Source organism: Xenorhabdus khoisanae (assembly GCF_001037465.1).
GTDB lineage: Bacteria > Pseudomonadota > Gammaproteobacteria > Enterobacterales > Enterobacteriaceae > Xenorhabdus > Xenorhabdus khoisanae.
In genome coordinates this window covers 1-46,347 of sequence record NZ_LFCV01000128.1, presented here as the reverse complement: position 1 = coordinate 46,347, position 46,347 = coordinate 1, and the positions used below count along the sequence as shown (strand labels likewise).

The window sequence follows — 46,347 nt, the reverse complement described above, 5'->3', positions numbered from 1 at the left end:
TTATAAAACAGAAGGCGAAGGTGCTAATCATTATTCTAATGATGTTTAGTCCTTACATTTATTCAAAAAATAATAAAATAGAGATAATTCATCTAACAGGTTTAGAGCTAATCGAAAGCAAAGATAAATAATGAAATATGGGTTTTTTATATCAATGGCGGAGGAATGATTACATTTAAAAATAATAACAAAGAAATATTTTTAGGTTGCGAATCAAAGAAATGTGAATATTTCTTTATTTTACCTTTCGATGGAATGAATCCATAATTACTTTTTATCTATTTTAAAGGGTTAAGTTTTCCTGTTTTTGGAAAATTAGAGAAATGTAATATATAAAATTTCGTACAAATTTTTTAGCGCAAAAAGATCAACCTGTATTCATTAGGTTTGTGTGCTAAGGGGATCTTCCTAAATACATGGACGACTTTTAGGAAATATTTCAACATTCTCTGAGGATAGCGTCAGTGCTGAACACTGTTGTGCAAAGCGAATACTTTCTTTCAGCTCCATGCCTTCTAACCAACAATGCACAAGACCGGCCATCATCGCATCACCAGCTCCATTGGTATTAATAACATTAGTATTGATAGCATGTGACCATCCTGACGTGTGGTCCAATTCACTATAATAGACTCCTTCTGCATCCATACTTAAAATTAGGCGTTGGACACCACGCTGATGAAACCAGCGTGCTGCATTGGCAGCATCTTTTTGAGTTTCTATTTTGATTCCACTCAGAATTTCAGCCTCAGTACGATTGGGTTTTAAAGTGTGAATATGGGATAACCAATGGCGAATTTTGGGCGCTTTAGATCCTGAAACGGTATCAACAAAAATAGGAACGTTGCTGATATGGTTAAATAACCATTTCAAGGCATCTTCTGTTAAATTGCAGTCAATGACTAAGACACTAGCATGTTGGATTAAAGATTTAGATTGAGATAATAACGTAGGAGTTAGTTTTTCCAAAATGCTCATGTCATTAACAGCCACGACACATTTACCATTTTCGTCGATAAGTGAATTACAGATTGATGTTTTTTCTCCATCTAATTTATAGAGATATTTAATATTAACACCAGCTGATTTTGTTTGCTCAAACAGTATGTTTCCATGTGAATCATTACCAACAACAGATATTAGGTAACTTTCATTTTTTAATAATGCAATATTTTGTGCAATGTTTCTCCCTACGCCGCCTGGTGTCGAAATAATTTTCCCTGGGTTGGAATCTTCATAAATCAATTTGGCATAGGTATAACTTGTTAGATCCATATTGGCTGCGCCAATTGTGACAGTGTAAACGTCATTGGATAAAATGTAACCTTTGCCTTTGATGTAACCTTTTTTACTGAGATTCATAATATGTCCTGCAACACATGATCGGCTAATTCCAAGGATATCAGCAAGTTCTTGCTGCTGAATGAAAGGATCACGTTTGAGAAGTTGCAATATCTGGTTTTCCCTTTTTGACATATTATTTCCCTAGTTGTTTTTTTGTATTGATGTTTTATTTCATGTGTGACTGAGAGTAAAGGCTATTTTTATGTTTAGTTCCAATTATGAGAATGTGATCGTAAGTTTTATAAAGCATGCGTTTTGCAGAAAAACGTGATCTGTATCTTGAATATTATGCTGAAAAATAAGGGAAAATTAGATAGATAAATACATCAAGTCAGTAAACTATATTTTTGTCTGTATTAATTCCTTTTAAAACAAATTGTTGCGTTATTGCGGGAGAGTGGCAAACAAATGTTTGGTTTTTTTATGAGTCATTTTTTATTACAAGAACATACTCCAGTCACATAATCAGCTATGTGACTGGATATTTACTTTTTACAGTTGTTCTGTAATTTATTAGATATACATAATATTATTTTTTATCAGTTAACATATGGTATGAAACGACAATCCCTGCGGTTTGACCAGCAAGCGAAGGTTCATCACTGGCCAGATAAAGCCCGGCAATATAGTGACCATCAACAGCGAATTTTCTATATTTTTTGGCATAGCGCTGGCCGAAACTAAATTGGCGTCCATCACTTAGCCTAAATAGTGCCTCATCAACCGCACCATTTCCCCATACTTCCAAGCTGGTTATAACACTACCACTGAGTTCAATTGATCTTGTTTCTGATGTCACTGTACCAAGTGTATGAGATGAGTCGTTGTCAAATATAATTGTAATACCTCCTACTCTAGGTGCATTGCCGATCCTTTGTACATATCCAGTCAATGATTTTATTTTATTATACTTTCCATTGACTAAAGAGGGCTTGAGCGGCTCCTGCGTTTGATCGTCTTCTGTCAGAGCCTGAATTCTCGTCTTGTTTGTAGGACGATCAAACACGGTTGAATAACTGATAGTCTTAGGATAAAAACCACTTTCAAGGCTATCATTTTGTATATGCTCAATGAATTCAAGGCATTCTAAACCGTGTAATAAACAATATCCTCTTACAGAGAATAAATTATTAGTCACACTTTCTGCTGTTGAGGTGTTTATAGCATCATCGTATTGATTAGTATACATTGTACGAATATAGTTATTCGCATTGACAACTAATTTGTTGATGAGTTGATTTAATTCATCGACTTCTATATCTGTTAAACCAATGTCGCCTTTCTTCTCTATTCCCATTTTCCAATAAGGAGCCTGTAACATAAGAGTATTAGAGTACATTGGAAGAATTTGATAGTTTGTTTTATTATCAAAAGACTTAAATTTTTCCTCTACGCTAACCAAATATCTGGCCAGGAACATATACGCGTCACGGCTTTCCTGGCTACCGGGCGAATTTTCTAACATGTATTCAACATGTTCCATTTTTCCTTTGATTTCTTGTATATCTCCATTAAGTATACCCTTAATGGTTTTTAGGGCGGCATCTTCTATCATCTGTTCGACTTTCTGGAGAATCTGTTCCCAGGTATTGTCTTTTTGTTGAGGCCAAAATAACCCTAATAGAAAAGACATTGCAGGGCCAGCCCCGGGAATAAACCCTATGCCACCAATAATAGCATCTTTTATTATTGATGACATATCCCACTCATAATCAGGTGTGGCAACTGTATAAGTATCTATCATTAATATTTCATTTGATAAGGGTAGTGTTTTATTTTCAGATATAATAATAGGTGTGGTATTCATAATTTTGTTTTTACCTTAGTGCCGTCATTTGAGTTTTATTGGTGATAAATAAATTTTTTGTATCGTTATTTATTATACCCGGTAACAAAGGCGCGTTTATCTGTATCGTTATAAATTACAACCTTACTGTAATATACGGAGTTGCTGGGTGATTGTAATATTCCGTCTTCACCGGCTTTTACCGTGATAGATGAATGTTCGAACCATTGTGATGTGAAGGAATGGGACCAATAAAAAACAGCTCTAACTTCTGGAGCAGGGCCGGAATTAGCTACATAGTAATTAGGGCGTGTTTCAGGAATAATAGGTGTGTCTGTTCTTGTTGCCTGAACAGAAGAATGTGGCTCGATTGTCATATCACTATAATTACTGATGATATGAAGTTCTGATTCGGGTGTATTTTGATTATCAATTTTTGTTGCCGGAGCAGTTTGAGAATTATTTATAATTGTAATGCTACTACTGCCATTTATGTTAATTGTGATCATAAAATAATATCCTGTTTAAGTTTATATACCCTTCGTCTTTCAAGTTGCCTCTTTGTTGGCTGTACTCACTCACCCCAGTCACATAGTTATCTATGCTCCCGGGGATTCGTTCCCTTGCCGCCGCGACGCAACTTGAAATCCATTGGGTATAGGTTGTTAAATATAAAGTTTCATTCCGGTTGTTAATGTTTGAATGGTTTATATTTTCAGTTTTACACTTTTGGCTATTTGTTGTCATTTCATTATATAATAATTTATATTGATAAAAGACATTTCCTTACACTTAAAGAACTATTTAATTGCTAGGTAAATTGGGTTTAGATTTATTGCGGGGGTATTCTAAGCATCTTGGCAAGACAATATGAAATATATAAAATGATAGTTGTATTCAAAAATAAGATCACTTGTTGAAACAATAATTTTTGTGGGGTGGGTTTATTTGGTCATTAATATAAAATATAATTAGCCCAAAATAAATTGGGCTAATTTAGCATGTACTGGTATAACGTAATTATTTTTTATTTAATTACATTTTGATACAAATCCCAGCGATTGCCATAAATATCCTCAAAAACGACAACTGTGCCATACTCTTCTTGACGAGGTTCTTCACAAAAGTGGACGCCATTTTCTTTCATTTTATGATAATCGCGCCAAAAATCGTCAGTTTGCAGAAATAGAAATACTCTGCCACCGCATTGATTACCAATAAACGTTTCTTGTCTTTCGTTAGAGGCTCTTGCCAGCAATAAATTACAATCGCTTTCAGGATTTGGTGTAACAACCACCCATCTTTTACCCGGTTGTGGCGTATCTTCTACCAGCGTAAATCCCAATTTATTGGTGTAATAGTCAATAGCTCTGTCGTAATCATCGACAACAATGGCAACGTATCCCATACATCTTTTTTGTGTTCTCATAACATTCCTATATTGACTAACTTCAGAAATTACAGCATCCGTGTGCCTAAGTTCACATCTCTTTCTGGTTGGATCAGAACGGTTCCCTGATCGCCACAAACGGCAGCTAAGACTAAAACTTCAGATTTAAAACCTGCTACGCGCCTTGGTGGAAAGTTCACCACGGCCAGTATTTGTTTGCCAACTAATTGTTCTTCTGTGTAGTTCTGGCAGATCTGGGCCGAGCTTTGCTTTTCACCAATATCACTACCAAAATCGATATAAAGTTTATAGGCGGGTTTGATGGCTTTTTCGTTTTTTTCTGCTTTGGTGATTTTACCTACGCGGATATCGAATGACATAAAAGCATCAATCGTCGCAGGTTCGGGATTTACATGTTCCATAGGGTTTAATTCATTGTTTAAATTATGTTATTTAGCATAAGGGAAATGTGAAAGGATGACTAGGATAAAGTCATCGCTATCGAACACCACCCGCAATAATTTTAACGAGATGGGTTTCAGGGTAATGATCAGTCACCTTTTTTTGATGCAGCCACCAGCATAGGTAATCAGCATCATGATGATGTGAATTGAATAATAGACCAATCACACTGCCGCTGTGGGCGACGTTCAGTCCGTAAATACCCGTGTGCTCGACTAAATGCCGTAATTGTTCAAAACAGGGTTTAGGTAACATTGATTGTCTGGTGAGAGCGCTTAATGTACAGGCTTCGCCAAGACGGTAATTATCGTGCTGCTGATTTGCAATGCGGAATTGTTGCCATGCCTGTTGGAGTAATGAAGCGGTATCCTGCAACTGTCGGCGATGATCTTGTTGATGGTACTCTTCCGTTAAAATAGTTTGCTGGTTTTCCAACAGCAAAATATCGACATCGGGTTGCCAGTTAAAGGGAAGTTGAGTCTGGGCAGTAATATGATCGAACAGGGTTAATTGCCTGAATATTGTGCTATCGGTAGGTTCCAGTTTAACGCACAGTTGCGCGAGTTCCGTGTCGTTAAGTGACTTCCCCAATAATCGGGCGGTGGCCTGTGCTGTTGCGGCGATGTCTGCTGTGCTGCTGGCCATGCCTTTGGCAATCGGGATTGTTGATTGATATTCAATACGCAGGTTGGAAGTCAGTCCGGGGGATTCTTGCCAGTAATTCAGCAGTAAATTGACCATTTGTCGCATACGTGGCCGTTCATGCGCGATGGGGGTGCCTTCACTGACGGAAACATAACTGAACCAATTGATTGGGCAGGAAATTAGCTTTTCTCCTCCTAATAACCACCCTTGTAGAAGTTCGCCACAGGATGCGGGGCAGTAAGCCTCAGCCATGTAAAACCTGCTGCATGGCGGCGATCAGGCGTTGATTTTCCCATTCGCTGCGTATGGCTACGCGATAATAACGATCGTCTAACCCCACATAATTCTGGCAATGGCGGATGAGTATCCTTTGTTTAAGTAAGGCATGCCATAAATGAAGGTTAGGTTCATTACAGCGGAAGAACAGGAAATTAGCGGATGGCGGCCAGACGGTCAGTTCAGGAAAGGCTGAAAGGTGTGTCCATAAATAATGTTGTTGTGATTTCAGCCATTGATGTGTGGCTGTCATATAAGCATGTTCATCAAACAGAATCTCACCCACCAGAGCGGCAAGAGCGTTGATCGACCACGGTTCACGTCGCTTTTTCATTTCTGCGATCCCCGTTATATCCCCACTAATTAAATAACCTAACCGTAGCCCGGGAATAGCGAAAAATTTTGTCAGCGAACGCAATATATAAAGATGTTGAGCTGCTGCAACTTGAGGAATTAACCCCCGGTTATCAGGCAAAAAATCAATGAAAGCTTCATCAACAATCAGGGCAATCTTATGTTTTTCACAATATTCCACCAGCGATTGCATAAACTGGCTGTCAGGCATTAATCCGGTAGGATTATTGGGGGTGGTTATAAAAACACAATCAGGATGGGTATTGGATAATGTATCCAACAGGCGTAGATCAGGTTGAAACCCAGCATTTTCTGTTAATGGATAGTCGATGATCTCTGCCCCGATTTGCTGCAAGGCACGCCGATATTCCGCGAACCCAGGAATAAGAAGCAGGGCGCGTTTAGGGTTGAGGTAACGAACAACGGCGTAGATCAGCTCTGTTGCACCATTACCCGCTATCACCGAAGCATAAGCGCATTGATGGGCCTTTGCGATGGCCTGATGCAAATGGCGATATTCCGCATCAGGGTATTTTTCAATACAAGCAAGGTGATTTTTAATCAGCTCCTTAACCCGTTCGGGTGCGCCCAGCGGATTGATATTAGCGCTAAAATCAATCAATTCATTGGCCGGTAGACCAAATTGTTCAGCAATTTCTATCACATTGCCGCCATGTCCACTCATGGCCTTGCTCCATCAGTGACGTTTTCCAGCTTGGAAGAGATTTCACTGAATATGAGGGAAGCCGGGGTAAACGAGAGCATTGCACTCAAATTAACCACCTCGCCGATCACAATCAGCGCTGGTGCATGTAAATTTTTTTCTTCCACTTTTGCCGCCAGGGTTTTCAGTGTACCTATGGCTCTATCTTGTTTGGGGTGACTGGCATACATAATGACTGCGGCAGGTGTTGCAGGAGATTTGCCATGCAATATTAATTGTTGGCAGATTTCCGCCAGTCGCGTCATTCCCATCAGAATAATCAACGTACCTTCCAATTGTGCGAGTACTTTCCAGTTTTGTTGTTCGTTGCCCTGAGCTGTGTGGCCGGTCACGACATGGAAACCGGATGCGTAATCGCGGTGAGTAACGGGAATGCCTGCATAGGCAAGTCCACCAATTGAGGAACTGATACCCGGAACAATTTCAAATTGAATGCCATGCTGAACCAATACTTCGGCTTCTTCCCCTCCACGACCAAAGACATAGGGATCACCCCCTTTCAGGCGAACAACCTGCTTTCCCGCCAGAGCATGCTTCACCAGAATCTGATTAATTTCTTCTTGTGGAATGGGATGGTAATCATGCTCTTTCCCTACGTTGATGATTTCGCAATGTTCTGGCACTTGTGCAATCAGCTCAGGGTTGACGAGACGATCATGAACAATAACATCAGCAGATTGAATACAATGCAGTCCTTTGACCGTAATTAAACCAGCATCACCGGGGCCTGCACCAACTAACCACACATTGCCTGTATTCATTGAATTATCTCCAGGAAGTTAAAATATAAATAACCAAAAAGTTAACAATATATATCATGGTATCGAAAATTATATGAGAGGTTGTTTTTCATAAAAAAGAATTTATTAATCTTGGCTTTATTTCACTTCGTTTATAATGATATTTTCAGTTATTATAATCCTGCTCACATCCAATCTGATTTTTCGACAATTATTACGTTAATGTGAATAAGATGAAATTGATTTACGTCAATATTCATCATTTTAAATTTGAATTATTTTCAGGATGAATTTTGTTATCTGGTGAAAATGTTTTTCTATCTTAATGTAATATTGTTATATTAATGATTTCCTTTTTTGTTGTTTCAGTTTTACATTTAATAATCTCAATTTATTCAAGGTGTTGGGTGGGTTTGTGTGTGATGTTAAATTGTTGTTTGTGTTAATTTTTATTTCGTTATGAATAAAAATACTTTTCATATCGTAATGATTATGAACAAGATCACAAAAGTAATAAAGGTTGTTTTTTTAAAAATAAAAACTGTGTATTTTGAAAATTGATCTATCGCCATTATTTATTTTAACCAAGAATAAAATTGTAATAATAATGTTAATTCTGGCTTTTTTCTATTGATATAAAGGCATTGGGATGGTGTTGCCTGATTGGGAGTGAATTAATTCTCACTATTGAAAATAAAATGTCTTTTGTTTGATATATATCAATGAATGAGAATAACTTATTCAGAATGAACATAAACATATCGTTCTGATGTTTTCAGGGAAATATTTTTTGGATAAGTGGTTATAGGTAAGTGGTTATATACCCAATGGATTTCAAGTTGCGTCGCGGCGGCAAGGGAACGAATCCCCGGGAGCATAGATAACTATGTGACTGGGGTGAGTGAGTGCAGCCAACAAAGAGGCAACTTGAAAGACGAAGGGTATAGATAAGTAGTTGTAGATAAGCAGTTGTAGGTAAATAGCTATAGGTAAATGGCTATAGGTAAATTGTTTAGGGGCAAGAGTTTTGGGATAACTGTTTTGAGGAAAGCAGATGCAACAAAAATATGCTTTTGTCATTGCCGGTACTGGCAGCGGATGTGGCAAAACGACCGTCGCGCTGGGCATTATGCGGGCATTAATGAACCGTCAATTGCGGGTACAACCATTCAAAATCGGGCCTGATTATCTGGATGGCGGTTGGCATCATGCTGTAACGGGTATCGTTTCCCGTAACCTTGATGCTTTTATGTTGCCTGTTCCCATACTCAATAGCCTGTTTAACCAAGCGATGCTCGATAAGGATGTTGCAGTTATTGAAGGGGTGATGGGGCTATATGATGGTTATGGCACTGATCCTGACTATTGCAGTAGCTCTGCGATGGCAAAACAACTTGGATGTCCGGTGATTTTATTAGTGGATGGTAAAGCGGTTTCCACCTCTATTGCTGCCACCGTCATGGGATTTCAGCAATTTGACCCTGCTGTCAATATTGCGGGTGTGCTGATAAATCGCGTAAATCGAGAGAGCCATTTTCAGTTGTTGAAACAGGCGATTGAGCGTTATTGCGCTATTCCCGTCTTGGGACGCATCCCTGTCATGCCGGATATTACACTTCCTTCCCGCCATCTTGGGTTGATCTCTGCGCAAGGGCGGGATAGCCAACATGATGAATGCTGGTCGCATCTGGCCGGGCAAATCGAAGCCTCAGTGGATTTGGAGCAGTTGCTGGCGTTAACTCAATTATCTGCCTTGCCGGAAGGAAATACCGATTCCCTCGTTGATCCTGCGATGGGGCAAGGTCTGACGCTGGCTCTGGCAGAAGATGAAGCATTTCATTTCTATTACCCCGATAACCTGTGGTTACTGGAAAAAGCAGGTGTAACCATCACGCGTTTTAGCCCTTTGCATGATCATCAATTGCCTGAGTGCCAGATGATTTATCTGGGCGGGGGATACCCTGAAATTTATGCACAGGCACTGGCTGCCAACCATGCCATGTATGCCGCATTACGGCAGGCGCATCAAAAAGGTATTCCCATTTATGCGGAATGCGGTGGCTTGATGTATCTCGGCGAAGCCCTGACCGATGTGGACGGCGTGCGGCATAACATGGTGGGGTTGATTGTGGGTGAAAGCCAGATGAGAGATAGCCTGCAACGTTTTGGCTACTGTGAAGCGACTGCAATGTACGATACGCCCCTAATCGCAAAAGGGGAAACGCTGCGCGGGCATGAGTTTCATTACTCGGATTTTGTCACTACTCAACCTCCTGTTTTTCAGTGCGTTAAGTGGCGTGATGGTTTACGACAGGAAGGAATACAAAAAAGCTGGTTGGGGGGATATCAGAGTGGCAATACGTTAGCGGGATATATGCATATCCATTTTGCCCAATGCCCCGGTTTGCTTCATCGCTGGCTGATGTTGGCCCGGAGGCGGTTATGACACTCTTATTATGGTTTGCCGCTTTTATCCTGGATATGAAATTGGGAGATCCTCCTCATTGGCCCCATCCCGTGCGTTGGATGGGGCAACTTATCAAGCAGACTGAGCGATTGATTCGCCGAATGAGCCGAACCGAAACCGATTTGAAATGGGGCGGTGCACTGTTATGGCTGGTGGTTGTGGGGAGTGTCTGGCTGGTGAGTTATTGGGCATTGCAACTGGCTTATGGCGTGGGGTTTTGGCTGGGGTGTCTGGTCGAGATTTGGATGATTTATACCGTGTTGGCGGGGCGGGGTCTGAGCGAGGCGGCGAAGGCGGTTTATCAGGCATTGCGACGGGGGGATTTGGATGCCAGTCGTGAACAGCTCGCCAAAATCGTCGGGCGGGAAACATCTCAACTGCAAGTGCCACAAATCAGCCGTGCTGCTATTGAAACCGTAGCAGAAAACAGCGTGGATGGCGTCATTGCACCGTTGTTCTTTTTAATGCTCGGTGGCGCTCCGCTTGCTATGACCTATAAGGCGATTAATACCCTTGATTCAATGGTGGGTTATAAAACGCCTCGTTATCGTGCGCTGGGGATGTTTTCGGCACGTATGGACGATGTGGCGAATTGGCTGCCTGCCCGTTTGGGCTGGCTTTTACTGGCATTGGCTGCGAAATGGCAAGGGTTGGATTTCCGGCAGGCATTGCGTATCGGTTGGCGCGATCGTTATCAACACAGTAGCCCCAATAGCGGCTGGCCGGAAGCCACCGTCGCAGGGGCATTGGGTATCCGTCTTGGCGGGCCGAATATTTATTTTAACCAGCGCGTAGAAAAACCGTGGATTGGTGATGCAAAGCGTGAAGTCACACCTGACGATATTCCGCAGTCTGTACAGATGATGATAGTCGCATCAGTGATGGCACTCCTGTTATTTGCGCTGCTGCATAGCCTGTTCAGTGTGACAGTATAAGGAGGGAGTAGCATGAACGATTATATTCAACAGCCCCAACAGATTGAACAGAATAGCTTCGAGATAATCACTCGCCTTATCGATGAATTGCGTCCTGATTATCGTTTTGTGGATGCGGATCAGGAAGCGGTGATCAAACGGGTCATTCACACCACCGCCGATTTTGATTGGCTCGATATCCTCCATTTTTCCCCTGATGTTTTGTCCCTGATTCGTGGCGGTATTTCACGCGGCTGTACGTTATATACCGATACCACAATGGCCCTGTCAGGGATCAACAAAACACGTCTGGCTCAGTATGGCTGTGAATGCCGCTGTTATGTCAGCGATCCCAGAGTCATTCAAATAGCAAAAGCCCGGCAAATCACGCGTTCAATGGCGGCAGTTGATCTTGCCCTGCAAGAGCCAGGGGAGAAGATTTTTGTCTTTGGCAATGCACCGACCGCGCTATTTCGCCTGATGGAGCATCAGTCAGCACTGATTGCCGTGGTCGGTGTGCCTGTTGGTTTTGTTGGTGCGGAAGAATCCAAAAATGTCCTGATTAACAGTGGCCTGAGCTGCATAGCGGCAAAAGGGCGCAAAGGGGGAAGCAATATTGCTGCTGCCATTATTAATGCCATCCTTTATCGGATGCCGGAGGTGACGCATGGATGAAATCCGTGATAGCCGGGCAGAAGGTTTTGGCGTGGATGGATTTGCAATAAATAGCCCCGGAACAGTTTGGCATAGGGGAAAACAGTACCGCAAAGGTTACACCACAGGCTCTTGTGCGACAGCGGCTGCCCGGGTGGCGGCGTTGATGATCCTGCGTCAGCAGGTTATTCATCAAGTTTCGATTGTCACACCTTCTGGTGTCACTTTGTCTTTGAATGTCGAGCAACCTTTGATCGAAGGTCAGCAGGCGATTGCCGCTATCCGCAAAGATGGTGGTGATGATGTGGATGCGACTCATGGCATGTTGATTTTCGCCCGTGTTGCGCTGAATGACAGTGGCGTGATTACGCTGGATGGCGGTGAAGGTGTTGGGCGGGTAACGCGCGTAGGGGTTGGTTTGCCCATTGGTTGGGCGGCCATTAATAAAACGCCACGGCATACCATTGAAGAAGCGGTTCGGGAGGTGATTGGCCCGCATCGTGGGGCGGATATTGTGATTTTCGCACCGGAAGGCGAAGAGCGGGCGAAGAAAACGTATAACGATAGGTTGGGGATCAAGGGCGGGATTTCGATTATCGGCACGACGGGCATTGTGACACCGATGTCCGAGGAGAGTTGGAAGCGTTCGTTGGCGCTTGAATTGGAAGCCAAACGCGCCAATGGGCTGGATCGCATTATTTTTGTGCCGGGAAATCATGGAGAGCGTTTTGTCAGCCAGCAATTGGGTATTGATGCTAATTGTGTTGTCACGATGAGTAATTTTGTCGGCTATATGCTGCAAGAAGCAGTACGTTTGGAATTTCGCCATGTGGTGCTGGTGGGGCATGTTGGTAAGTTGGTGAAAATTGCCGCCGGTATTTTCCACACCCATAGCCACATTGCTGATGGTCGTATGGAGACGTTGATTGCCAATCTGGCCTTGATGGGAGCGCCTTTCGAACTGATTCAGTCAGTGGATCAATGTGATACCACCGAAGCCGCCATTGAGTTGATTGCCGAACAGGGTTGGCAGGACGTCTTTTCACAAATTGCCCAAAAAATCTGCGGGCGTATCGGGCAGATGCTGCGTTTCGCCAGCAACAAACCACAGTGTGATGCCATTCTTTTCTCTTTTGATAACCAAGTATTGGGCTGCAATCGGCCTGTGAGTGAAATCGTCGAAGATTTTGTGGGGGGCTTACGATGATCACCGTTGTTGGCATTGGCCCTGGCGCGGCGGCAAACCAAACTTTGGCTGCATTGGAGGCAATCAAACAAGCGGAAGTGCTGGTCGGCGGCAAGCGTCACCTTGCCGAATTTCCCTCTTTCAGCGGTGAAACCCGCCGTTTGAATGCCGATATGGACGGATTGATGCACTGGCTCGAACAGAACCAACATCGGCCCATTGTGGTACTGGCCTCGGGTGACCCCCTTTTTTATGGCATTGGCAAGCGGATCACCGAACATTTTGTTGGGTTACATGCGGATGGACAAATGGATGAACAAAACGTCCGCATCATTTCTGGTATCAGTTCGGTTCAATATTTGTGCGCCCGTATGTTGCTGGACATGAATGACATTTATCTCACCAGCAGCCACGGGCGAAAACCGGATTTTGACTGGCTGCTCCGACACGAAAAAATTGCGATGGTGACGGATGAGGTGACTGGCCCTTACCAGATCGCGCAAGAAATTCTGGCACGCGGGCAGCAGCGTTGCATGGTGATTGGTGAAAATCTGTCACAGGAAAATGAACAGATTGTTTGTTTAAACGCGGAACAGGTCGCACAACGTGGCGACATTAATTATGGCTTGAATGTGGTGGTGATCCTGAATGAAAGATGAACTGTTTTTGCGCGGTCATCGCATCCCCATGACCAAAGAAGCAATTAGGGCGTTGGCATTAGAACGGCTGGAACTGAAAAAAGCCAGACGTTTTATTGATGTCGGAGCTGGTACAGGCAGTGTCAGTATTGAAGCAGCATTGCGTTATCCCACGCTGGATATTTTGGCTATTGAACGCAAGGAAGAAGCGTTGGCGTTGATTACTGAGAATGTCCGGCATTTTGGCTGTCACACGGTTCGTGTTCAGTCAGGTGATGCCCCTGTGCCATTGGAAGACAGAGCAGATGCCATTTTTATTGGCGGAACCGGTGGGCACTTGATTGAGATGATCGATTGGACGTTGGCACACCTGAACCAAGGTGGACGTTTGGTGATGACCTTTATCCTGCTGGAAAACTTCACGCAGGCATTGTTGCACCTGCAAGCCTGTCAGGTGACATCACTTGATGGTCGTGAAATTCAGGTGGGGGAACTGACAGCATTGGGGCAAGGGCACTATTTCAAGCCCAATAACCCTACCTATTTGATCTCCTGCCAGAAAGATTCTGCACAAGAGGCGAATTGGCAAAAGGAGCCGGATCATGTCTGAACCTATTGATAAAACTGATATTGATAAAGCCGGTTTTGATACTGAAAAAGTTTGGTTTGTCGGAGCAGGGCCAGGGGACAAGAGCTTGATAACCCTGAAAGGCTACCAATTGTTGCAACAGGCTCAGGTCGTCATTTATGCCGGTTCGCTGATTAATCGGGAACTGCTGGAATATTGCCGTGAAGATGCTGAATGCCATGACAGCGCGGTGCTGACATTACCGGAAATCACTGCCTTGATGGTGAATGGTGTACAAGCGGGCAAATTGGTGGTTCGCCTGCAAACCGGAGACTTATCGCTGTTTGGTTCTATTCGGGAACAGGCTGAAGAGCTGGCAACCCGGGGGATCGGATTTGTCTCTGTGCCGGGAGTGAGTTCGTTTCTCGGAGCCGCCGCACAACTGGGGGTGGAGTATACCGTTCCCGAAATCGCGCAAAGTTTGATTATCACCCGCATAGAAGGCCGGACACCCATGCCGCCACGGGAGACGCTGGAGGCTTTTGCCGCTCACCAGACTTCAATGGCGATTTTCCTCTCGGTACAGGACATTGAAGGGGTTGTGGCTCGTTTGATTCAGGGCGGTTATGTACAAGAGACGCCGATTGCCGTGGTTTATAAAGCGACCTGGCCGGATTGTCAGGTTGTGCGTGGCACTTTGCTCACGATTGCTGAACAGGTACACAGTGCCGGCATTCGTAAAACGGCGTTGATCTTGGTCGGTGCTTTTCTTGGGGAAGAGTACCATTACTCGAAATTGTATGACGCGGGGTTCAGCCATGAATACCGTCGTGCTTAATCAAGCTATTCCTGAAAACGTGATATCTCAAAACGCCATTGCCCTGTTTTGTCTGACCGCAGGCGGTATGGCGCTGGCTCGTCGTTTGCAATCCCATTTGGCAATGGATTGTTTTACTTCTCCTGAATGGGTGGAAACAGGATTCACGGCATTTGACGGCACTTTTGCCAATACGGTACGAAAAGCGTTCATTCAATATGGCGCTTTGATCATGATTGGGGCAACGGGAATTGCCATTCGGGTTATCGCCCCTCTGCTCAAGGACAAAATGATTGATCCGGCCGTGGTGGTGTTGGATGAAAAAGGGCAATTCGCTATCAGTTTATTGTCAGGGCATATGGGGGGTGCAAATGATTTGGCCCGGCAGGTGGCGGATATTCTTGATGGTCAGGCAGTGATCACCACTGCGACGGATGTTAACCAAATCGCTGCGCTGGATGTATTGGCTCAACAGGTTGACGGGAAGATGGAAAATTTTCGTGCCAACGTTAAAACCATCAATCAAATGCTGGTCAATGGTAAACATGTTGGGATTTGGTGGCATCCTGCGCTGAAAAGTGAACAAGGCCACTACGATACGCGCGGATTTATTCCTGTTACCGATTTAAATCGGCTACCTAAATTAGATGCGTTGGTTTATGTCAGCTATGGCAGTGCAAAACTGGAGTTGCCAATACCGACATTCAAATTGGTTCCTCACCGTATTGTTGCCGGAATAGGCTGTCGCCGTGGTGTTGAAGCCAGCCGGGTAGCACAGTTGCTGGAATATCATCTGGCAGAACATGATCTTGATCCACTGGCATTAAAAGCCATCGGCAGTGTGGAATTAAAACAGGCAGAACCCGCATTAATCCAATTGGCAGAAGAGCGCCAGATTCCGTTTCAGATCTTCTCTGTTAATCAGCTCGCCCAATGTGAACAAGAACAGGCATTTCCGGCCTCTGAATTTGTTCGCAAGACCGTGGGTATAGGCTGTGTCTCCCAACCTGTGGCTTGGCTGATGAGCCAAGGGCATCTGGTTGGCCATACCTTGCGTGAGCAGGGTGTCACCATCACATTAGGAGTACTGCATCCATGTTAACCGTTATTGGTATTGGCCCGGGCAGTGAAGCCATGATGACGCAGGAAGCGGTTGCTGCATTGAAGGCTGCTGACATCGTGGTGGGTTACAAAACCTATACCCATTTGGTGAAACCGCTGGTGGGCGATAAAGAGATCATCAAAACCGGCATGTGCAAAGAGATTGAACGCTGCCAGACGGCAATCGAACTGGCAGAACAGGGCAAAAATGTGGCGGTGGTTTGTAGCGGTGATGCGGGTATTTATGGCATGGCGGGGTTGATTCTGGAATTGGTCAGCCAGCAAAAACGCAACGTAGAAGTTCGGCTGGTTGCGGGCGTTACCGCGAGTACGGCCTGTGCAGCCTTGCTTGGCGCGCCGTTGATGCATGATTTTTGTCATATCAGCCTGAGTGATCTGCTCACACCGTGGGAGGTAATTGAAAAACGGGTACAGGCTGCGGCAGAAGCGGATTTTGTCGTCTGTTTCTACAACCCACGCAGCCGGGGACGGGAAGCGCATTTGGCGCGGGCATTTGCTTTGATGGCCCCGTGGAAACCGGCTGAAACGCCCGTCGGTGTGGTGAAAGCAGCGGAACGCAAGCATGAGGAAAAATGGCTGACGACGTTTGGTGCTATGGATTTTTCCCGCGTGGATATGCGCAGTCTGGTGATTGTGGGTAATCAGTCAACTTACATACGCGATGGGCTGATGATCACTCCCAGAGGGTACAAACTATGAAACAGCCGCTGATCCACATTTTTGGCGGCACGAGTGATGCCCGCCAGATTTGCGTGATGATGGATACTGCCGGCATAGATTATTGCTTGTCAGTGGCTACGCCAACGGGAGCGCAACAGGCAACAGGGATCCGTGGTGAAATTGTCATTGGCCGGATGGAATCCGAAGGCATGGTTGAATATCTGCGAAAGCGGGGTACGAGAATGGTGATCGATGCTTCTCATCCTTATGCCGAACAGTTGAGCCACAACATTGTGAACGCCTGTCAAAAGTTGGGACTTCCTCTCATTCGTTATATTCGCCCCAGCGATATTGACGCCGTTGAACATCCTCTCATTTATAAAGTGGCAAACGTTGAACAGGCGTGTGAAGTGGCTGCCAGCCTGGGTTCACGGATTTTGCTGACCACGGGCAGCAAGCAATTAGCGGATTATGTGACCCGCCTGAAAGGAAAAACGGTGCTGGCTCGCGTGTTGCCGACAGCGGAAGTTCTGGCGATGTGCGAATCCTGTGGTTTGTCAGTGGATCAGATTTTTGCCCTGAAAGGCCCGTTCAGTGCTGATTTTAACCGGGCATTTTACCAATTTTGTCAGGCGGAAGTTGTGATCACCAAAGAATCAGGTGAACAGGGCGGTTTCAAAGAAAAAGTTGAACCGTGCCTTTCCCTTGGTTTGCCCTGCATTGTGATTTGCCGTCCGGGTCACCCATTTTCAGGAGACGATATAAAGCAGGCCAATGGATTAGAGGAGGTGCAACAGTTTTTGGCGGATTTTTCAAGGCAGGTAACCAACAAGATAGGTAACCAATAAGGGAGAGCAAAATGAAGAAAGCATTATTGGTGATAAGTTTTGGAACCAGTTATCCGGAAACGCTAAAAAACAATATCGAAGCCTGTGAGCAGCAACTGGCGTCAGTTTTTCCAGACAGGGAACTCTTTCGGGCTTTTACTTCCGGCATGATCATCCGCAAGTTGCGCCAGCGTGACGGCGTTCATATTGATACGCCCCATGATGCACTGACCAGATTGCATCATGCCGGCTATAACGACGTTGCTGTTCAGTGTCTGCATATTATTAATGGCGATGAGTATGAAAAGGTACTTCATGAGGTAGAAAAATTCCGTCCCCGTTTTAAACGGCTGGTGCTGGGTACTCCACTGCTCACCCGTTTTGACGATTATGTGCAATTGATGCAGGCATTGAGCCACCAGCTTCCGCGATTGGCGGGTAATGAATGTGTCGTTTTTATGGGGCACGGCGCAACGCATCATGCTTTTTCTGCTTATGCCTGTCTGGATCATCTGATGAACCATTACCACTTTCCGGCACGCGTCGGCGCAATAGAAAGCTACCCTGAACTTCCCTTGATCATTAAGGGGTTAAAAGAACAGGGGATCTGCAAAGTTTACCTGATGCCGCTGATGCTGGTGGCAGGGGATCATGCCATCAATGATATGGCTTCAAATGAAGAAGGTTCCTGGAAATCTCAGTTGGAAAAAGTGGGGATTATCGCCATCCCTTGGTTGCAGGGATTGGGTGAAAACCCAATGATTCGGCAGATGTTTGTGGATCATCTTACCTGTGCCCTCAATGATGAGGAGAAAGTCTGATGAGTGGAAAAATCAAGGCCGGAAAACTGTATGTCATGGGCGTTGGGCCGGGAGCCAGCGATCTGATTACCGTGCGGGCGGCGCGTATTCTCTCTGAACTTGATGTCATTTATACCCCGACGGGCAAAAAAGGCACTCAAAGCCTCGCTCATTCCATTATCGAAGAATACCTCTCACCCACGACTCAAGTATGCACTTACCATTTTTTAATGAAAGGTGAGAGGGCAGCAAAAGAAGCGGTATGGAATGAAGTGGCGCAAGCTTTAAAAGAGGAGATTGCCAGCGGCAGGAAAGTGGGTTTTATCACCTTGGGCGATCCCATGCTGTTCAGTACGTGGGTATTTCTTTTAGAGCGAATGATTTCCTTGGAACAAATAGCTGCGCAACAGATGAAAAATCCGCCTTGGCTGGAAATAGTACCGGGAATTACTTCATTCTCGGCCATTGCTGCGGCGGGTGTCATGCCATTGGCGATGGAAAATCAGACGCTGGTTGTTATCTCCTGCATGGCACCTGAAACCGTTCTGGAACAGGCGTTACTTAACCATGACTGTATTGTCCTGATGAAAGTCTATTCGCGTTTCGCGCTGATACATGAACTGTTGCGTCGGCACAATTTACTGGAATATGCGTTGATGATGGCAGATGCCACTTTACCGACGGAACAGTGCTGGCGTGATCTTGCGGCACTGTCTCCTGATGTCTCTCCCAACGCAGCAGACAGTGAACAGGCTTTATCATATTTCTCAACGATTTTGATTAATAAAAACTGGCAATTATCGAGGTGAATTATGCAACAGCAACTAACGAAGTTTTCGTTATCTGGTGCGGCTATCACACTGTTTTTAGCATTGTCTTTGACGTTTGCGCCACAAGAAGCCTTTGCTATGCATGTGATGGAAGGATTTTTGCCACCGATGTGGGCATTGGCATGGTGGCTGGCTTTTTTGCCTTGTCTGGCGGCAGGATTAGTCAGGCTACGCCAAATTGTGCAGGAAGACAGTAATCAGAAGGTCTTATTGGCACTGTGTGGGGCATTTATTTTCGTCCTTTCGGCATTGAAAATTCCTTCTGTCACCGGCAGTTGTTCCCATCCGACAGGTGTTGCCTTAGCCGTGATTTTGTTTGGCCCCTCCGTTGTGGCGGTACTTGGCGCAATTGTCCTGCTGTTTCAGGCATTATTGCTCGCACATGGCGGTATCACGACGTTAGGAGCCAATGGGATGTCGATGGCTGTGATCGGCCCATTGGTGGGTTATCTGGTATGGCGGTTCTCCTGCAAAATGGGGATGCGTAAAGATGTCAGTGTCTTCTTGTGTGCTTTTGTGGCCGATATTGTCACTTACACCGTGACTTCCGTTCAGTTGGGTGTTGCTTTCCCCGACCCGCAACTGGGTATGGCTGCCGCCACCCTCAAATTTATGGGTATTTTCTGCATAACCCAACTACCTATCGCGGTGGCTGAAGGCTTACTGACGGTGTTGATTTACGACCAGCTCGTTAAAAGACAATTAATTCAGGCCCGTAGTGCTTAAGGAGTGTTGAAGATGAAAAAGACATTGATATTACTGTCCCTCGTTGCGGCATTGTGCATCATTCCATTTTTCATTGATCACGGTGGGGAATTTGGTGGGGCAGATGGTCAGGCAGAAGCACAAATCATGGAAATTGCCCCGGATTATACTCCGTGGTTTGAATCCTTGTATGAACCTGCCAGTGGCGAAATAGAAAGCCTGCTGTTTACTTTACAGGGATGTCTGGGCACTGCCGTGATTTTCTACATTCTTGGTTATTATCGCCGTACCCGAAAAGATCATGAGTCGGAAAGATCATGATCGGAATCGATAAACTCAGTTATCAGAGCCGTTGGCGTGACAAAGATCCCAGAGCGAAATTCGCCCTGTATCTCTTGTTTATGGCCGCGGCAATGGTGCTTTCTCCGGTATGGCAAGCTGTGTTGGTTGTTGGACTTGCCATGTTGAGCTGCTATCTGTTGCGAATTAGCTTACTGCGTTACCTGAAATGGTTGTTGCTCCCTGTGGGTTTTTTGGGACTTGGCCTGATTGCCATCGTATTGTCAGCAAGCCCACAGCCGGACAGCCTGCTGTGGGGATTTCAGGCCGGACAATATTGGTTCGGCCTTGACCCACAAGGGGTAGTGATGGCTCATCAGGCTCTCTGGCGCAGTCTGGCGGCGCTATCGGCAACGTTCTGGTTCATGATGAATATGCCTTTTGAACAGATGATCAAACTGCTCAAATTTTGTCGTGTTCCTCACTTGTTGATCGAACAAATCCTGCTGACGTGGCGTTTTATCTTTATCTTTTTGGAAGAAGCGGTGGCAATCCATCATGCACAGTCATTACGGTTTGGTTATTCATCCTTGCGAACCAGTTACCGTTCGCTGGCAATGCTGATCAGCATGTTGTTTTCGCGGGTGATGAGTCGTTACCAGCAAATGAGTATTGCGTTGGAACTTAAGTTGTATCAGGGCGATTTTCATTTATGAGATGCCGGTTGAGTGTGGAGAGGAAAAACAGAAGAGGCGGACAATATGTTAGAAACACGGGCACTGTATTTCGGTTATCAGGATGAACCTATCTTGAAAGATCTGACCCTTGATTTCAGCCGTCATCAAGTTACCGGAATTATCGGAGCGAATGGTTGTGGTAAATCGACATTACTGATGAATCTTTCCGGAGTTTTGCGTCCACAGCAAGGAGCGGTCTGGTGGAATAATGCGCCATTGGATTACAGCAAAAAAGGTTTGATGGCGTTGCGACAGCATGTTGTTACCGTGTTCCAAGATCCCGATCAACAGATCTTTTATACAGATATAGAAAGTGATCTGGCCTTCAGTTTACGTAATCTGGGGGTTGATGAAACTGAAATTCAGCGCAGGATCGAACAGGCGCTGAACTTGGTGGATGCTCATACTTTCCGTAACAAACCCATTCAATACTTGAGCTTCGGACAGAAAAAGCGTGTCGCCATTGCGGGAGCATTGGTGATGGAGTTTGATTATTTGCTATTGGATGAACCCACCGCAGGGCTTGATCCCGCAGGCCGCAAACAAATGTTGGAAATCATCGGTATGATTGCCGACAAAGGGAAGCGGATCATTATTTCCAGTCATGATATCGATTTGATCTATCAGATCTGTGATGGTTTGTATGTATTATCGGATGGTGAAATGATCAGTGCCGGTAAACCGGAGATTGTACTGCGGGAAAAAACACAACTTGAACAGGCGGGCTTAACACAGCCGTGGTTAGTGAAACTCCATTGCGAAGCCGGTTTACCTTTGTGTAAGAGTGAGCAGGAACTTTTTGCGATTTTGCGTGAAGCCAATTAAATAAGGGAGAACAGACAATGACATTATCGCTGATGATTCAGGGAACCGCGTCTGATGTAGGAAAAAGTGTGCTGGTGGCGGGATTTTGTCGAATATTCTCGCAGGATGGCTATCGCTGTACTCCTTTCAAATCACAGAATATGGCACTGAATTCTGGCATTACTGCCGATGGCAAAGAGATGGGACGAGCGCAGATATTTCAGGCAGAAGCAGCAGGTATTGCACCGGATGTCCGCATGAACCCTGTGTTGCTGAAACCCACCAGCGATCGCAAAGCGCAAGTGGTTTTCATGGGAAAAGTAATGTGCAGCATGAATGCGGTGGAATATCACGAACATAAACCCCAACTGCTCCAGCAAATTCTGGAGGCATATAACGGCCTGGCGGCAGAAACGGACATTATGGTGTTAGAAGGCGCGGGCAGTCCGGCAGAAATCAATCTGCGTGATCGCGATATCGTCAATATGGGCATGGCTGAATTAGTGGATGCGCCAGTGATCCTTGTGGCGGATATCGATCGGGGTGGGGTATTTGCATCGATTTACGGCACGCTGGCCTTACTCACACCAGAGGAAAAAGAACGGGTCAAGGGCGTGATTATCAATAAGTTTCGTGGTGATCCTGCGTTATTAAAATCAGGTATTGATCAGATCGAAGCCTTGACGCAAGTCCCGATCTTGGGTGTTTTGCCGTGGCTGGATCTTGATCTGGAAGATGAAGACAGTGTTGCTTTGCAGTTGAGGAAACATGAGCAGTTGAGGAAACATGATCAGTCGGAGAAAGAAGCAGGAGATTATCTCGATATCGCGGTGATTCAATACCCTCATATTGCCAATTTTACGGATTTCAACGCGCTGGCGGCTCAACCGGATGTGCACCTGCGTTATATCTCTGAGCCTGCTGCGCTTCAGGGCGCTGATCTTATTATTCTTCCCGGCAGTAAAAATACCTTAAGTGATCTGGCATGGCTAAAAATCCAAGGGTTTGATCAGGCTATTATCAATGTTCACCAAAAAAACGTTCACCAAAAAAACGTTCACCAGAAAAATGCCCATCAGAAACAAGTGCCGATTATTGGGATCTGTGGCGGTTACCAAATGTTAGGGAAGCAGATTGTGGATGAAGTGGAATCCGGCTTAACTCAAATGGCAGGCTTGGGATTATTGGATACTGAAACACAATTCGCTCACGAAAAGCAGACGGCACAAGTGACGGGCGTTGTGATGCCGGCATTATCGGGAATGCTGAATTTATGCAGTGAACAGCCGATTACGGGTTATGAAATTCATATGGGAATGACCCGGCTTGGTAAGCAGGCAACGCCTTTCGCCAAAATGCATTTACATAATGGTGAGGAAAAAATCTGGTTTGATGGCGCTGTTACTCAGGATGGCTTGGTGATGGGAAGTTATCTGCATGGTTTGTTTGACCAGAATGCTTTCACCCGGTCGTTATTAAATCAGCTCCGTATATATAAGGGTTACGCGCCATTGGAAAATATGGCTTTCAGTTACTTCCAACATAAAGAAAAACAATTCAACATATTGGCTGCCAGCATGCGTGAACATCTGGATATCGGGCGGATTTACCAGTTAATGCGTGAGCACGAATTGTTGAGAGAAAGAAGCATAGCATATGATGGAGTCACGCCATGATTTTGGTGACAGGAGGGGCGCGCAGTGGAAAAAGCAGCCATGCTGAACGCCTGATTGCTGAACAATGCGAACAAGTATTGTATATTGCCACGGCTCAGGTGACAGATGCGGAAATGGCAGCCCGTATTGAGCGACATAAACAGGAACGCCCGGCACATTGGCGGACTTGGGAAGGCCATCAAAACTTAGGTTTCGTTATCCGCCAGCACCGCCAACCCCAAGAGGGCGTTATACTTGAATGTGTCACGACATTAATTGCTAACTTATTATTTGATTTATCGGGTGGAAGATCACCTGATGAACTGGATTTTGCATCATTGGAGGTGTCTATCCATCATCAGATTGATGACCTGATTGATGCCAGCGTGATGTGCCCTACGCCAGTCTGTTTGGTGACCAATGAATTAGGGATGGGCATCACACCTGAAAACAGATTGGCGCGCCATTTTGTCGATATCGCCGGACGTGTCAACCAAAAGCTAGCACGGGCGGCTAAAGAAGTCTGGTTTTTGGTTTCAGGCATTGAGGTAAAGATTAAATGAAACTGAGCCTTTTTTGGGCCACATTACAGTTTTTGACACGGCTTCCTGTTCCTGAAAGATGGGGGGCGGGGGTTCATTTCCAACAATATTGGCGTGGTGTTCCCTATTTTCCATTGGTTGGCCTGATTGTCGGTGGCTTGGCTGGTTTGGTCTCGCTCTCTATCAGCCAGTCTGGTGGAGGCATGTATATCAGTGCAATTGGTTATGTACTGGCATTGGCTCTGCTAACGGGCGGGCTACATTTAGATGGATTGGCGGATACCTGTGATGGGATCTTCTCCGCCCGCCAGCGAGAAAAAATGTTGGAGATCATGCGTGATAGCCGGCTTGGGACTTATGGCGGCATCGGGTTAATTTTCTGCATATTGATTAAAACATTAACTGTTTCAGAAATCTCTTATTACTCCTTTTTTGACCTGCTCGCGATATTGACATGTGCACCGATTGTCGGGCGCACAGCGGTAGTACTTTTAATGTATGAGCAACGTTATGCCCGTGAAGGTGAAGGGATGGGAAGTAGTTATATTGGCCGAATCTCATCTTACTCTACTGCGTTGACTTTATTAGTAGGGGGAGTCTTGGTGATGGCTCTGGGAAACTGGCAAGGCCTGACGGCAATGATGATAACACTGCTTGTGGTTTATGGACTTGCTTTGTTTTTCAATTATCGTCTTGGCGGGCAAACTGGCGATACATTGGGCGCTTCCATTGAAGCAGGGGAAGTGGTTTTTTTATTGGTGATGGCGTGGAATAAATAAGATACGTAGGGAGAGAATCATCAAATGCGGATTTTTCTCGTACGGCATGGGCAGACACAAGCCAACATTGATGGTGTCTTTTGCGGCAAAACTGACTTACCCTTGACGGAAGTAGGAGTGAAGCAGGCGCAACAGCTTGCCATTGCATTGAAAAATATTACCTTTCAATCCGTCCACTGTAGTAAAAAGCAGCGAGCACACCAAACAGCACAAATCATTTCTTCATCAGGCATACAAAATGACAGCCGTCTCAATGAATTGGATTTTGGGGCATGGGAATTGCGTCATCACGAAAATATCGCTAAAGAAGATCCACAGGCTTGGTCACGCTGGCTGGTGGACTGGCAACAGGGTTGCCCACCGGAGGGGGAATCATTCAGGCATTTTGCGGAGCGGGTGAAAGAGTACACTGAAGAATTACGTTCTGATGCGGTTTCAGTAAATCGTCTGATTGTTGCGCATCAGGGGGTTTTGGGATTATTGCTTGCCGGATTACTCAAACTGCCGGTAACCGCCATGTGGTCTTTTCCCTTTCAACAGGGCACTTACAGTATTGTCGATAATCACGCGGGATTTATTATCTTGCGTGCATTTAATGTTCAGACCGAATATTGGCCGGAAGGATAAAGATGACTCTTCAATCTTTGATTAGTGCAATTCGCCCCTTAAATCGGGTGAATATGGAAAAAGCGGCACAGCACATTGACAGTTTGGTCAAGCCGTTGGGTAGCTTAGGGCGGCTTGAAACGCTGGCGATACAATTGTCCGGCATGTCAGGCATTCGTGATCTGCGGGATCTGCAAAAAGAGATCATTGTGATGTGCGCTGATCACGGTGTATATGATGAAGGTGTAGCTATTTCGCCTAAAAATGTCACGGCTATACAGGCACGCAATATGTTGGAGGGATTAACAGGTGTTTGTGTGTTGGCGAAAAACAGTGGAACGCAGGTTTTGCCTGTGGATATTGGCATTGATTGTGAGCCGATTGAACATTTGTTGTCTCTGAAAGTTGCGCGAGGGAGCGGTAATATTGCGCAGGGATCGGCGATGGATTACGAGCAGGCTGAAATGCTATTGCTGTCAAGTGCACAACTGGTGCAGCAGCGTATTGCAGCAGGGATAACGGTGTTTGGCGTAGGGGAGCTGGGCATTGCCAATACGACTTCGGCGGCTGCGGTTACCTGTGTTCTGACAGAGAGTGATCCCTGTGATGTGGTCGGGTTAGGGGCGAATTTTCCCCCTGAGCAGTTGGTGCACAAACAATCCATTGTACGGCAAGCCATTGCTGTCAATCGGCCGGATAGCAGAAACGCCCTTGATGTGTTGGCAAAAGTCGGGGGATTTGATCTTGTCGGCATGACGGGCGTGATTCTGGGAGCAGCGGCTTCCGGAGTGCCTGTTGTACTTGATGGTTTTTTATCTTATGCGTCAGCGCTGGCAGCGTGTCAGATCTCGCCCATTGCGCGGGATTATTGTATCCCTTCCCATATGTCGGCAGAAAAAGGCTCGGCACTGGCATTATATCATTTGAATCTGCAACCTTATCTGCATTTAGATTTGCGTCTTGGTGAGGGCAGCGGGGCGGCTATTGCCATGTCCTTGATTGATGCTGCTTGCGCGATGTATTGTCATATGGGTAAGTTGGCAACTAGCGGGATCAGTTTGCCGATACCAGAAAGGTCGCACATAACGCGACCTCTGGAAATATAACTCAGGTCAAAGTCATATCATTATCTTATTTTCCAGAATCAGGCCCGGCTCCAGAGCAATATGGCTTATGTAAGCCCAATGAATCTTATAAAAGCTTATAATTTAATTGTTGTTAATGTCTTATACCCATCGTTTTTCAAGTTGCAGCTTTGTTGGCTGCATCTTGAAATCCATTGAGTATATAAGCTTAATTTTTAACATGTTCTCTCAATAGATTTTTCATAATTTTCCCATTCGCATTTCGGGGTAGTGTTAAAAAAGTATATCCTTTCGGCCGTTTATACCGTGCTACTACCGTACAAATATAATCATTTAATTCTTGTTCCATCACTGAACTATTTTCATCTAATTCAATAAAGGCATGGGGAACTTCTCCCCAATAAGGATCAGGTTTCGCGACGACGGCGGCGGCTGAAATACCGGGATAACTGGATAGGGCATTTTCTAATTCAAGGCTGGAAATGTTCTCACCACCGGAAATAATAATATCTTTTTTTCTATCGATGATTTTGATATAGCCATCAGGGTCAACAACGGCTAAATCTCCGGTATAAAACCATTGGCTGGTCGTCTCTGGCGTAACATGACGTGCCGGATCGTAAGAAGCGACAATATTTCCACGGATGGCAATTTCCCCAATGCTTTTGCCATCAAAAGGAACTTCCAGTCCGTTATTTTCGTCAATAACACTAACCTGCCCCTGTAAATTGGAAACGATCCCCTGGCGCATCTTCTTTAATATCATTTCTGATCTTGGCAAATCTTCCCACTCAGGTTTATTTTCACAGATAACGACAGGCCCATAAGTCTCGGTTAAACCATAGACATGTGTTGCCGTAATGCCAATGGAATCCAATAGAGAAAATACCATTTCTGTTGGCGGGGCTCCTGCAATAAGTGCATAAACGCGACCACCAAAATGTTTTCCGTATTTTTGTGCCGCTTTGCCCAAAGAGTAGTGAACAATTGGGGCACCACAATAGTGTGTTACATTATTTTCCTGCATAAGCGTTATTACTTCTTCTGCATCAAATTTTTTCATACAGACATGAGTGCCAGCCCGTGCTGCAATTGCCCATGGAAAACACCAGCCATTACAATGAAACATAGGAAGTGTCCATAAAAAGACAGAGCGCTTGGGCATATCCCAATCCAATATATTGGAAATGGCGTTAAGATAGGCGCCACGGTGAGAGTAAACGACTAGCTTAGGTTGCCCGCTGGTTCCTGAAGTCGAATTAATACTGATGGCTTCTTGTTCGTCAATCTGGGTAAATGATAGGGTTTTTGATATGTTTTCGGTTATCAATGATTCATAAGGAATAAATTCATATTCAGTTGTATATATTGAGGTGGTTGAATTATTCGTATCAACAATAATTATCTTGATTTGACTATTGAAAGTAACATTATCTAATAACGAAATATAACTCTTGTCGATAAATAATATTTTGGGGCCGAGTTTTTCAAAAATAAAATTTAATGTCGCTGCATCTGTCCGTGTACTCAGGGCATTAAGAATGCCACCAGCCAGAGGAATAGCAAAATGTAATTCGAGTAATTCGTGGGTATTGGGTAAAAGAGCGGATACGACGCTCTCTTTACTCACCCCCATTTGTTGAAGTGAGATAGCAATTCTTTCGCAGCGATTGGCATATTGGCGCCATGTCCAACGGTGTTTTCCATCGATAACGGCAATATCATCGCCACCACTTAATACGGCTCTTTTAAGAAATAAAATCGGTGATAATGCTGTGCCATCATATTTATTTAGGAATGAATTATCGAGAGTCATATTTTTACCTCATTTTGTCATGCCCTTTAAAATTAACAGGATAACTTCAAATAATTAACATTATGTTAATATAATAAGGATATTTTTTAATATACTGTTTCCATTTATTAATATTGATGAATCAATCACTAAAAAATATATTGAAAAATTACATTCAACTTAATAAAAAAACTCCATCTATTAATATAAAAGGAAACAGTTATGTTTAATTTAGCAGGAAAAATTGCTTTTATCTCAGGTGGAACCAAAGGTATTGGCAAGGGCATTGCAAAAGTGTTGAAGCAAGCTGGTGCGATTACCATTATCGCGGGTACTGATAGCGTGAAAGGGGAATCAGTCGCTAAAGAGCTAGGGGTTGATTTTATTTCCCTTGATGTTACGGATCAGGCTGAATGTAAAAGTGTCATTGATAAGATTGTTAAAAAATATGGCAGGCTCGATATTCTTTGCTCTAATGCAGGTATTTTTCCACAACATTATCTTAAAGACATGACCGTTGAAGATTGGGATTTAGTTCATACTGTCAATCTCAAAGGGACATTTTTCTTAGTTCAAGCGGCATTGAATGTGATGGAAAAGCAACGTTATGGACGAGTTGTAATTACTTCTTCAATAACCGGAGAAATCACGGGTCTTTCAGGCTACAGTCACTATGGTGCAAGTAAAGCAGGGCAGTTAGGGTTTATGCGTAGTGCTGCATTGGAATATGCAGGCCAGGGTATTACCATTAATGCCGTTATGCCGGGCATGATCATGACTGAAGGCTTACAGTCATTTGGTGATGATTTCCTTGATCATGCGAAAAATATCACACCAATGCGAGAATTGGGGACACCAGAAGATATCGGTTATGCAGCCTGTTTTCTGGCATCTGATGAGGCGAAATATATTACCGGGCAAACAATTGTTGTTGATGGAGGACAGGTTCTGCCTGAAGTACAGGAAATCTGATTGCTTTTACAAGGATTGTAGTAACATGATTGCCGTAATACAGAAGAAAAGGGTAAAATGGCTACCCAATAAACACAGGAAGGGGATGATATTCTCTTCCTGATTTTTATTGTCTGAATCAGGTAAAGGATATTATGTTATTGAACTATGAACGTAACCCGCTCCCACTGCCAAATGGGCACAATAAAGTGTTGCTGCACTCATGTTGTGCGCCATGTTCTGGGGAAGTCATGGAAGCAATGCTGGCTTCAGGGATTGATTTCACGATATTTTTCTATAATCCCAATATTCATCCCCTAAAAGAATATGAACTACGCAAAGATGAAAATATTCGTTTTGCGGAGCAAATGGGTATTCCTTTTATTGACGCTGATTACGACCGTGATAATTGGTTTGAACGCGCGAAAGGAATGGAAAATGAACCTGAACGTGGTATTCGTTGCACAATGTGTTTTGATATGCGCTTTGAGCGAACCGCGTTATATGCCCATGAAAATGGTTTCTCTGTGATTACCAGCTCGCTGGGTATTTCTCGTTGGAAGAATATGCAGCAAATTAATGAATGTGGTGTTCGGGCCGCTTCTCATTATCCTGAACTCATGTATTGGGAATATAACTGGCGAAAAGCCGGTGGTTCTTCCCGCATGATAGAGATCAGCAAACGTGAAGAGTTCTATCAGCAGGAATATTGTGGTTGTATTTATTCTCTCAGAGATACGAACCGACATCGTCTGGCTTCGGGACGTGAAAGAATAAAATTGGGTACTGTCTTTTATAGTGCAGATAGCGGGAAAAAAGATAGCTAATTGCATCGATTTTCTTGAAGTAATTTTACTTTAATCATGGTGATAATATCTATTTAGTATTTCACCTGACTATTTTGTTTGTTATTTGTTTAATCCGGCGGATGCAATAAACAGGATATCAGCAACATTCAGGATGAGCTTTCGCATATAGATTGAGATAGTTACGTATTTTATAATACTCCGCTTGACGATTTCAGGAGAAGATAAAAAAAAGCCTGCACGGGCAAGTGCAGGCCAAAGATACGGCAAATATAAAAACCCTGGTGGTGACTTGGAGCGAACCTAGTTAGGCTCTGAATAGTGATGAGTCACCATGACTATATGTGAGATGGGATACTGCCGTCCAATGGATTGCACAGATCAATCAAGGAAGATTGATCGATAAAAGCAATCGTTCATTGATCTAATAAACAGAGGAAATGATCATTAATCTTTGCCATATCTGGCGCGATTAGGTGTACAACCAAAACGCCGTCGATAACTTTGGGTAAAATAGGACTGACTGGAAAAACCCGATTCTAATGAAATATCGGCAATACTCATTTCGCTGTTTAGCAATAATTGATGGGCATACAGAATACGCTGTTCGCTGATCCAAGCTCTGGGGGAAGTACCATAGACGCTGTTAAAAAGTTCTTTAAAGGAAGTCAGTCCCATACCGAACTCACGTGCAAAGTCATTCAATCTCCACTCTTTTAGATAATGGTTCTCCATAAATGTTTGCAAACGTTCTACCTGACGATTGCTTAACTTCCGTAGTACAGACATTAGCAATGCTCCCTGTTCACTCAAGGAAAGCAACAGCAGTAGTTCTTCCACTCTTAATTGAATCAAGGCTGGCGGGTAATCATGAGCCAGTAAATTGGCGAGTCCGCGAATGCTTTCCGTCAGTAGGGGAAACTGATTAAAAGGAATCAGCCTGTAAGCAGGAAAATCTTGCCGCTCTATTTTGCTGAGTAACGAACCAAAACGTTTTAAAAAACTGCGCAGGAACTCCATATGTAATGGTAACCATAATACCTGACAACTTTCCGTATTGGTTCTGGCAGCATAACTTCCCGGATGAGTAAAAAGGATCTCATTCGATGTGATGTGATAAGTATTGATGCAATCTTTCCAGACCATTTCTCCATCAAGTAAAATATACAGCCCTCTTTGTTTATGTTCCAGAATATTGAAGTCCGGTATGGTTAATTGGATAGTACAAATACTCTTTTTATTTAAGCCCGTCGTCCTTTTCATTTAATACTCCTAATTTTCCTTATCATGAGTAATCATTTTTTTTGATGAGTGCATGGTGTATTTATTATATTAATTAATGGATGATGAAAAAACCTTCCCTATGGCACTCAGATTATCTTTATTGATAAACAGAATGCAGGTTTAATCTGGATTGAAAGATCTTGAAATTTCATGCGTAACATCAATTAAATCACTTAGGGTATTATATATCTAAATAAATATTTGTGTTAGGTTTAAGTGGTATTTTTTATATAAATTTATCCGGCCTGCTTTTTTTGTGATTAAAAATAACTTTTTCATAATATGTTTGTTTTTTTATCTTGTGTTGTTTGATTTTTATCTTATTTCTGTGGATATGGTCACTGTGGTAGGTTAATGGCTAATAAGATGAATAACTGTTGAAATACAAAGGATTATGGATAATTTCGCAACGTAATCTAATATCATTTCCGAGCATTAATTGAGGTATTTACAGTGGTGAAAGTTAACAAAATGGATTATCTGTAATTTTAATTACAAAGTGGATTTTGACCTGATTATTACGTATGTTTCATTTTGCAAGTTAACATTAAGACATCATTTCTATATCTTAAAAGTCAATTGTATTTTCTTGTCAAAGAAGAAAATGATATTCATATCAAAAGCATAAATTTACTACTTCGGCTAAGGCATCTCATTTCTATCTCTGTGGATGTGAGTTTCAGGCTCTTTAATTCACTCATATCCTGATAAAAAGAAACGATAGTTAACAAAAAGATTTATTCGGATAATGAGGACCCTGTAGATATGGAAAGTGCCAGAGAAGCAATACAAGTATATTAGGCCATTATTTAACCGTAAAATAGGGAGTAAGAAACGAATATATTAATCTTTTGTTTTTTATTGTTGCGCGGTTATTGATCAATGTGGTTGTTATCGATCAAATTTATCGTGTTAGGTTTTTTATATTTTATAAATATAGAATAAATGAATTCCAATTCAGAGGGTTAAACTCAAATAGCAACTTTATCCGTGTAATAACGCTATAAATACCTCTGTTATAGCTTCGTAGATTGTTTTTTATACTTGTACAATGCTAGGATGTGTTTTCACAGCCCTTTTTCTATACCTGCTAAGGCATATCCGTAGATATATTTGCTGATGAAATATAAGAAAAAACTAAAAAAACGAGAAACATATGGAAAAGTATCGTTTTTCAGATAACGCTTTTTTATACAGTCTATGGCTCCTTTGGGGGAGCGCATTAGGACTCTATCTGTATGGTGCTTATATTAGTTGTACCATAACAGCAATTTTATCTTTTTTAGCCTTAGTATTTTACTTTGTAAATATGAAATTGAGAATAAACGCTATGTTTGGAAAAAAAACTGAGACACCTGTTGCCAGCTCTACTACACCAGTTAAGAGCATACAGTTTGAAGAGAAAAAGCTCCCTGAAGCTGAGATTCGTCCCAACACCATTGTTGCCAAAAACTCAGTATTCAAGGGTGATATTGAAATGGACGGGGATATCCAAATCTGGGGTAAAGTCATTGGTAATATTCGCGTAAAAGGTGGTGCAATTCGTATTATGCATGCCGGCAAAATTGAAGGTGAGCTCAATGCCCCTGAAATCATCATTGATGGTCATGTTGAAGGTACATGCTGTGCGGAAACGTTGGAGATTCTGGAACATGGCGAATTGAGAGGTATCAGCCGCTGCGGAAGTATGTCAATTCGCCGTGGTGGGTTATTTGTCGGTCAGTCTGAACAGGTTGAAAATAAGAAAAAAGCAGAAATTGAACGCGTTATTGCCATTAGGGATAGTCAGGGAGATAAACCAAAAGCTAAAAATAACGCTTGATAATCGTTTGTAAAATAAGACTATAAAACTGCCGGGGAATATGTATGATTTCCCGGCAGTTTTTTATTATCGGTTAAATTTTACCTGAATTTCAAGGAGGCATCATGATTGTTGAATTGGATACAGAAAGGTTGTGGCTTCGTGCTTGGAAGGAAGAAGATAAAGAACCTTTTTTTCGCTTAAACAGCAATCCTGAAGTGATGGAGTTTTTCCCTAATACATTGACTAAAGAACAGAGTGATACTTTAGTTGATAATATTGTTCGCAAGTTTGAAACGCAGGGCGGTTGGGGATTATGGGCAGTTGAATTAAAGCAGAGTGGTGAGTTTATTGGCTTTGTCGGGCTGAATATTCCTGACATCAAATTTCCCTTTTCTCCTTTCGTTGAGATCGGCTGGCGGTTGGATAAGCTATTCTGGGGAAAAGGTTACGCCTGTGAAGCGGCTCGTAAAATTCTTGATTTCGCCTTTACGGAAGTTGGGTTAGAAGAAGTAGTCGCTTTCACGACTGTCTCTAATTATCGCTCTGAGAGTGTCATGAAAAAGTTGGGGATGATCAGGGATGAAAAAACGTTTTTCCACCCTGCATTAGCAGAAGATCACCCATTGAGGGAGCATGTCTTGTATCGGCTTCGGCGTTCACATGACGAGTGAAACGCACTAAGCATTACAGACGAATATTCCTGCGGAAATTGTAAGTGAGCGCCATTAAACGCCATCAAGGTTATCCTAATGGATAGAGATAACCTTGATGGAAACCGTTTTATGCCGGATTGTTATTGTCTGGAAATGACCAGAGCAACGCGGCCGATAAATTGAATGTCGCTGGTTGCACAATCAAAAGTGACATCATTATCACTGACCCGAATCTTGCTGATCGGGATTTTGGCAATCTTCTTGATGCTGTGCATGCCTTCAATATCCACCAGCCATAGGCCATCTTGGATATTATCTTCCTGAGTATCCAGCAGATACCATGCAGAACCATCATCAACAACCAGTGGGTTTTTGTGTTCCTTGGAAATTAATTCGCTATCCAAAATTACAGGGGGAGCTTCGTTTAGCCTGCCTCCTGACAGCTTTACACGAGAGATCGACGGAGCAATGATATCTTCCAGTCGCTCTGTTTTCTTTTCACTTTCTCCATCTGGAAATATTTCTCCCTGACCCGTGCTCAGCCACAGCAGTGAGGCTCCAGTTTCAAGATTGCACTGGATGATCCAATCCGCTGGAAAACTATCACGAAGGTAGCGGTTTGCCATCGTGCTTTTGGAAACTCCCAAATGGTCACTTAGGGCTTGGCGTGACTTAAATCCATATGCGCGGACAAGACGTTCAATAGCAGGTCTTCCCCCACTATCGGCCCCCATTTTGATCTCAATATTGGTATTTTTCATTGACAGTACAGATAAGAGCTATTAGTATCCCATAAAAGTTCTTGAATTGAGATCTTTGATGGGCCCAGATTGGTTAAGATGAAAACCAATAAGAGATATTGCATCATGAACGCCCAGATTTCAATCTTTATGCCCCATATAAAAATATTTCAGAAATGGCATTGAGAATGGTCAGAAATGGTTCTGTAGGAAAATGTTGAGGGAAAACATGGCGAATACTGAGAAAGAAAAATTTGCCCAAATAAACCTCGGCCAGCGGCTGGAAGGATTGAATCATTTGTCGAGAATTCGGGCGACGTATTGGGGCGACGATGAAAAGGAGTTAAATCGTTTTTTTGCTGATATGCGTGATAAAAGGGACAGCTACTACGAAGAGAACAAGCGGGCGTTATCCGCCATTCTCTATTTAGCGAATATCCCGTGCTCCCGCCACGACAGTGAATTCAACCACTTTACCCAAGAGGAAAAAAAAGCGCTGATCAAGGCAATGAACCATATTAAGGTTGTTGTTAGTCAGTTTCCAAAGTACCTGACACTATCTCCCGATACGATCTAATTAACACGGTTTTCTAAACGCAGATTTTGAGACATAGCTGAGACATAGCTGACATATTGCTGACATATGGCATGAATACGCCAGGCACACGCATACCTTCAATAGGGTGAAATTGATGAATAGTGACTTTACTGCTAATGAACATAATGGTGATCACAAACAAACTACTATTCACAAACAAACTGCTATGTTCCAGCCGAACATGCCGCAGGGTGTTTCAATGGCAGAACGTTTATTATGGGAAGTCAACGCAGACGATCATCAATGGCGTCACCAGTATATCGGGCAGATGCCGGACTTTCTGGCAAAATATTTCAGCCGCCGTTATGTTGATATCTTTCACCGTTCAGGCCGCCGTGATGCGAATTCTTTCCTGCGAAAAACGGTCGGGCAAAATGTTTTGCCACGATTACAGTTAGTAAAGAAAAGATACCAATTCAACCATTATGTTTCTGGTATAGCGCCTTTTCCTTTTATTGAGCAACTGGAAAAGGTGGCGACATATGATCGTAAACAACTCTTGAAACTGGCTCATGAAGTTGCCGTTTTTATTTCCGGCAATTATGAGCACTATTCTTTAGCGTACTCCCAACAGCATCCATCAACCTCCTTTGAGGGGGATAATAAGCTATTTTCCCGTGTTGCTAAGTTATACGAATTGTTGGCAAAGCTGACTTTGCAATGTAATACGAACCCGCCTTATTGGTATCGTTTCAAGCGTGGGCGTAAAGCGCCATCTATAGATCAACTCTGTTCGGGAATGTTACGCATGATGTCAGCCCGCTGGTGGTATTTTCGCTTAAAGCGCCTGCGTGATGTTCAATCTGAGCATATGGCGATTGCAGTCGGGCAGGTACAGCAAGCTGCTTCTCCTTATGTTTCACGGCAAGCACTGCGGGAATGGCTGGAACAAAAACGGCGTAATCGTGAATTCTTCAAACATTTTGATTTGGAAAATGAAGAAGGAGAACGAATTTCATTGGCAGATTCGGTTGTTCATAGTAATGCTAATCCCGCGATTCGGCGTTGTGAGTTGATGGTCAGAATGCGCGGTTTCGAAAATATCGCTGATAAAATGCACTGTGTCGGGGAATTTTATACTATTACAGCTCCTGCGAAATATCATGCTGTTCAGCATCAAGGGGGCTTTGTCAAATATTGGGATGGCGCTACGCCGACTGATACCCAGCGTTATTTGTGCGGTGTTTGGGCCAAAGCTCGTGCTGCCATCGCTCGTGCAGGGATCAATATATTTGGTTTCCGAGTCGTGGAACCCCATCATGATGGTACTCCTCACTGGCATATGGTGTTGTTCATGCTACCCGAACATTTGCAGCAGGTCAGAGAGATTCTTGGGCATTATGCCCGTCAGGAAGAGCAGCATGAACTAAAGAGCGATGACGCTAAAAAAGCCCGCTTTGATTATCGGGCGATAGATCCCAATAAAGGCAGTGCAACTGGCTATATTGCCAAGTACATTTCCAAAAATATTGATGGCTATGCGCTGGAAGAGGAAACAGATCATGAAACCGGCGAAACCTTGCGCGATATGGCGAAATCAGTGACAGCCTGGGCGAGTCGTTGGCGTATTCGGCAATTCCAACAAATTGGCGGCGCACCGGTTTCAGTTTGGCGCGAATTACGTCGCCTCAGAGAAATGCATTTGTCTGATACCAAAATCAATGCGGTTTTACAGGCAGCCGATGAAGGTAATTGGGCTGCTTATACCCAAGCACAGGGTGGGCCGTGGGTTGCTCGTCGCGATTTGGTTATTCGCTTATCTTACAAACATATCCCGTTTGGCAGTCCTTATGGTGAAGATGTTCATTCCATACAAGGTGTGACATCACCATTTCTACCCCGTATGGAATTTATCTGCACACGTATTCACCAATGGAGCATAGTTCCTAAAACGAATACAGCTTCTACATCAGAACGGATTGTTTATAAAAGAAGCAAAAAATTTTCATCTTGGAGTTCTGTCAATAACTGTACGGATGAACAGTTTAAGTGTTATCGGGATCATAGAATTCACATAGTGGAAAAATCCACCAAATTGGCAAATTTTTCTGCTAAAACAGCAGACAATAGTTATTAACTATCAAATTTAATCACCAGAAAAGGTAAAAACTACTTTAAATTTAGTCTTATTACGTGTACTGTATATATATACAGTTTCTTATGTGGAGGCAGATAGATCAGTGGAATCTCTTATGGAATCATTGGTAGCGCAACGTATCAATTTCATTGCTAGAATGGCAACAAGTTGCGAATGCAATCATGCGGAAGATAAAGAACTGGCACTGGTTTGGATAGCGGAGCTATCTGCACCTTATGAAAAAAGGTTTAATAGTTACCAAAGTAAACTGGATGGTGACTTGTTAGATAATGAGGTGGCCAGTAATAAAATGTTAAGGAATTCAGATTCGATAGAAGAATAGATTTAGCAGGAGAAAAGGATGCGCGTAGAAATACTTTTCGATAGACGAGCTAATGTTTCTGAAGCAGTTATGTCTGCACTTGAAAATGAATTAAGAAAAAGAATATTACCACACTATCCTGATACGCATTTTAGAATTGCAGTCAGCAGTAGTACCTCCGTAAGAGTGACAGGGACAAAAAAAAATAGCGAACAAGAACACATAATGGAACTTATTCAAAACGTCTGGGAGGATGATAGCTGGCTGCCGGATTAAATATGGCGGTTCATAGATATCCTCCAATAGATTTTGATAAGATAAAAAAACAGCACAAAGGCAGGCGCTATTTCCTGCCTTTGTGCTTACTGAAATCAACAAAATTGCTATTCATTTGTATTATCCCCCTAACAATCTCATCTCATTGAGGCATTTTCCCGATTATTCGATCATAACTCTTCGATTTACTGACTATTTTCTGCAAAGAAAAAGGAGAGTGTATGCAAGTTATTGCACAACAAAATGAAACGATTGATGCCATTTGTTGGCGCCATTACGGTCGCACGTTAGGAATGACTGAACGTGTATTGCAGGCAAATCCCGGGTTGGCTGATTTTGGCGCGGTATTGCCTCATGGAACGAAAGTTGAAATGCCGGAATTTATGCCTGTTGCCAGTAAGCCCATGATCCAGCTTTGGGATTAAGGAAAATGTATGGATAAATATAGCCACGCCACCTATGCCTGTGCCAGTACCACTGCCATTTTTTCCGGTCTTTCTTTATATGAGTGGAGTTTTGTGCTGGGGGCATTTGCCAGCATTTCCCTCGGCATCTTAACTTATCGTCTCAATCGTCGGGAGCAGATGAAACGAACTCTGATCCTGAAGAACATCCTGAAAAATCTGGAATTAGAACCTGCGTCAAAATCAGCCAAGATTGTTAGTGAGCTGATAAATCAAGCACCAAAAGATGTGTAACCAGGAGGCTGAACAAATTTGTTGGGAATTAAGTTGGGAATAGGTACGTTGGGGATAGGTACGATGAAAAAAATGCCTTTAATTGTGAGCTTGATAATTGGCATTAATCTTGGTTGGTGGGGGCATCGTTCCTTGTTTCTGAATGAAATAACCAATTTGAAACAACAACATGCTGCACAGCTCGTTGCCATTAACCAAAAAGCGAGTTCAGAAACACTGGCTGCCATCCAACAAATGAAAACTGCACAAAATCGGGTTGCAGAATTGGATGAATATTATTCAGGGAAATTAGCTCATGTCACCGAAGAAAATTCGGTTCTACGTGCTGACATTGCTGCTGGTCATCGGCGGGTGCAAATCGCCGCCGCCAACCTTGCTACCTGTCAGCTCACCCAAAACCGAGATACCGGCACCCGCAGCGTGGGCGATGGAACCCAAGTCGAACTCACTGCAAAAGCTGGACGCACTATTTACGATATCCGAGCCGGGATCATCGGCGATCAAGCCAAATTAGACTACTTGCAACAGTATGTGCGTGATGTTGTCCGGCAGTGTAAGCCAGAATGATCGCATGTTGTCTTAATGCCTTTCAGTTCCATTCAAAAGATAGCGAAAAGCCTTTTTTCATTCTGAAGGAAGGCTTTTATTTTATTGATTTAAAAAGACTTTATCGCTGTATTTGTATGTTGTCTCTTACAATCCCGGTTTAATGTCTGGCCTGCTTTTTCATGGCATTCTTACGTCATGAACACACAACTGACTGAACTGATGCGCTTATTGCGCAACCTGATCCGAACAGGCGTCATTACCCAAGTGGACACCACAAAGGGAATGTGCCGGGTCGCGACAGGCAATCTTGAAACCAACTGGCTGCACTGGTTGACATCCAGAGCGGGAAACTCCCGCACATGGTGGGCGCCCAGTGTCGGTGAGCAGGTTTTATTACTGTCCATAGGCGGAGAACTGACCACCGCCTTTGTATTGCCTGCGATTTTTTCAGATGGGTTTCCGGCTCCATCAACATCACCTGAAGCGACACATATTGAGTTTCCGGACGGTGCCGTAATGGAGTATGAACCGCAATCCGGCGCATTGACTGTGACTGGCATCAAAACCGCGACAGTGACTGCATCGGATTCCGTCCATATTACCGCGCCGGAAATCACCTGTGTCGCCAGCACCCGAATTACGCTGGATACACCGGAAGTCATCTGTACGCAGCTAATGAGCACAGGCAACTTGATTGTGCGCAATGGCGGCAAAATGACGGGCAATATTGAACACACCGGAGGCACATTCAGTTCCAACGGCGTGGTCGTGGATTCTCATAAACACACCGGCATCAGGTCAGGCGGTGACACATCAGGAGGCCCCGTATGATGTATCTGGGAATGAACCGGCTGACGGGCCGGGAGTTGACAGATCTGGCTCATGTCCGGCAATCCGTCAGCGATATTTTATTAACCCCGGTGGGCAGCCGTATTGCACGTCGCACCTACGGCTCTTTACTACCGGAACTGATCGACTGGCCACAGAACTCGGCGCTCCGGCTTCAGGTTATGGCTGCCAGCTATACCGCAATCAGTCGTTGGGAGCCACGTGTGACGCTGACGTCCATCACGATGGAAACCCTACAGGACGGCAGAATGGTGGTGGATATTACGGGTACTTATCATCAATCCGCCAAAGAATTTTCACTTTCGATTCCGGTGAGGTAAGCAATGCCAACAATCGATTTAAGCCAGTTGCCACCACCGGATGTGGTTGAGCCACTGGATTATGAACAACTGCTGGAAGAGCGCAAAAAAGGGTTGATCTCGCTCTACCCAGAAGATCAGCAAGAGGCCATCGCTCGTACCTTGCAACTGGAGTCCGAACCTTTGGTCAAGTTGCTGGAAGAGAACGTTTATCGTGAACTGCTCTTACGCCAACGGGTTAATGAAGCAGCTCGGGCCGTGATGGTGGCCTATTCGACAGGCAGAGATTTGGATCAATTGGGTGCGAATAATAACGTACCCCGCATGATCTTGCGTCCTGCGGATAACTCCACCGTACCACCAACCCCTGCGGTGATGGAGTCTGACAACGACTACCGTGTGCGCATTCCACAGGCTTTTGAAGGCTTGAGCGTAGCCGGTCCGGTCGGTGCTTATGAATACCATGCCCGCAGTGCAGATGGTCGTGTCGCGGATGCCTCAGCAATCAGCCCATCGCCGGCTAACGTCACCGTGACAATTATGTCCCGTGAAGACAAGGGTGTTGCTTCGAAAGAGTTATTGGAGAAAGTCGAAAAGGCATTGAACGACGAAAACGTGCGTCCAGTGGCCGATCGCCTGAAAGTTCAGTCAGCGAATATTGTGGAATATGAAATTGATGCGGTGCTGTACATTTTCCCGACACCGGAATCAGAGCCTATCCGCAAGGCGGCTGAACAAAAACTAAAACGCTATGTTGAAGCGCAACATCGTCTGGGGCGTGACATTCGTTTGTCGGCGATTTATGCCGCACTGCATGTAGAAGGTATCCAGCGTGTAGAACTGAAAGCACCGTTAAAAGACGTGGTGCTGGATAAAACTCAGGCTTCTTACTGCACCAAGACTACATTGACGATGGGAGGCTCGGATGAATGATCGCCTTCTGCCGGTGGGCTCAACCCAGCTAGAACTTGCGGCGGCCAAAGCCTGTGCTCAGTTGCAAAAGGTCAAGGTTCCGCTACGTGAACTGTGGAACCCGGACACTTGCCCGGCTTCACTTCTGCCTTATCTGGCATGGGCATGGTCAGTCGATCGCTGGGACGAACGTTGGTCTGAGAGCACCAAAAGGGAAGTGATCAAAAGTTCATTGTTCCTGCATAAACATAAAGGAACGATTGGTGCGATTCGGCGGGTCGTTGAACCGCTGGGGTATCTCATCCGCGTAAAAGAATGGTGGCAGACCAACGATGCTCCGGGCACCTTCCGATTGGATATTGGCGTACTGGAAAACGGCATCACCCATGAAATGTTCGAGGAACTGGAAAACCTGATTTTTGATGCCAAGCCAGTGAGCCGACATCTGATTGGGTTGGACATCAACCTGGATACACGTGGTGAATATCACTATTCAGCGGCGACATACAGTGGTGACGAACTGACAGTTTACCCTTATTTCCCGGAACAAGTAACAGTATCCGGCTCAGAAGTTGTGGGCGCGGGCGTACATATTATAGATGACATGAGGATTAGATCATGAGTACCAAATTTTTTGCGCTGCTGACACAGTTAGGTGCAGATAAGTTGGCAAATGCTGCGGCATTGGGTACAAAAATTGAAATTACCCATATGGCCGTTGGTGATGGTGGTGGCAGCCTGCCGACGCCAGATACCAAACAAACCAAACTGATTAACGAAAAACGTCGTGCCGCGATTAACACGCTGAGCATTGATCCTAAAAACACCAACCAAATCATTGCGGAACAGGTCATCCCTGAAAACGAAGGTGGCTGGTGGATCCGTGAAATCGGCCTGTTTGACAAAGACGGCATCCTGATTGCCGTGGGTAACTGCGCGGAAACCTACAAGCCCCAGTTGCAGGAAGGTTCCGGCCGAACCCAGACTATTCGCATGATTCTGATTGTCAGCAGCGCGGATTCGGTGACATTGAAAGTTGATCCATCTGTGATTCTGGCGACGCGTGAGTATGTGGATGATTCCATAGAGAAACACGCGAATAGCCGTAACCACCCTGATGCAACGCTGAAAGAAAAGGGATTTGTGATCCTGAGCAGCGCGGTGGATAGCAATAGCGAAACACATGCGGCAACACCGAAAGCGGTGAAGGCGGCATATGATTTGGCTAAGGCGGCGGATAATAATGCCAATACTCGTCTGGAAAAAAACAAGAATGGTGCGGATATTCCAAACAAAGATGAGTTTATAAAAAACCTCGGTTTGGTAGAAACCCAAAAATTGGCGGCTGGGGCATGGTCAAAATCTATTATTGGTCGGGTGAACAGTAGAGGGACATTTGCAAGCTGTAATAAACCCGGGACGTATCTCATTGCTATTGATGATTCTACAACTGTACCAGATTTTCCCAAAGTAAACGGTGTGCCAATTTATAGTTATGGCATGATGATTGTTACAGTAGGCGATCCATGTATTTCACAATTATATATATCACATCGCGGACATGTTGCTGTTCGACAATCATGGAATTCAGGTGAAGAGTATCAAGAGTGGTTTGTGCAATATAGTTCTGCAAATAAGCCATCTGCTGCAGATATTGGGGCATTTTCGATAACTGGTGGGAAAGTTGATGGTGAGGTATATGCTGATAAATTTTGGACAAAAACTGCCTTAAATCTTGGTGAGGAAACTACGGGAGAACGTCACGGAATAAATATTAGCCCGGTTGATAATGCTAGTTTCGAGGGAAATAATGTAGAAATTAGATCTTGGTACGGCATTGGTTTGAAATCAAGTTTAGATGATCAAACACGAATTTTTTTCAATCCCCGTAATGGTCATATTGGAACACAAGGTTCTATCAATGCCGAAAAATTATTAGCAAAATCTAATGTTTGTATCGGCAATGAAGATCATGGTATTTGGGGTGGTACAAAAGATGCAGCTAGTTTCGAAGGTAACAATTTGGAAATTAGATCATGGTATGGTATAGGGTTAAAAGCCGCCACAGATAATGAAACGAGGATTGTATTTAATACGCGTAATGGAGATATAGGAACAAAAGGAAATTTACTTGTTGGTGCAAATAGTAATAGTTCATTAAAAATCTCTTCACATAATACGGCAAATTCACCAATATTTCTCTATACATTCGGGGACTTACATACTGGAGGCACACGACATGCCATATTAGAGGCAGCAGATGATAAAGGATGGTTTTGGTATAGCCAGAGGACTACTAATAATGAAATTCAATTTGCAGTAAATGGAAAAATGTTACCTAACGATTATGGTAACTTTGACAATCGTTATTTACAGCACCATCAACAAAATATTCCCGTGGGAGTTCCTTTACCGTGGTCTCATGCAAACCCACCCGAGGGTTATTTTGAGTGTAATGGTCAGTCTTTTGATAAAAACCAATATCCTAAGTTAGCAATGGCATATCCTTCTGGAATTGTTCCTGATTTGCGTGGTGAATTTATTCGAGCTTGGGACAATGGACGTGGGATTGACAATGGTCGTGGTTTACTCAGTTATCAATCACCCACACTAATAAGAACAGCAATACTTGATTATGCAGGGAATGATTCCCATGGAGTTCATGCAGAGGCTATTGGTATTCCTTTTGATAATGCCGATTTCACAACACAGTCACAACCAAATACAGCAAAAGCGCCGAATAATGTACCAATACCTGGTGGAAACAACGACTCAGGTATACCCGGAACAGTTTCTACCGCAGCATTAAAATCGTTTGGGTGGGCTTCTTGGTGGTTTAGCACTCGCCCCCGTAATATCGCATTTTTATATATAGTGAGAGCAGCATAATGAAATATACAACAGATATTAAAACGCCAAAATTTGATAAAAATGGTTTTGCAACTTCTAATGGCTGGGTAATGGTTTATCGGGCTAATACTGAAACAAGAGAATATATTTTTGCCGATATGGAGCGTACTGTCATTGGTGTCGGTTTATCTGCTGGCGCTTATTTAGATGCACCTGAATTACCAGACTCCGCTGATATTGCTGTTTGTCGCAGTAAGGATGAAAAGTCATGGATTAATGTGCCAGACTATCGTGGAAAAACTGTTTATCATATTAAAACCCGGCAGTCCCATAAAATACAATCAATTGGAGAGTTACCTTCTGAATTGACTCTATTAAAGCCTAAAACTTCATTTGATAAATGGGATGGCAAACAATGGATGACGGATTTTGATGAAAAACAAAAAAATGATCTACAACAAATAGAAAATCAAAAACAATCTTTGTTACATGAAGCTGAACAACGAATTATTCAATTGGAACGTAAAGTTCGACTTGATATGGCTTCAAAGGAAGAAATTTCACTATTGAGAGAATGGGAAGTTTATAGTATTAAATTGATTGATCTTGATATTTCAGATAGTAAAGAATTTAATTGGCCTAAAAAACCAGAATAATAATCAGGGGCTTAATGCCCCTTTAATAATTTTAGTTTGGTTTTTTTGGCCATTTAATATCTGGTGCAAAAGAACAATCAATTCTATTGATCATCACCCGATAACTTTTCCACTCTGTCAAGGCTGTCATTTCCTGTTCTGTTTCTATAGCCAAGTCTACAGCATCTTGAAGAGGGAGAATTATAAAATTAGCTTCGCTTAATAATTCCTGCTTCTTCTTTTTAGCTTGAATTATTAATTCATTTTTTTCATATTTACGTTGAACAATATCACCATTTATATATTGCCAATTTCCTGAAATGTCTACATCATCAGGTAAATACTCTAATTCAACAACACTACCGGCTTCTGGACATATAGTTGAAGCTTTTTTGCTTATTGAACATATCACATTATTGGTATCATATTTTATTTTATAAGTCTCTTCTTTAAATAGTAGAAGATCTTTATACCAATCATCACCATTTTCGCTTCGATAGAAGATAGCTTGGAATTCAAGTTCAATTTTTTTCTCTTCATCAGTATCTGGTGAATATCTGGAAAAATTTTTTAAATGTAACATTATAAAGCTCCAATATTATACCAAGTTCCATTGATAAGTTTTTGTAGTGGACGGCGTGAAGTAGTATCCGGCTCGTTATTCCCATCATTAACTATAGCAGTAATTACATACGGTGGAGTATCAGAAAAGCCATAACCTTTCCAAATTGCTGAATGTTCCACAGAGCCAAATCTAATATCCTGAACATAACGAGCATCAAAATTACTATAATCATTAGGAATAATTTTACCATTAACTTTAAATTCGATTTGATCAGAAGTTAATCTGGTGCTATACCATAACCATCCTTTATCATCTGCTGCTTCCAATATGGCATGTCGTGAACCTCCAGTGTGTAGATCCCCGAATGTATAAAGATATATTGGTGAGTGTGCTGTATTATGTGAATAAATTTTTAATAAACTATTATCTGTTTCTCCTAAAATTAATTTTCCTTTTGTTCCTATATCACCATTTACCTTTCCGCCGGTTATAGGGAATGCACCAACATCAGCAGCTGTGGGTTTAAATGTAGATGAATAAACCACATTCCACCCTAACCATTCACCACCATCACTCCACGATTGACGTACAGCTACCTGTCCAGTATGAGAAATGTAGCGTTGGGAAACAACACCATTACTATTCTGTACCTCTAGGATGCCATAACCGTAAAATCGAGTAGGAGCATCAGCAACAGTAGCGATATCTGCTATTCCGACTTTATAGAAACCGCTCAATAAACAATCTTGAAACTTGCCACCATTACCAAGAAAAGCTAGTTCATGGTTGGCTATAGCTCCTATGTCACTCGCGGATGGTTTATTAAACGGGCTATAGGCACGTTCTTCTTTACCACTGTTAGGGTCACGTTCCCATAATTCTTTTCCCATAATCCAATTGTCGGCATGGATGATTCCTGACACTTTTCCACCTGAGCTTGAAAATGCCCCAATATCTGCAGCAGATGGCTTATTTGCAGAACTATATTGCACAAACCACTCTTGATACTCTTCACCTGAATTCCATGATTGTCGAACAGCAACATGTCCGCGATGTGATATATATAATTGTGAAATACATGGATCGCCTACTGTAACAATCATCATGCCATAACTATAAATTGGCACACCGTTTACTTTGGGAAAATCTGGTACAGTTGTAGAATCATCAATAGCAATGAGATACGTCCCGGGTTTATTACAGCTTGCAAATGTCCCTCTACTGTTCACCCGACCAATAATAGATTTTGACCATGCCCCAGCCGCCAATTTTTGGGTTTCTACCAAAC

The 46,347-nt window shown here is 43.6% G+C and carries 50 protein-coding genes and 2 pseudogenes; 39 read left to right on the top strand and 13 right to left on the bottom strand.

Annotated elements, in window-relative coordinates:
* Positions 1-408 precede the first annotated feature (408 nt).
* From AB204_RS16625 to cobA, 8 genes are all read right to left on the bottom strand, one after another.
* Positions 409-1,476: a PfkB family carbohydrate kinase gene (locus tag AB204_RS16625; protein ID WP_047964490.1), complete on the bottom strand. Its 1,068-nt coding sequence runs from the start codon at positions 1,474-1,476 to the stop codon at positions 409-411.
* Positions 1,477-1,873: 397 nt separating this feature from the next.
* The gene (locus tag AB204_RS16620; RefSeq protein WP_047964489.1) at positions 1,874-3,151 is read right to left on the bottom strand and encodes an insecticidal delta-endotoxin Cry8Ea1 family protein; all 1,278 of its coding nucleotides are present in this window, start codon (positions 3,149-3,151) and stop codon (positions 1,874-1,876) included.
* Positions 3,152-3,216: 65 nt separating this feature from the next.
* Positions 3,217-3,639: a hypothetical protein gene (locus AB204_RS16615; protein WP_047964488.1), complete on the bottom strand. Its 423-nt coding sequence runs from the start codon at positions 3,637-3,639 to the stop codon at positions 3,217-3,219.
* Between the two features lie 518 nt (positions 3,640-4,157).
* The gene (locus AB204_RS16610; protein WP_047964487.1) at positions 4,158-4,559 is read right to left on the bottom strand and encodes a VOC family protein; all 402 of its coding nucleotides are present in this window, start codon (positions 4,557-4,559) and stop codon (positions 4,158-4,160) included.
* 29 nt (positions 4,560-4,588) lie between these two features.
* Positions 4,589-4,942 carry a tRNA-binding protein gene (locus AB204_RS16605; protein ID WP_047964486.1) on the bottom strand — a complete coding sequence of 118 codons (354 nt, stop codon included), beginning with the start codon at positions 4,940-4,942 and terminating at the stop codon, positions 4,589-4,591.
* 76 nt (positions 4,943-5,018) lie between these two features.
* Positions 5,019-5,879, bottom strand: a complete 861-nt coding sequence (locus tag AB204_RS16600; protein ID WP_047964485.1) for a GHMP family kinase ATP-binding protein — start codon at positions 5,877-5,879, stop codon at positions 5,019-5,021.
* Positions 5,872-6,942 carry a threonine-phosphate decarboxylase CobD gene (cobD, locus tag AB204_RS16595; RefSeq protein WP_047964484.1) on the bottom strand — a complete coding sequence of 357 codons (1,071 nt, stop codon included), beginning with the start codon at positions 6,940-6,942 and terminating at the stop codon, positions 5,872-5,874. The genes AB204_RS16600 and cobD overlap by 8 nt, the downstream gene beginning before the upstream one ends.
* Positions 6,939-7,742, bottom strand: coding sequence for a uroporphyrinogen-III C-methyltransferase (gene cobA / locus AB204_RS16590; protein WP_047964483.1), 804 nt, complete (start codon positions 7,740-7,742; stop codon positions 6,939-6,941). Before cobA ends, cobD begins: the two co-directional genes overlap by 4 nt.
* A gap of 1,033 nt (positions 7,743-8,775) precedes the next feature.
* Here cobA and AB204_RS16585 point away from each other — a divergent pair.
* From AB204_RS16585 to cobT, 21 genes are read left to right on the top strand one after another with little or no spacing between them, the layout of a single operon-like run.
* Positions 8,776-10,167, top strand: coding sequence for a cobyrinate a,c-diamide synthase (locus tag AB204_RS16585; RefSeq protein ID WP_047964482.1), 1,392 nt, complete (start codon positions 8,776-8,778; stop codon positions 10,165-10,167).
* Positions 10,164-11,123, top strand: coding sequence for an adenosylcobinamide-phosphate synthase CbiB (cbiB, locus tag AB204_RS16580; protein ID WP_047964481.1), 960 nt, complete (start codon positions 10,164-10,166; stop codon positions 11,121-11,123). The genes AB204_RS16585 and cbiB overlap by 4 nt, the downstream gene beginning before the upstream one ends.
* A gap of 12 nt (positions 11,124-11,135) precedes the next feature.
* Complete coding sequence (locus AB204_RS16575) at positions 11,136-11,777, top strand: cobalt-precorrin-8 methylmutase (RefSeq protein ID WP_047964480.1); 642 nt, start codon at positions 11,136-11,138, stop codon at positions 11,775-11,777.
* Positions 11,770-12,963: a cobalt-precorrin-5B (C(1))-methyltransferase CbiD gene (cbiD, locus tag AB204_RS16570; protein WP_235428113.1), complete on the top strand. Its 1,194-nt coding sequence runs from the start codon at positions 11,770-11,772 to the stop codon at positions 12,961-12,963. The genes AB204_RS16575 and cbiD overlap by 8 nt, the downstream gene beginning before the upstream one ends.
* Positions 12,960-13,601, top strand: coding sequence for a cobalt-precorrin-7 (C(5))-methyltransferase (locus tag AB204_RS16565; RefSeq protein ID WP_047964479.1), 642 nt, complete (start codon positions 12,960-12,962; stop codon positions 13,599-13,601). Before cbiD ends, AB204_RS16565 begins: the two co-directional genes overlap by 4 nt.
* Positions 13,591-14,190, top strand: coding sequence for a decarboxylating cobalt-precorrin-6B (C(15))-methyltransferase (locus AB204_RS16560; protein ID WP_047964478.1), 600 nt, complete (start codon positions 13,591-13,593; stop codon positions 14,188-14,190). The genes AB204_RS16565 and AB204_RS16560 overlap by 11 nt, the downstream gene beginning before the upstream one ends.
* The gene (locus tag AB204_RS16555) at positions 14,183-14,986 is read left to right on the top strand and encodes a cobalt-precorrin-4 methyltransferase (RefSeq protein WP_047964477.1); all 804 of its coding nucleotides are present in this window, start codon (positions 14,183-14,185) and stop codon (positions 14,984-14,986) included. Before AB204_RS16560 ends, AB204_RS16555 begins: the two co-directional genes overlap by 8 nt.
* Positions 14,967-16,067 carry a cobalt-precorrin 5A hydrolase gene (cbiG, locus tag AB204_RS16550; RefSeq protein ID WP_047964476.1) on the top strand — a complete coding sequence of 367 codons (1,101 nt, stop codon included), beginning with the start codon at positions 14,967-14,969 and terminating at the stop codon, positions 16,065-16,067. Before AB204_RS16555 ends, cbiG begins: the two co-directional genes overlap by 20 nt.
* Positions 16,061-16,786 carry a precorrin-3B C(17)-methyltransferase gene (locus AB204_RS16545; protein ID WP_047964475.1) on the top strand — a complete coding sequence of 242 codons (726 nt, stop codon included), beginning with the start codon at positions 16,061-16,063 and terminating at the stop codon, positions 16,784-16,786. Before cbiG ends, AB204_RS16545 begins: the two co-directional genes overlap by 7 nt.
* Positions 16,783-17,595, top strand: a complete 813-nt coding sequence (locus tag AB204_RS16540; protein WP_047964474.1) for a cobalt-precorrin-6A reductase — start codon at positions 16,783-16,785, stop codon at positions 17,593-17,595. The genes AB204_RS16545 and AB204_RS16540 overlap by 4 nt, the downstream gene beginning before the upstream one ends.
* A gap of 11 nt (positions 17,596-17,606) precedes the next feature.
* Complete coding sequence (gene cbiK, locus AB204_RS16535; RefSeq protein WP_047964473.1) at positions 17,607-18,395, top strand: sirohydrochlorin cobaltochelatase; 789 nt, start codon at positions 17,607-17,609, stop codon at positions 18,393-18,395.
* Positions 18,395-19,183, top strand: coding sequence for a cobalt-factor II C(20)-methyltransferase (locus AB204_RS16530; protein ID WP_047964472.1), 789 nt, complete (start codon positions 18,395-18,397; stop codon positions 19,181-19,183). The genes cbiK and AB204_RS16530 overlap by 1 nt, the downstream gene beginning before the upstream one ends.
* Before the next feature lie 3 nt (positions 19,184-19,186).
* Complete coding sequence (gene cbiM / locus AB204_RS16525) at positions 19,187-19,930, top strand: cobalt ECF transporter S component CbiM (protein WP_047964471.1); 744 nt, start codon at positions 19,187-19,189, stop codon at positions 19,928-19,930.
* Between the two features lie 12 nt (positions 19,931-19,942).
* The gene (locus tag AB204_RS16520; RefSeq protein ID WP_047964470.1) at positions 19,943-20,230 is read left to right on the top strand and encodes an energy-coupling factor ABC transporter substrate-binding protein; all 288 of its coding nucleotides are present in this window, start codon (positions 19,943-19,945) and stop codon (positions 20,228-20,230) included.
* Entirely contained in the window at positions 20,227-20,904 is a 678-nt protein-coding gene (locus AB204_RS16515; RefSeq protein WP_047964469.1) for an energy-coupling factor ABC transporter transmembrane protein, read from the top strand. The genes AB204_RS16520 and AB204_RS16515 overlap by 4 nt, the downstream gene beginning before the upstream one ends.
* A 45-nt stretch (positions 20,905-20,949) precedes the next feature.
* Positions 20,950-21,750 carry an ATP-binding cassette domain-containing protein gene (locus AB204_RS16510; RefSeq protein ID WP_047964468.1) on the top strand — a complete coding sequence of 267 codons (801 nt, stop codon included), beginning with the start codon at positions 20,950-20,952 and terminating at the stop codon, positions 21,748-21,750.
* 17 nt (positions 21,751-21,767) lie between these two features.
* Positions 21,768-23,405, top strand: coding sequence for a cobyric acid synthase (locus AB204_RS16505; RefSeq protein WP_047964467.1), 1,638 nt, complete (start codon positions 21,768-21,770; stop codon positions 23,403-23,405).
* Positions 23,402-23,947, top strand: a complete 546-nt coding sequence (gene cobU, locus AB204_RS16500) for a bifunctional adenosylcobinamide kinase/adenosylcobinamide-phosphate guanylyltransferase (RefSeq protein ID WP_047964466.1) — start codon at positions 23,402-23,404, stop codon at positions 23,945-23,947. Before AB204_RS16505 ends, cobU begins: the two co-directional genes overlap by 4 nt.
* Complete coding sequence (gene cobS, locus AB204_RS16495; RefSeq protein ID WP_047964465.1) at positions 23,944-24,705, top strand: adenosylcobinamide-GDP ribazoletransferase; 762 nt, start codon at positions 23,944-23,946, stop codon at positions 24,703-24,705. The genes cobU and cobS overlap by 4 nt, the downstream gene beginning before the upstream one ends.
* A 24-nt stretch (positions 24,706-24,729) precedes the next feature.
* Positions 24,730-25,332 (top strand): adenosylcobalamin/alpha-ribazole phosphatase, encoded by a 603-nt coding sequence (locus AB204_RS16490; protein WP_047964464.1) that lies wholly within the window; start codon positions 24,730-24,732, stop codon positions 25,330-25,332.
* A 2-nt stretch (positions 25,333-25,334) separates the two neighbouring features.
* Complete coding sequence (gene cobT, locus AB204_RS16485) at positions 25,335-26,417, top strand: nicotinate-nucleotide--dimethylbenzimidazole phosphoribosyltransferase (protein ID WP_047964463.1); 1,083 nt, start codon at positions 25,335-25,337, stop codon at positions 26,415-26,417.
* A gap of 187 nt (positions 26,418-26,604) precedes the next feature.
* On the opposite strand, the gene AB204_RS16480 is transcribed toward cobT, so the two are convergent.
* Positions 26,605-28,212, bottom strand: a complete 1,608-nt coding sequence (locus tag AB204_RS16480; protein WP_047964462.1) for an AMP-binding protein — start codon at positions 28,210-28,212, stop codon at positions 26,605-26,607.
* 201 nt (positions 28,213-28,413) lie between these two features.
* Here AB204_RS16480 and AB204_RS16475 point away from each other — a divergent pair, with 201 nt between their 5' ends.
* Positions 28,414-29,163 (top strand): SDR family oxidoreductase, encoded by a 750-nt coding sequence (locus AB204_RS16475; protein WP_047964461.1) that lies wholly within the window; start codon positions 28,414-28,416, stop codon positions 29,161-29,163.
* A gap of 134 nt (positions 29,164-29,297) precedes the next feature.
* Positions 29,298-29,969: an epoxyqueuosine reductase QueH gene (locus tag AB204_RS16470; RefSeq protein WP_047964460.1), complete on the top strand. Its 672-nt coding sequence runs from the start codon at positions 29,298-29,300 to the stop codon at positions 29,967-29,969.
* 426 nt (positions 29,970-30,395) lie between these two features.
* Here the strand turns inward: AB204_RS16470 and AB204_RS16465 are convergent, their stop codons facing one another.
* Positions 30,396-31,211 (bottom strand): helix-turn-helix transcriptional regulator, encoded by an 816-nt coding sequence (locus AB204_RS16465; RefSeq protein WP_047964459.1) that lies wholly within the window; start codon positions 31,209-31,211, stop codon positions 30,396-30,398.
* A gap of 1,177 nt (positions 31,212-32,388) precedes the next feature.
* On the opposite strand from AB204_RS16465, the gene AB204_RS16460 reads away from it, so the two are divergent.
* Together AB204_RS16460 and AB204_RS16455 are read left to right on the top strand one after the other, a co-directional pair.
* Positions 32,389-33,054 carry a bactofilin family protein gene (locus AB204_RS16460; RefSeq protein ID WP_047964458.1) on the top strand — a complete coding sequence of 222 codons (666 nt, stop codon included), beginning with the start codon at positions 32,389-32,391 and terminating at the stop codon, positions 33,052-33,054.
* A 104-nt stretch (positions 33,055-33,158) separates the two neighbouring features.
* Entirely contained in the window at positions 33,159-33,707 is a 549-nt protein-coding gene (locus AB204_RS16455) for a GNAT family N-acetyltransferase (RefSeq protein WP_047964457.1), read from the top strand.
* A gap of 122 nt (positions 33,708-33,829) precedes the next feature.
* Here the strand turns inward: AB204_RS16455 and AB204_RS16450 are convergent, their stop codons facing one another.
* Complete coding sequence (locus AB204_RS16450; RefSeq protein WP_047964456.1) at positions 33,830-34,450, bottom strand: phage repressor protein CI; 621 nt, start codon at positions 34,448-34,450, stop codon at positions 33,830-33,832.
* 208 nt (positions 34,451-34,658) lie between these two features.
* Here AB204_RS16450 and AB204_RS16445 point away from each other — a divergent pair, with 208 nt between their 5' ends.
* The 14 genes and pseudogenes from AB204_RS16445 (at position 34,659) to AB204_RS16385 (ending at position 44,515) form a co-directional block, all read left to right on the top strand.
* Positions 34,659-35,006, top strand: a complete 348-nt coding sequence (locus AB204_RS16445) for a DUF5347 domain-containing protein (RefSeq protein WP_047964493.1) — start codon at positions 34,659-34,661, stop codon at positions 35,004-35,006.
* Positions 35,007-35,121: 115 nt separating this feature from the next.
* Positions 35,122-37,104, top strand: coding sequence for a replication endonuclease (locus AB204_RS16440; protein ID WP_047964455.1), 1,983 nt, complete (start codon positions 35,122-35,124; stop codon positions 37,102-37,104).
* Between the two features lie 115 nt (positions 37,105-37,219).
* Positions 37,220-37,447, top strand: a complete 228-nt coding sequence (locus AB204_RS16435; RefSeq protein WP_047964454.1) for a hypothetical protein — start codon at positions 37,220-37,222, stop codon at positions 37,445-37,447.
* Positions 37,448-37,465: 18 nt separating this feature from the next.
* Positions 37,466-37,702: a DinI-like family protein gene (locus tag AB204_RS16430; RefSeq protein ID WP_047964453.1), complete on the top strand. Its 237-nt coding sequence runs from the start codon at positions 37,466-37,468 to the stop codon at positions 37,700-37,702.
* A 221-nt stretch (positions 37,703-37,923) separates the two neighbouring features.
* Complete coding sequence (locus tag AB204_RS16425; protein WP_047964452.1) at positions 37,924-38,127, top strand: tail protein X; 204 nt, start codon at positions 37,924-37,926, stop codon at positions 38,125-38,127.
* 9 nt (positions 38,128-38,136) lie between these two features.
* On the top strand, positions 38,137-38,400 hold the full coding sequence (locus tag AB204_RS16420; protein WP_047964451.1) for a hypothetical protein: 264 nt from the start codon (positions 38,137-38,139) through the stop codon (positions 38,398-38,400).
* Between the two features lie 63 nt (positions 38,401-38,463).
* A complete protein-coding gene (locus AB204_RS16415) occupies positions 38,464-38,967 on the top strand; it encodes a lysis system i-spanin subunit Rz (protein WP_152671556.1) in 504 nt (167 codons plus the stop codon).
* Positions 38,968-39,144: 177 nt separating this feature from the next.
* Positions 39,145-39,780 carry a phage baseplate assembly protein V gene (locus tag AB204_RS16410; RefSeq protein WP_047964450.1) on the top strand — a complete coding sequence of 212 codons (636 nt, stop codon included), beginning with the start codon at positions 39,145-39,147 and terminating at the stop codon, positions 39,778-39,780.
* Complete coding sequence (locus AB204_RS16405; protein WP_047964449.1) at positions 39,777-40,118, top strand: GPW/gp25 family protein; 342 nt, start codon at positions 39,777-39,779, stop codon at positions 40,116-40,118. Before AB204_RS16410 ends, AB204_RS16405 begins: the two co-directional genes overlap by 4 nt.
* Positions 40,119-40,121: 3 nt before the next feature.
* The gene (locus AB204_RS16400; protein WP_047964448.1) at positions 40,122-41,030 is read left to right on the top strand and encodes a baseplate assembly protein; all 909 of its coding nucleotides are present in this window, start codon (positions 40,122-40,124) and stop codon (positions 41,028-41,030) included.
* Entirely contained in the window at positions 41,023-41,631 is a 609-nt protein-coding gene (locus AB204_RS16395) for a phage tail protein I (RefSeq protein WP_047964447.1), read from the top strand. The genes AB204_RS16400 and AB204_RS16395 overlap by 8 nt, the downstream gene beginning before the upstream one ends.
* Positions 41,628-42,263, top strand: a pseudogene (locus AB204_RS22505) (phage tail protein); the annotation flags it as partial. The gene AB204_RS16395 and the pseudogene AB204_RS22505, both read left to right, overlap by 4 nt.
* A 246-nt stretch (positions 42,264-42,509) precedes the next feature.
* Entirely contained in the window at positions 42,510-43,898 is a 1,389-nt protein-coding gene (locus AB204_RS23575; protein WP_324292617.1) for a tail fiber protein, read from the top strand.
* A complete protein-coding gene (locus AB204_RS16385; RefSeq protein WP_047964446.1) occupies positions 43,898-44,515 on the top strand; it encodes a tail fiber assembly protein in 618 nt (205 codons plus the stop codon). The genes AB204_RS23575 and AB204_RS16385 overlap by 1 nt, the downstream gene beginning before the upstream one ends.
* Positions 44,516-44,546: 31 nt before the next feature.
* On the opposite strand, the gene AB204_RS16380 is transcribed toward AB204_RS16385, so the two are convergent.
* Together AB204_RS16380 and AB204_RS22850 are read right to left on the bottom strand one after the other, a co-directional pair.
* A complete protein-coding gene (locus AB204_RS16380) occupies positions 44,547-45,077 on the bottom strand; it encodes a tail fiber assembly protein (RefSeq protein ID WP_047964445.1) in 531 nt (176 codons plus the stop codon).
* Positions 45,077-46,347 (bottom strand): annotated as a pseudogene (locus tag AB204_RS22850) (hypothetical protein); the annotation flags it as partial. The gene AB204_RS16380 and the pseudogene AB204_RS22850, both read right to left, overlap by 1 nt.

Excerpts from the sequence above, each read along its gene's own strand:
- AB204_RS16625 (WP_047964490.1), bottom strand. The coding sequence starts at position 1,476 with ATGTCAAAAAGGGAAAACCAGATATTGCAACTTCTCAAACGTGATCCT.
- AB204_RS16620 (WP_047964489.1), bottom strand. The coding sequence starts at position 3,151 with ATGAATACCACACCTATTATTATATCTGAAAATAAAACACTACCCTTA.
- AB204_RS16615 (WP_047964488.1), bottom strand. The coding sequence starts at position 3,639 with ATGATCACAATTAACATAAATGGCAGTAGTAGCATTACAATTATAAAT.
- AB204_RS16610 (WP_047964487.1), bottom strand. The coding sequence starts at position 4,559 with ATGAGAACACAAAAAAGATGTATGGGATACGTTGCCATTGTTGTCGAT.
- AB204_RS16605 (WP_047964486.1), bottom strand. The coding sequence starts at position 4,942 with ATGGAACATGTAAATCCCGAACCTGCGACGATTGATGCTTTTATGTCA.
- AB204_RS16600 (WP_047964485.1), bottom strand. The coding sequence starts at position 5,879 with ATGGCTGAGGCTTACTGCCCCGCATCCTGTGGCGAACTTCTACAAGGG.
- cobD (WP_047964484.1), bottom strand. The coding sequence starts at position 6,942 with ATGAGTGGACATGGCGGCAATGTGATAGAAATTGCTGAACAATTTGGT.
- cobA (WP_047964483.1), bottom strand. The coding sequence starts at position 7,742 with ATGAATACAGGCAATGTGTGGTTAGTTGGTGCAGGCCCCGGTGATGCT.
- AB204_RS16585 (WP_047964482.1), top strand. The coding sequence starts at position 8,776 with ATGCAACAAAAATATGCTTTTGTCATTGCCGGTACTGGCAGCGGATGT.
- cbiB (WP_047964481.1), top strand. The coding sequence starts at position 10,164 with ATGACACTCTTATTATGGTTTGCCGCTTTTATCCTGGATATGAAATTG.
- AB204_RS16575 (WP_047964480.1), top strand. The coding sequence starts at position 11,136 with ATGAACGATTATATTCAACAGCCCCAACAGATTGAACAGAATAGCTTC.
- cbiD (WP_235428113.1), top strand. The coding sequence starts at position 11,770 with ATGGATGAAATCCGTGATAGCCGGGCAGAAGGTTTTGGCGTGGATGGA.
- AB204_RS16565 (WP_047964479.1), top strand. The coding sequence starts at position 12,960 with ATGATCACCGTTGTTGGCATTGGCCCTGGCGCGGCGGCAAACCAAACT.
- AB204_RS16560 (WP_047964478.1), top strand. The coding sequence starts at position 13,591 with ATGAAAGATGAACTGTTTTTGCGCGGTCATCGCATCCCCATGACCAAA.
- AB204_RS16555 (WP_047964477.1), top strand. The coding sequence starts at position 14,183 with ATGTCTGAACCTATTGATAAAACTGATATTGATAAAGCCGGTTTTGAT.
- cbiG (WP_047964476.1), top strand. The coding sequence starts at position 14,967 with ATGAATACCGTCGTGCTTAATCAAGCTATTCCTGAAAACGTGATATCT.
- AB204_RS16545 (WP_047964475.1), top strand. The coding sequence starts at position 16,061 with ATGTTAACCGTTATTGGTATTGGCCCGGGCAGTGAAGCCATGATGACG.
- AB204_RS16540 (WP_047964474.1), top strand. The coding sequence starts at position 16,783 with ATGAAACAGCCGCTGATCCACATTTTTGGCGGCACGAGTGATGCCCGC.
- cbiK (WP_047964473.1), top strand. The coding sequence starts at position 17,607 with ATGAAGAAAGCATTATTGGTGATAAGTTTTGGAACCAGTTATCCGGAA.
- AB204_RS16530 (WP_047964472.1), top strand. The coding sequence starts at position 18,395 with ATGAGTGGAAAAATCAAGGCCGGAAAACTGTATGTCATGGGCGTTGGG.
- cbiM (WP_047964471.1), top strand. The coding sequence starts at position 19,187 with ATGCAACAGCAACTAACGAAGTTTTCGTTATCTGGTGCGGCTATCACA.
- AB204_RS16520 (WP_047964470.1), top strand. The coding sequence starts at position 19,943 with ATGAAAAAGACATTGATATTACTGTCCCTCGTTGCGGCATTGTGCATC.
- AB204_RS16515 (WP_047964469.1), top strand. The coding sequence starts at position 20,227 with ATGATCGGAATCGATAAACTCAGTTATCAGAGCCGTTGGCGTGACAAA.
- AB204_RS16510 (WP_047964468.1), top strand. The coding sequence starts at position 20,950 with ATGTTAGAAACACGGGCACTGTATTTCGGTTATCAGGATGAACCTATC.
- AB204_RS16505 (WP_047964467.1), top strand. The coding sequence starts at position 21,768 with ATGACATTATCGCTGATGATTCAGGGAACCGCGTCTGATGTAGGAAAA.
- cobU (WP_047964466.1), top strand. The coding sequence starts at position 23,402 with ATGATTTTGGTGACAGGAGGGGCGCGCAGTGGAAAAAGCAGCCATGCT.
- cobS (WP_047964465.1), top strand. The coding sequence starts at position 23,944 with ATGAAACTGAGCCTTTTTTGGGCCACATTACAGTTTTTGACACGGCTT.
- AB204_RS16490 (WP_047964464.1), top strand. The coding sequence starts at position 24,730 with ATGCGGATTTTTCTCGTACGGCATGGGCAGACACAAGCCAACATTGAT.
- cobT (WP_047964463.1), top strand. The coding sequence starts at position 25,335 with ATGACTCTTCAATCTTTGATTAGTGCAATTCGCCCCTTAAATCGGGTG.
- AB204_RS16480 (WP_047964462.1), bottom strand. The coding sequence starts at position 28,212 with ATGACTCTCGATAATTCATTCCTAAATAAATATGATGGCACAGCATTA.
- AB204_RS16475 (WP_047964461.1), top strand. The coding sequence starts at position 28,414 with ATGTTTAATTTAGCAGGAAAAATTGCTTTTATCTCAGGTGGAACCAAA.
- AB204_RS16470 (WP_047964460.1), top strand. The coding sequence starts at position 29,298 with ATGTTATTGAACTATGAACGTAACCCGCTCCCACTGCCAAATGGGCAC.
- AB204_RS16465 (WP_047964459.1), bottom strand. The coding sequence starts at position 31,211 with ATGAAAAGGACGACGGGCTTAAATAAAAAGAGTATTTGTACTATCCAA.
- AB204_RS16460 (WP_047964458.1), top strand. The coding sequence starts at position 32,389 with ATGGAAAAGTATCGTTTTTCAGATAACGCTTTTTTATACAGTCTATGG.
- AB204_RS16455 (WP_047964457.1), top strand. The coding sequence starts at position 33,159 with ATGATTGTTGAATTGGATACAGAAAGGTTGTGGCTTCGTGCTTGGAAG.
- AB204_RS16450 (WP_047964456.1), bottom strand. The coding sequence starts at position 34,450 with ATGAAAAATACCAATATTGAGATCAAAATGGGGGCCGATAGTGGGGGA.
- AB204_RS16445 (WP_047964493.1), top strand. The coding sequence starts at position 34,659 with ATGGCGAATACTGAGAAAGAAAAATTTGCCCAAATAAACCTCGGCCAG.
- AB204_RS16440 (WP_047964455.1), top strand. The coding sequence starts at position 35,122 with ATGAATAGTGACTTTACTGCTAATGAACATAATGGTGATCACAAACAA.
- AB204_RS16435 (WP_047964454.1), top strand. The coding sequence starts at position 37,220 with ATGGAATCATTGGTAGCGCAACGTATCAATTTCATTGCTAGAATGGCA.
- AB204_RS16430 (WP_047964453.1), top strand. The coding sequence starts at position 37,466 with ATGCGCGTAGAAATACTTTTCGATAGACGAGCTAATGTTTCTGAAGCA.
- AB204_RS16425 (WP_047964452.1), top strand. The coding sequence starts at position 37,924 with ATGCAAGTTATTGCACAACAAAATGAAACGATTGATGCCATTTGTTGG.
- AB204_RS16420 (WP_047964451.1), top strand. The coding sequence starts at position 38,137 with ATGGATAAATATAGCCACGCCACCTATGCCTGTGCCAGTACCACTGCC.
- AB204_RS16415 (WP_152671556.1), top strand. The coding sequence starts at position 38,464 with ATGAAAAAAATGCCTTTAATTGTGAGCTTGATAATTGGCATTAATCTT.
- AB204_RS16410 (WP_047964450.1), top strand. The coding sequence starts at position 39,145 with ATGAACACACAACTGACTGAACTGATGCGCTTATTGCGCAACCTGATC.
- AB204_RS16405 (WP_047964449.1), top strand. The coding sequence starts at position 39,777 with ATGATGTATCTGGGAATGAACCGGCTGACGGGCCGGGAGTTGACAGAT.
- AB204_RS16400 (WP_047964448.1), top strand. The coding sequence starts at position 40,122 with ATGCCAACAATCGATTTAAGCCAGTTGCCACCACCGGATGTGGTTGAG.
- AB204_RS16395 (WP_047964447.1), top strand. The coding sequence starts at position 41,023 with ATGAATGATCGCCTTCTGCCGGTGGGCTCAACCCAGCTAGAACTTGCG.
- AB204_RS23575 (WP_324292617.1), top strand. The coding sequence starts at position 42,510 with ATGATGATTGTTACAGTAGGCGATCCATGTATTTCACAATTATATATA.
- AB204_RS16385 (WP_047964446.1), top strand. The coding sequence starts at position 43,898 with ATGAAATATACAACAGATATTAAAACGCCAAAATTTGATAAAAATGGT.
- AB204_RS16380 (WP_047964445.1), bottom strand. The coding sequence starts at position 45,077 with ATGTTACATTTAAAAAATTTTTCCAGATATTCACCAGATACTGATGAA.